The organism is Vibrio hibernica (assembly GCF_015223435.1).
GTDB classification, from domain to species: Bacteria; Pseudomonadota; Gammaproteobacteria; order Enterobacterales; family Vibrionaceae; genus Vibrio; species Vibrio hibernica.
The window spans coordinates 1-57671 of record NZ_VHKO01000001.1; the positions used below are offsets into that span (position 1 = coordinate 1).

The window sequence follows — 57671 nt, forward strand, 5'->3', positions numbered from 1 at the left end:
ATCTACCGCTCGCCAAAGGTAATGTAACACGCCATTGATCTTAATAAAGACCTCATCCAGATACCAAGTATCTCCAAGCTGACTACGGCTCTTTTTTATTTGATTGCAATACATTGATCCATACTTTTTGCACCACTGACGAATCGTTTCATAACTAACAACGATACTTCTGGCCGCAAGCAATTCTTCAATATCACGAAAGCTAAGTGTAAATCGATGATAAAGCCAAACTGCGTGACTGATTATTTGGGCAGGATAACGATAACCTGCATAGATATTTAAATTTTTCATCAGCAGATTATCGCACAATTGGTTGGGGGGTTGTTAAGTTGACAGTACCTAGCGGACCACCCAATCAGTGATTGGGTGGTTTTTTATTAGTCTTCTGAAAAAATTAAAACCATCGGCTTTAGCCGGTCCGCTTTAGCTATAATACCTTAATAGGTATTCGGTTTTAAGAGATGGAATGTATTATCGATATGGTAGCCATACGGTTTTTATAATTCAGTATCATTTTGTTTTTGTTACTAAATATAGGTCTCAAGTTTTAAAAGGTGATGTTGGGCTGAAGGTCAGATAGTTGATCAGGCAAACATGTAATTCTTTTGAAATTGAGATTTTAAAAGGAGTCGTTAGTAAAGATCATGTTCATCTTTTAGTTTCAGCTCCCCCCGAATGTGACACCAAGTGGAATAATGAGAAGGGTAAAGGGGGATCATCACCTAAACTATTTGAAAGTTTCCCCGATTTAAACAAGCGCAACTTGGGGCGTCATTTTTGGTCTAGAGGCTATTTTGTGTCACATTTGGAGATGTAACCAAAGAAATAATTAAAGAGTATTTAGCCCATCATTTTGAGCCAAAAATCGACGATAAATACGGAAGCCGCGGCTTATATCTCATTTCTGAACCAACTGTGTCAGGGGATGAATATTGAAGTCGGCAACGAAACCCAGAGATGAGCGATGCGATGAAAGCAATAGGAGTGAACCTGTTGCAGGGGTATCTCTTCCCCAAACCGGTGTCGGCTGCTTCCTGAAAATTTGCTAATTTAGCTTTTAACTGGGCCACGCCTTCTATTATAGGGGGGCTCGAATTAGTTATGTTATTACTAAGCAAGCATTAGTGATGGTCATAATTTGGGGAAAACGAGCGTTAATGGTGTAGCTTTAACAGACAAATAGAGTAAGATCTCTATCTAGCGTTGTTCCCAAATCGGCTCAGTTAGTAAAAATATTGACGCTCGTTTTTTCCCGGAAGCAAGCACCAATAGCCCACGCTCACACTCTCCCATTTGAAAGCATGGCAGCAGTCTTTCTTTCGGTCCATGCTAGGTTATAAACCGACAAATTGGCGGCTAATATTCATCAGTCGCTAAACTACAGAAAATTATTGGTATGCGGGGTTAATTGGGCTCTTGCGCATGACGTATACTCAATAATAATTGCCTGGATAATTGGCACTTTTTAGTTCTTCTGGTTGTTGTGCTAAATCGTTAATATTTGAAGATTGCGCTTTTAAGAAAGGTAATAAGAGTAAACCAATTACTGCTGACGCACAGGAAATAACTGTAAAGAATCCCGTCCAATGGTATTGTTCCATGATCAACGCTAGGGGATAACCTGCTAACGCAGCGCCCATATAGGCGAACAAGCCCACAAATCCGGTTGCAGCTCCTACTGAATCTTTATGTGAACATTCTGCTGCTGCCATACCAATTAGCATTTGTGGTCCAAAAACAAAAAAACCGATGGCAAAGAGACAAGCCGCCTGTAGAATAAAGCCGGTCATTGGCATTAACCAAAGAGCAGAAACGGCTAAAAAAATACCGATTGAAAAAATCAAATTCATTGGCCCTCGATTACCACGGAAAATGATATCTGATCCCCAACCTGCAACCAAAGAACCAATAAAGCCGCCAACTTCAAACAATGATAATGCGGCATTAGCTGTAATTAAACTGTAATTATGCTGCTCGGTCAGGTATAAGTTTCCCCAGTCATTAATTGCTGTGCGGACGATATAGACTAAAACATAGCTGAATGCCAGCAACCAGATGTATTTGTTTTTTAATACATACCTTTTTAGTATTTCGCTACTGCTCAGACCTAAACCTTCATTTTCCTGAGTAAGTTCCAGTGCATCTTTTTGCCACTGTCCAACTGTTGGCAACCCCAGTGTTACGGGCTTATCTCGGAGTCGCCAACAAAGGAATAAACCGGCTAATACAGCTAAGATACCTGGAATAATAAACCCGTAACGCCAGCTATAATGCAGGGTTACATATCCCACTAGTAATGGAATTAATGCGCCTCCCACATTATGTGCGGTATTCCATAATGACCACCAAAAGCCACGTTCCGAACGGGAATACCAAGTGGTTAGTAATTTAGAGCAAGGGGGCCAACCCCAGCCTTGAAACAATGCATTTAACATCCATAATGTTGTAAGCATAATTACACTACTGGAAAAACCAAATAAGATGTTGATGATGCCAGTCATAATCAGTCCTATCCCCATAAAATAGCGAGGATTTGAGTGATCTGATACAATACCTGAGAAGAATTTAGAACAGCCGTAAGTAATGTAAAACAGGGTACCCATCATACCGATGTCCGCTTTATCTAATCCAAGATTGGCAATCATCTCAGGCATTGCGTAGCTTAAATTTTTCCGTGTAAGGAAAAACACTGCATAGCCAATATACATGGTAACCATGATATGGAAACGCCAGTACTTATAGATCGCGGCTATCTGGTTTGGATCATCAATTATTCGGGTATTTTGTTCGGATTTTAAAAAATTGATCATTAATTTAGGTCTTCATATTTAATAAATAACGGTATAAGGGGGCTTGCTATCACAGCATAGGTAAAACTATCTGTAATTCTGTTCCTGGCTGTTTGCTGTCGGACTGAGTGATAAGTATGAATTGACCGCCTAATACCTGAACACGTTCACGCATTCCACGCAGGCCGAATCCTGCCAGAGTATATTCCTGTTTAAAACCAACACCATTATCTTTCACTGTTAGATGTGCTTCCTGCTTAAAGGTAAGCGTAATCGTTGCTTCAGTGGCTTGTGCGTATTTGATCATATTATTTAACGCTTCCTGACAGATTCGGTACAATGTGACATTAGTGGCATCGCTTAGCTCGGCAGGAATCTGCCGCAGTTCATTCCATATAACGGTAGTTTTTATCCCGTTTGCTTCGCACTCTAACTCCCGCACTAATTGATGAATCGCTTCTTGTAGGCCAAGATCATCCAATGTTTTAGGGCGCAGGCGGGTAAGCAGACCTTTGGTTGTGTCGTAAATATTCAATGATAGCGTTTCTATAATTGATGCACATCTCTCGCTCATCGGCGTGTTTTCAACCCGCTGAAGGATGCTTGCCTGGGTGCGGATGGCGGTAATGTTCTGTCCTATTTCATCGTGTAATTCACGGGCAATATCGCGACGAACAGACTCTTCCGCTTTCACCAATTGACGAGATAAACTGTGATTTCTAAGCAATTCATGACGTAGTTTGTGATTTAATTCGCGCTGCCGTTGGATCCCCATACCCAGTAATATTCCTGTTAAGCTTTGTGCCGAAAGAGACAGTAATAAATCTGTTATTTCGATATAGCTAACGCCATTCCGCGCAACGATTAAAGCAATACTATTAAGCAGCGTACCTAACAAAGCGCCTTTCCAGCCATAACGAAAAGCGAGCACAATAATGGGTATTGCTAAACAAAATGGTGCGAATCTCCGTAATTCATTGGGTAAGTAGAGTTGTATAATAATATTGAGGGAAAATAATATGACGTAAAATAGGATATGGCGGCTACGAAATTCAACGGGGCGAGCCACCAGATCGACGGTTAACGGGATCCAGATATTCTGAAACAGATAGCTCCAGATTAAATAACAACTGGGTACCAACATTAAGCCGCCAGTGATACTTACCAGAAAGATCATCCAAGCTGAAGTTAGCGGGTTTCCAATGATGAGTGTATTGATTGCTGCGGTAAGTAATATTATCACCGCCATTACACATAGTCCGCGCCATTGCGAACCGTAATAGTATTTTTGTGCAAACCATAAAATAGGCACACTAATAACGCTGGCGAGAATGACGGAAAACCATTGTGGTTTATCGAGTAAAATGGCTAATGAAATCATCAACCACCATTCAGCCCCATATACAGCCGGCCAAAAACGTTTAGGCGTGTGTAAAGTGATACCAAGGCGCAGTGCAAAAGGGAAAAATAGAATAGCCAGTTCTGCTTCTAAAATAAAATAATAGGAAAGTACCCATAGGCAAAACCAACTGCAAGAAACTAGCAACCAACCACACAGTGATGTTATCCAGTAATTACGCATTACAGAGTTGTGCTTTCAAAATGCTTTGCCAGCTCAACATTATTTTTAACGTTTAACTTATCCATTGCATTCGCTCGATGCACATGAACAGTCTTATGGCTTAAACCCAAGCGTACAGCAACCTCTTTTACATCTAGACCGAGTGCTAACATCTCTCCAACCTGTTGCTCGCGTTTGGTCAATTGCGTAAGTGATTTACGAAGATGGACAGGGCTTACCAGTTTCATGGTTATATCGGGAGTTAAGTAACAACCACCACTATTAACGGTGCGCACCGCCTGCACTAATTCATCAGGGCTACAGCGCTTGGTTAAATAGCCACGTGCGCCAGATTCAAGTGATTTTTCCACAATAGCCACGGAATCATGAACACTGAGCATGATACAAGCGATACCTGCTGGAATATCTTCCAACAAACATAGGCCACTCTCATCGGGCATGGAAATATCAATAATGCAGACATCTGCTTGTGAGTTTGATAAACCTTTGCGGGCTTCGGCCACTGATGCAAACTCGCCAACAATCTGTATATCTGATTCTAGTGATAATAGTTGGGAGAATCCCGAACGAACGATGATGTGATCATCAACTAATGCGACGTTGATCAATTTGAGAGCTCCAATGTGGCGATTGTTCGAAGATGGTTAAGTCCAAAAGGAAAAATGTAGTAGCACTAAAAAAGCCCATTACTGATTTTAATTTTTTCACAAAAAAGCATCTGAGTCATCCACATAAACATGTTAATTTATAAAAGAAAGAAAGGATGGATAAAATAGAGGTTGCTTTAGATAAAATAAATAGCCACCTTGTTAGATGGCTATTTATTATGATTAGATGGAATCGTTTGCCAACTTCAGTTATCGTTGGATACGTTTTCCGTGACGGATTTTTTTCTCTTCAGCGATAGCAACTAAAAGCAATAAACCGATGCAAGCAAATGCTGCTGTATTGAGTGCTGCGAAAGTACCTGCCCAACCTGTTAGACCGAAGATAGGAGTCCCATCTGCAATCATACCTAAGCCTAGTTTTGCGAAGCTATCACCAATCAGGTAAGCAAATGTACCTTTAACACCATCGGCAACGCTGATCGCTTTTTTAGGGACGAAACCAACAGCAGCAACACCAATCAGTAGTTGTGGACCAAATACAAGGAAACCAAGTGTAAATAATGAACCAAGGTACATATACTCATTGGTCGCGTGCTGGTAAAACTGCAATGTAAAGATAATTAACACTAGCGATACACAAGCTACGATTGCACGTCGACCATTGGCGAGATCTGATAGATAACCCCACATCAGCGTACCGACCAGCGCACCGACCTCAAAGAAAGTAAAACCAGTAATTGCAGTTTCTTTTGAGAAACCAAGTACTTGGTAAGCATAAACAGTAGACCATTGATCAATACCGATACGTATAATGTATAGGAAGATATTAGCAAAACATAACAGCCAAATAACTTTGTTTTTAAGCACGTATTTAACAAAGATTTCGCGCTTAGTCATTTTATTCTCTTCAGCTTCAATATCTTCGCTGCTGACTTCCTCATTAAAGAGTTCTTCAACACTACCCAAGCCGTACGCTTCAGGTGAATCGTTACCAAAACGTAAACCAATAAAACCAACAATAATGGCAATGATTGACGGGAAAATGAACATGCCGATAACGTGACCGCCAAATAGATAGTTGGCACCAAATAAGGCGACACCGGCGGCGGCGGCGCCACCTACGTTGTGGGACATATTCCATAAACCAAGGTATGATCCACGCTTATTGCGAGGAGTCCACTTGGTGATGGTCGAATAACTTGACGGACCACCAGTACTTTGGAAGAAACCGCTTAACCCATAGAAAGCCATCATTAAAAATATGCTAACACCAGAGCCACCCATACTGATACTAAAACCGATCATCGCAATTCCCGATAGAATCAGCATAAATGGTAGAAACTGTTTGGTATTTTTGCCATCGGCATAATAAGAAACAACAGTCTTACCGATACCATAAGCGATAGAGAAACCCAGACCAATTAAACCAAGATCTGTCATTGACAAACCATAAGTCGAGATCATGTCGTTTTGTGCAACATTAAAATTCTTACGAATTAAATACATTGCCATATAACCAATAAATACAACTAAGTAAGATTGAATGAAGGGCCTAAACCACATTTTACGACGAACTTCGACGGGTAGATCAAGCGTTGGCTTTCTGACCTGTTGCAACAACTTAAACATAGAAAATCCTCAATAAATTTATTAAAAAATAGATGCTTACAGAGTGCCATAGACTTAACAATTGGACTCAGTAAACGGGGGGGGTATTACCTTCGACATGTTTAGCCGTTTAGGTGATTTACAATATATTGCGGACTTTAAAGTGTATATTTACAACTGGATTGAGAAGGTTGCTTAGAGTGGTTAGGAAAAATTCCTAGTTTCAGCGCTTATGTTTTAAAAGCGTGAAAGTAATCACAATTTTGTTGGGGAGTACATAATGAGAATATTTTTCTAGGGCAAGATATTAGCCATTTACGATGCTAATTTAGCAGCGTAGTTCGATAGGGCAACGCAGAATGCGATCAGAAAGTAAATGCTATTATATATCCCGTTATAAAGGGAATTTTATGTATTTGGATCAATTGCAATATGGACTGAAACAGCCCGTTTGTCGTTTAAAATTTAATGGTCAAATCGATGATTGGGAATTTGCTATCTTTAAATGGAGTAATGACGCTTACGATCCAAAGGAAATGTTTTTTCCAGGGAGTGAGTGTGTGGATGGTACAATTGAAGGGGCGATGATTGAAGGGGCGATCGAAGCTGGGATTCTTGCTTATCCTGAATTAATTTAATAACTATATTGAAAAAATAGCAGAGTAATAATGTATCACTTTTTCTGATCTTTTAGTGAACGTATTACGCTCGCTATTTCCCGAAAGCAAGCGTCATAATGGGGATTTATTTTTAACTTTTTGAGTCGCCATGTGGCCAAAGCGATACTGCTTTTTAGTTTAAAATTGGAACAAAAACGTGGGCGCCTTTGTTGATATGGCTATAAAAATATTACCTGTTTGACTTACCCAGAACAGGCATAGAGGCTTCAATAATTAGCATTTATATCGGGCTAAAAACTTCAATTAGTTTTTCTCTAAATCCACCGAAATTTTCTAGATAAGCTGGGGTATGAGATTTTTCATTTTTACTATTTATACTGCTGAGCATATCCACAAAAGATGAATCATCGAGTAGTGAATTAATGTACTAGGTAAAGCATTAAACGCATCTTTATGGAGATAAATGGCATCTGGTAAGTGTTTGCCTACCTTAATTTGAGAGACTAGTTTAATAAAGAGCTCTTCATTCATTATCTTAGACTCGATTGATATGTTTTGATAATGGTATCAAATGATGTTTGTAATGCACAATTATACTTTGAAAATAAATTTATTTTACATTAAGAAATAAAATAGAGAGTGACGAGAGTAATCCTCCCTAATGTCGGATCATGACAAACGTAAAAAACAAAAGATACTTCAATAAATGAGATGAATACTTACTCATGTGGTTTCCTTTAGTCATGGTTTTTTCATCAGGACTGATGAGTTCTAGCCGAACTGAACCATTGCCTGTACGGCCTGTCTTTTTCCCATTTCTTTCTTTTATGACTTTCAATCCTTGATAGGCCGCTTTCCAATCATTTTGCTTTGTGCTTGATTGCATGTATTGAGTCATGACTCGCCAATGGGCCTTGGGTATTACGAAGCTAAATGCATCTAAAAAACGGGTTAAATCGTCAGGGTGGTTGAACACAATACCTGATTGACTGACAGAACAATGAGTTAAGAAATAATTCATTTGTGCATTAAATTGATCTTTATGTTGTGAGTAATGCTCACGCAATTTGACATTAAATATTCGTGCGTATTCTTTTTCTTTTTTTGTTTTTAATTTACCTGGTACAAGGGCATGCTTTCGTGCATCACTAAATATCCTGCTTTGATGGTAATGCGATTTTTGTGTGCCTGCTTTGAGGGCTTTCAGATAGTGGGCATTGCTCAACCAGTTCTCAATGGTGACGGTTTTGATCCGGTATTTGAATGCCAAACTATCGACAGAACAACCTTGTGATAGGCTTTCTAAAATTTGGTAACACAAGTCAATTGAGAACCGCTCCATCGCTTCTTGCGATAAACTTGGCGATGGATTAAAACTTTCATTTTTATGTTCTATGATTTCTTTTACATTGAGTTTGTTGAGCAAAGGCTCAAAAGCATAGGCTAATATGACTTTTTGGTTATGTTTCTTATTCATTGCCCAATATCGATTTTGCGAAAATATGCCTTGCGCCATGGCATCCTGGAATTCAACTGGTTTTAAGTAATCTTCTTTTTTCGGCGCCGCGAGCATATCACTTAAGTGTAGATAATGATTAAAGGTCATTCCTGGATCTTCATGACCAGCAAAAGCAGCAATTTCCCAATAACCTTTTATGACTGACTTTTTAAAGATGAGTTGGCGTATTTGTTCGTGTTGTTCTTTTTGATAGGGATAAAAGTTTGGTAATGTTTCATAAGGAGAGGGCAGTTCTAGCATTAATTGTAAACGACTCAAGCAAGAATGTCTTAGATGATAGAAAACTAAGTGCTCAAGACCAGACGTGACTTTAAAAAAACGTCCGACATAATTTGAGACCACCGCTGTATTAAAAGGGATCGTATGATCTTCTCCCATAGTGAACAATGGCGCTGACGATGATTTTACACTGCTTCTTTTGTGTTGTAGGTAGCGGTCAATAATGCTTTTCTCATCATCGAGCAATAAAGGTAAAACCGGGATCTTTCTTAAACTACTGGCTGTTTTATTATCCCCAAATTCATTGGAACGTATAGAAATCCAGACTTGGTCACATTGACTGATATTCTGCATTTGCAATTTATATAACTCAGCCATTCGTAAGCCGCAACGGTAAGATAAAATAGATAACGACTGCAATGCCAATTTATCGATACTGTTGATATCGTTGAGAGTATTAATGTGTTGGAGTAAAGCTTTAAATAATGACTCGTCAATAATACCTGCTTTGGTGTGATTTTGAGTAGGATCGGCATGAAAGAGTTCATCACCTAATAATGGCAATCTTAAGTATGAATAAGCAAAGCTATGCAAATCCTTTAATCTTGCCGAAAAGTTCTTTTTGGACTTTTTACTCTTATGTCGATCAATACGTTGCTGATAAATACTTTCTAGAGTTTCTGAGGTTAATGAATGGTCGAGATTATTTTCAGTATTAATAATGATCCAGTCTTTTATTAGGGTGTTACGATAACTGTTCACGGTTGAAGGTTTACAGCTATACAGTTTGTATTTGAGCCATTCGACAAAGCAAGATTGCCATGCTTCTAGTTGATATAATTCAATGATTTCAGACAGTGCTTTAATCAATGCACTCTGACTGAGTTTGTGAGACGAGTTCGATTGGAATGGTTGCTGTACCGTTGAGTAGAAATCAGTTAAAGCCGTTTTTTGCGTTGTTTTAGCTTCTTTTTTATTGTCTGACTGATGTGAAATCGTGACTTGGTGATGAAAATGATAAAAAGAGGTTACTTTCGGCATCATAATACGGGGATGAACGATTTGTTCTAAGTTATTAGCAGGCAAAGAATAAGTGTGAGTTCTTCCTGTGCGGCATTCAAGTAAGGCTTGGCTAACACTGATATGGTGATGCCTTTCATACCAAGTGACAGCAGCATGACAAAATGTTTTAAATTGACTAGGTAATGCCGTTGGCGTGATAAAACCGTTAACAATTTCTTTATAGATGATTCCAATGCTATCTGGTGCACTCCACTGTATTTTATCCGTTTGAATCCATAATCGTAATTGTGCGAGTGTATGTACTGAAAGATAGCATTGGTATTCCGTTACCCTCTGGCCATCAACCTCCGTATTAGTATTCATTTTTTCATTGTTTAATATGAGTGATATATAGGTGTAACAACTAAAGCGCCTAAGAGGTAAGGCGTTGCCCTCAATGATAATGTCATGGAAGGCTTTGATCACATTGACATCCATCTGACCAGATTCAAAAATGAGAGATAGCATGATGCTTTGATAACGTAATGAAGGGTCTGAGATCTCTGTATTTAAATAGTTTTGTCGCCATGCATCATATTGATCATAAATATCCCAAGAATAACGTAGCCAATGTGTATCTCTGGTTTGTTTCGCCAACCGATTGGTCACCACTGTCGTGGGTGGGGAATATGACCAATGATAGTGTTTTTTATATTGATTAAGTAAATGCTCTCCGCGTTTAAAAGCTTGACGGAAATCCTTTTGTTGACCAAAAGTCGCCAACAGTGAACCTTCGAATGCTTCCCAATCTTTAAGAAAATGCGCTTCAGTGATGATGGCCGTTGGCTCAGGGAAAGCTTGTTGAAAAAGTGCTATCGCTTTTGATATTACTTTATCGATGTGTTCTTGACGTTTAAGTTCACGATGTTCTTCACCCGTTATTTTACTCATATTCCCCTCCGACCAATAAACTCAAGTGTTCTTGTAAAAGGCAGGAAATTTTAATGAGTTCCTTCTTATTTAGCTGACTAAACTGGGAAAATGGTAATTGATTAGCGTGAAGGTGACCTAGCCAAGCGGCGCAGATTTCATCAGGGATATTTTGTGAGTGCAGATACGATCTTAAGTAATGCCGAGTCCAATTAGGTTGAAACGGTAAAATACTGTCTACGTGTAATGAATAAGAAGACGGTGTGGTTGCGTCAATCTTTCCTTTGTCAATATAGAAACAAAATGCCATGCTGCCATGAATCGCATCATGGTAGCGTTGACTTAATGTTGGGTTAGCAGTGCTGTAATGTAATTGAGCGTATTCACAATACTTGAGATAAGACTTTAATTTATAGATTGCTACCTTAGGTAAGATGACTACTCGTCCGCTGTATTCAGAATTGCGTTCTTTATCTGCAATTCGGTATTCGCCAGTGGCTAAATGAATATCCTTCATTCTCCCAAACCAATCATTGACTGGGCGATAACCTGTGGCTAGCCCTAAGATCATCTGCAATTCGATGGTAAGCATATTATGATAAATCTCAGAATAATAAGATGATGACTTAGAGGGTATAGACCGAAAATAGTCCGTAAATTGGCTAAAAAGCCATTGAAGCCTTGCTTCATCGATAAAGAAAGGCGAGCCAATGTATCCAGTCTTTTTCACACAATGATGGTCACGTAAATAATCAGATTGGCTCAATGTAACGAGGTGATCAGAGTAGGTGGTATAAGCATCAATTAAATCATTGTGTTTGATTGATGTATAAAATCGAGCAGGTTCATTGTGCGGTGTATGACCATTGATTAACTCAATGAGGCAGATATCGACACCATCTTTGGTGAGCGTTTGCTTCATATATTGAGAAATAGAAGAGAGGGTTAATGATAAATGGTGCTTGGATTTAATGTCAGATAATAGCCGCTTAACATCCTCATGCTTTATCGACTTGAAAGTAAAGCTCCTGAGTGGACTCACTAAATTTAGAGGTAGAGGTAGAGTGTATTCAAGTTGCAAATCTTTGGTGAGAAACTGCAATTCTTTATCTAATTTTTTGACCGACGGTAATTTTAAATGTCTTTGTACGCCAATAATATGCCGCGATGCTTCAGATCTTGATGACTTCCACTGTTGCACTTCACTCAGAGAATTCCCTGTAAATAACATTAATAGTAAAGCGGTTGCGACTTGTGCATCCTCAGTGTCTTTTTTACAGATTTCGATGCATTCATGAAGAACACAATAAATATCAAACTCGAGAATATGGTTAATATTACAGGTCAAGGACATACTGTTTTTGACGATAGTATTATTGATTGCACGAGCTTGCATAGCATTAATATGTCGATTGCGGTTTATGAATCGTTTTGACGAAATAAGAGAAAGAGAACGGTCAGGCTGAGCATTATCTTCAGTATGCCAGTTGTCTTTAATTTTACTTTGCGTCGATACTTCAATGATTTTAGCTGTGAACTCTTCATTGGAATCATCAAACGGTATAGGGACGGATTTAGATAACTCGCGACCTTGCTTAAACTCTCTTGTACTTACCGTTCGATGGATACCTGGTCGATCTTCATAGCTGGCTCGAATGGGGTTTCGATAATAACTCAACCTGTGATGCTGTTGTTTATCAATACCATCATGGTCTTGGATTGCTTTATCTAGGCTTTGAATTAATGATGGAAAGTTATGATTATTTAGATCGGGTAATTGTGGCACCAGTTTCTTGCGCCCACCTTGCGCATATTGTCTGATCTCATTACATAACTTTAGAATTTGCGGATGGTGATCGCCATGAATATACAATTGAGTGATCACAACCAAGCTGAGAGCCTTATAATGATCAAATTTCAGAGCGTTATAGGTTGATAAGGTAATGTTCGATGTGATGAAAGAAGTAATGTATCGCTTACTGATGAGCTTTCTATTATGTAGAGTTTGATTAATGTCGGTAAGGGACATGGAACTTGGTTGCTGTTGATACAACTGAGCCTGTTCAACTAACCATAAAACCTCATTGAACTCTTGACTAAATGGTTCAGGAAGTTGGTCGTATAAGCGTAAAATTTCACTGCCAATAGTGCTTTTACTTTCATCCGATCCGTAAAATATCTCCTGACGGAATATCTCGCGTTTTTCATGTATTGATAATGGATCGGCTTGGTTAGTCTTCATCAAACTGCTCCTTCATTGCAGCGAAAATAGCCGGTTTTTCTGAAGATAATGAAGACGTCTTTTGTGTTTTCTTTGTTTGTTTTTTTAATCCCGACACACTTAAATGTGTGATGGCAGATAATTTCTTTTGAGTTAGGTATTCACTTTGAAAAAGTGAACTCATCAGGGGAGAGGGGACCTGTAAATTCAACTTTTCACGGATGGACTCGAGTGACTGACTGTCAATTGATGAGAGTAAAACCCGTAATACGCTGCGCCAAGCGATATCAGAAATCTCATTAGGAGTAAGGTTGTTTTCGGTAATGATAAGAGAATCTATTGGATTAAATGTGTTGATGGAAAAGCCGGTGAATTCAAACCCAGATATTAGCTGTATTTCTCCAACAGAAGCATAGGTCGCACGAAAGACTTGGGTAGAAGAAATTGCCTCAAGGGGTGTCGTTCCGAGTTCAATTTTATCGAACCGAAACTGAAGAGAGTGAAAAAAATCAAATGCATCCTGAGCCATGGGATGCACTTTTACGGATAAGTTTTTCTTCTTATTCCGAGACAGAATGACCGACATTTAATATCCTTTTAATTAAATAAAAGTACCAAAAGTGCCTATTGAGACGCTTTGAAATGGTGACCAACTTGTTAAAGGATGGCATTAAATGTTGATAAGTGCAAATATAAAAGTATCTTTAAGTGTATGTTTTTATGATTATTGATTGGTTTGATAAGGTTTTTTATTCAACTGGGTTGCATCCTTCCAAGCTGATGATGCGGGTTCGATTCCCGCCGCACGCTCCAATCGTTTGACTAAACAATTCCAAGTTAATCTATTGAAAACCAACACTCTTCATTGAGTGATTTTTTATGTCTATGGTTTTATATTTTCACTTAGAAGTGACTCGGTGGTCATTTGGCAATAACACTTATTTGTTACTAACTATGCCACTTCAATTGAGCTGAACTTTACTCAAACCAACCTCCTCCTAAATAAGCTTTGCAGCCACTTTTTGGTGATCCATAAGAAAAGCAGCGGCATTAAAATGACTTTAAGAATGAAGTTAACCATGCTTTGTAACATGGTATCTACGAGCTGCTTAGTGGCATCTTCAACTTGGAACCAGAACTTTTTAGAGACAATATTTGAGGCTGCAGATTTAGCGTTGCTTAGAGTGTCTAAAACGTTGCCGCCAAAGTCATCCGATGCCTTTCCTGTCAGTTGAGATTGAAGCGAGTTTTGCTGATCTTGTCGCTCTTTTATGTGTTCATTGTTGTTCATTATTTTGATTGAAAGTGTGTGTTGTTGCTGACTTAATAGGGACAGATTTTGCTGGTATGCGGCTAATTCATCATCTGTTTTGAACCATCCAAGTTGTGATTTTTTGGACTTAATCTTTTGATTTAATGCATTAATATTTGTCTGACTCTGTGTATGCTGTTGTTCGAGTTGCTGCTGAGCATCTTGGGCGTTGTGTAGTTGCACTGCAATCTCATCGAGTTGTTGTTGATAATTCTTACCCATTAGTGATTTTTGTAGCTCGATCATCTGGTTGGAGTTTATTTCTAACTGTTCTTGGTTTTTAGCCATGGCAGGATCGAGCAATAAAGATCCTGCTATGGAATTAAGCAACAATGAAAAAAGAACGATGAATCGAATACTAAAGAGGATCAAAAAGAATTTAACACAATAATTTTTAGTTTGGTTTGAAAAAGCATTAAGCCAAATGACAGATAAGGTAATAGCACCAGCGACAGAAAGTAACCAATTAAACGCTTCTCGGCTGGCGATTTCAAATAAGACCTTTTGCAGAAGAAGAGAACCTAGTGCCCATTTCATTACTTCCGAAAAATCCTCAACCATATCGTTTATTGGATCAAAAATTTGGCCTAAATCTATACTTATAAAAGTGATATTTACGGTACTAGTTTGGATCACAGAAACAATGGCATTGATAGCTCTTGCTGTGCCAAATGCGATCCCAGCCTGTGAGATACTGCTATTAAGATATTGGCTGGTTAAGGTAGTTAATATTGGTAGCCATGCGAATAATATGCCTAAGACAATGATCAGACTAAAGAACCAAAGATTAAATTTTTTACTTTGAGTGAGAGGCATAGGATTTAGCGTGGTCGATGGTGTCTGTGCAGTCATGGTCAACCCTAAAAGACATTTTTGAAAAATTAATCGTTAATGCAGTCTATATCTAAAATGACCTCACAGTGTATTGATGAGGTCATTTACTTGTCGTGAATCAATATAACTACCTATCTCTATGCTTAGATAGGTAGCCAAATTATTTAGTAATGTACATCTCTCGGGTTAATCGATTGTGACCTGGATTGGTAACGCTATAACCACCGACATTAGTTTGTTTGAGGACTGCTTTGGTTTCAAAATATATCGGCATGGCTGGCATCTCTTGGGCAAGAATTTGTTCAGCTTGATGATAAATTTCTAAGCGCTTTTGGTCATCCATTGTGGTTTTTGCCTGCGCCATTAATTTATCGTAGCTGGCATTTGACCATTTACCCGGGTTGTAACCATGGGTCTCAAACATATCTAAGAAAGTGGAGGCTTCATTATAGTCACCGCCCCATTGAAAGCTGCTTAATGTGAAATCTGTTTCGCCTACTTTTTGTAAGAAGGTTTTGATGTCTTGATTCTCTAAATGCACAGTCACATTTAAGTTTTGTTTCAACATAGAAGCGACCGCGACAGCAATACGTTTTACTTTCGTATCGGTTGGATAATCAAATGTGACTTCTAATGGATGATCAGGGCCATAACCCGCTTGAGTAAGTAATGCTTTCGCTTGTTCTACACGTTGTTGCTGAGATAGTGATTGCCACTCAATAGTTAGCGGTTGCAGGTGGAGTGAAGGTGTAGGCTGGAGTGTAACCCATGTTCAAAATGCGATTAGCAATCACATCACGATCAATGGCATAGCTAAAAGCTTTACGCACTCGAGCATCATCAAATGGGGATTTTGTGGTATTAAAGCCATAATAATATTCTGCAATTTTGGGTGCAATGACTAAGGTTTCTGGGGCGGATTTTTTTACCTCAGCAATTTTATCAACCGACACGCTTCCTGTTAGGCCTATTTCTCCAGTACGGAAACGGTTGTATTCAGAGTTAGCATCTTGCAATGGTAGATACGTCACTTTATTGATAGCGGTTTTATTATCATTCCAATAGTGAGTATTTCGCTCAAGAACAACTTTTTCGTTGATAACATGCTCTTTTAATACATAAGCAGAGCTTGTCACAATATTTTGTGGTGAAGTCCAGTTTTTACCATATTTCTTAACCACATTTTCAGGGGTTGGGAAGAATGATTCATGGATAAGCATTTGGGTAAAATAAGGCAGTGCTTGCTCTAGAGTGATTTGTAGAGTTTGTGAGTCTAACGCTTTTACGCCTAGGCTATCAGAGGATTTTTTACCGTGAATGATATCATTGGCGTTGAGTAATTTTGCTGCGCTGTAATACCAAGCATAGGGAGCGCCTAACGCCGGATCGATTAAACGTTTATATTCAAATTCAAAATCTTGAGCTGTGATTGGACTTCCATCAGACCATTTAATGTTGGGACGTAAGTGAAAGGTATATACTTTTCCATCCTGTGATACATCCCAATGGCTTGCAAGGGCGGGGACTACATTTCCATCGTTATCAAAGCTAACTAAGCCTTCAAACATATCCTGAATAACGTTAGAACTTGAACCCGTTGAAGAGAAAGCAGGATCAAGGCTCGGGGGCTCATCAAAATTACCACGAACCAGAGTTTGTTGGCTGGCGAGTTGAGTTCCTGTTGGAATATCGGCTGCAAACGCACTAGGCATCGCGAATAAAGTACCGATTATCAATGATAGTTTCACCGCTTGTTGCGATGGATAGGTTGATGATAATAAGCTTGGTAGTAAGTGTAGAGGCAACATCGAATATCCCTATAATGATGATTTATTCATTGCTCATATTAATATCAGAACAAAAGAGTTCAAGGTAGCCGTCTTGATAGAATTATTAGTTATAGATTAAATATAAAGAGAATGGATCAATCTTTTGTTTATAAAATGAATTAATAGCAGAGGAAGCAGTGAAGTTTTAATATTTCACTGCTTATTATAGAGAGTTTAAAAGTTAGTTATCAATGGCAGCAACTGCAATTACGTTTGTATTTACTCATTTTACCAATGCCGGGGTTGAAGGTGTTGGTGGGATCGAGCTGATGATAAAAGTCTTGTAAGTTATCTTCTGCTTCATAAAGATGACCAACATTATGCTCCGCTGGGTATTTTGCTCCTTTTTGTTTAAGCAGATCCAGCATGAGCGCTTTCATTTTCTTGGTGTCGGTGCCTTTCTTGAAGATATAATCTTGATGAAAAACATGGCACATGAAATGGCCGTAATACAGAGATTTCACCACATTTTTACTGATCTCTTCTGGTAGGTTTTCGACCCAATCATGATCATTGCGACGAAGGGCAATATCTAGCGCTAAGATCTCTTCTACCTCTTTACTATGAATAGTTTCATAACGAATGGCAGCGCCGGCAGCGGCAAATCGATGCAGTAATGCTTTTTTACCTTCATCTGGCGTACACGCGAAATAACCACCACCTGAGTTTTTTCCCCAGTTTTTGTCGAGATAAGCGGTGGCTTCATCAATTCCTGCATCACTCATTTTTAAGATTAAATGATGCTGATATTTATCCCTAAAGGCCAACATACGTTTTGGCAGGTGTTGGGGAAATGCTTTACTGGCGTAGTATAAAATGGTGTCGGGTAAATGCTTACTTATCAATGGGATATTACTGAGTTTATTCTCAATTTTTGCTTTTATAGAAAAGAATTTTGGTAGGTTGTCTGTGCCTAAATGGTTAATGGATAGGAACACATCTTTGCCATATTTTTCTGCCAGATCAAAAATATCGCGATGCATGTATTCACCCATTTCAGGCAGATTTTCAAATTGAGATAACATATCTCGTCTTAATTGGGTGAGCTTATTCGCATCATCCGTTCCAATATAAAATATCTGTTCTTTTTTAGGGATGGGGTAGCTATCGATTCGAACGGCAAATACCGCTAGTTTTCCGGCGCAACCGCTAGCTTCGTAAAGCCTGCGTTCATCGGCATTAAATCGAGATGGGATATCAGATTCGACATCACGAACACGCGCTTCGTATTCTCGGTCTGAGGCCATGCCAACATCATGTTGAATATCTTCGGGTTTAATTTTCCCATTTTGAATATTTGTGAGAATTTCTTCCGGCGTGTCGCCTAATCCATTAATACCAAGGTGGTTAATCAGGTGTAATTGTCCCTCTTTATCCACTTGAGCAAACAATGCGAGCTCAGTATATGCAGGGCCTCGTTTGACCAATGCGCCACCAGAATTATTCGCAATCCCACCGACAACGGTTGCACCAATAGAGGATGAACCAATCACAGAATGGGGAGCTCGATTAACACCACTTAGCACTTTTTGTAATTTATGCAGGCTAACTCCTGGCATGCAAACGGCTTGTACACCGCCATCCAAAAGGTGAATCTCAGTCATACGAGTGATGTTAATAATGACGACATTTCTATCATAATCGCTACCACTTGGCGCAGAACCTTCGGTTAAACCCGTTTTCGCCGCTTGCATAATGATGATGCAGTTTGACGCTACACACGCTTTAATCACGTTCCACTGTTCGAGTAAGGTTGCAGGAAAGACCACCGCAAGTGCATCACCTTGACCAGAGCGGAAACCAGATCGGTAATATTCGGTTTCTTTTGTTTGGGTTAACACATTTTTGGTGCCGACAATAGACTGGAAATCTTTGATTAGAGCGTGGTTTTCCATTGTGATCCTCTACATTTATCTTTCGTATGTGGATCTATAATATCTCTTTTTAAAAGGTGTGTTGAGAGCACACCAAGCATTTAATCATATTCCTATGAACATTAATTATCCTATCCATATTAATTATAAGGAGAGGACTTATATGACATCCAAGCCAGTAAATTCGAGACCTGGATATGACGAATAATCTTTTTGGTTGTGGAGGTATGCAAATAAAATAAAAAAAGCCGCAGACGTTGAGTCCTGCGGCAGTAGGGGGGTAAATGGTGCTTATGATTACTTAAATTGTTTTATAAATAATGACAAAGCGTGAGGCATATCATTATTTGAAAATTAATTAGCAGTCTGTATCTTCAGCGTTTACGCCTTCTTTGACTTTCTCACAACCATCTTCAATGGCATTACCAGCATCTGTTGCCATATCATCTGCTTTGTCGGCCGCATCATCGGCACTATCAGACATGCTATCGCCCATTTCATCTAATTTGTCACCCGCTTGATCGGCTGTTTCTGACGCGGATTCTTGAACATCAGTAGCGGCGTCATTCATGCTTTGGCCTGCATCATCAAGTGCTTGTTGCGTTTGAACCGTAGCTTCATCGACTTTATCTTTTGCTTGATCATTTGAGTTGTTATCACATGCCGCAAGCGCAAATGTAAAAACAGAAGCGATAGTAATAGTCTTCAACCAAGATAATTTAGTCATATTGACTCCTTAAAAATACATAAAACATAAATAAATAGTATGGAAGCAGACATACCGTATATTTTTATTATAAATTGCTGCTTCCAATTAACTGTATCTCATACATTTCAAATAGCGATAGTTAAGACGGTTATTTAACCCTTACATAACAATCTATGACCTTGATTTTACTTTGTAGCGGTAAGGTTGAGTTGAGCTCGTGATATTTTTCATTTTTGATGTGTACTCATATAGATAATGTGATTTCATTGAGCGGCTAATTGGCGAAATCTATTGGATTAATTTTCTAAATCGATTGGTTTGTTTTTAATGATGGGTCTAATCTATCTATAGACGTCGATGAGCTTATCGTTTAACTAGCTTGGCGTAATTTTATGAAGATCCGTTTTCAAAATTTTGGATTGAAATAACTTAGAAGGAATAATGAATGTCTAATCAAGGTAAATGTCCATTTCCACATGCAACAAGTGGCGGTACTAGTAATAAGGATTGGTGGCCAAATCAATTGCGTCTATCGGTGCTTAGTCAGCACAGTGAAAAATCTGATCCAATGGATGCAGATTTTGATTATGAAAAAGAGTTCCTCAGTTTAGATTTAGACGCGATTAAAAAAGATCTGAATACCTTAATGACAGACTCTCAAGACTGGTGGCCTGCCGATTTTGGTCATTACGGGCCTTTATTCGTTCGTATGGCGTGGCACAGTGCAGGGACGTATCGTTTGTCTGATGGTCGTGGTGGTGCTGGTTCTGGTCAACAACGATTTGCGCCTTTAAATAGTTGGCCTGATAACGTTATCCTTGATAAAGCGCGTCGCTTATTATGGCCAGTTAAACAAAAATATGGTCGAAAAATTTCGTGGGCTGATTTGTTTATTCTGGCTGGAAACGTTGCTCTAGAAGACATGGGCTTTAAGACTTTTGGCTTTGCTGGTGGTCGTAAAGATGTGTGGGAACCAGAAGAAGATGTGAACTGGGGTAATGAAACCACATGGCTTGAAGATGATAAACGTTACACTGGTGAGCGTGATCTCGATAATCCATTAGCTGCTGTACAAATGGGTTTGATTTATGTGAATCCAGAAGGTCCGGGTGGTAATCCTGATCCGTTGGCTGCTGCTTTTGATATTCGTGATACGTTCGCTCGAATGGCGATGGATGATGAAGAAACGGTTGCCTTGATTGCAGGTGGACATACCTTTGGTAAAACCCATGGTGCGGGTGATGCAGCGCTTGTTGGACCTGCCCCTGAAGCGGCGGGTCTTGAACAACAAGGTCTTGGTTGGCAAAGCAGTTTTGGTACTGGTAAAGGTGGCGATGCGATTGGGAGTGGTTTAGAAGTCACTTGGACTCAAACCCCAACTCAATGGAGTCATTACTTCTTTGAAAACTTATTTGGTTATGAGTGGGAAAAAGAAAAAAGTCCAGCTGGTGCATGGCAATGGGTTGCTAAAACAGATGAAAAAGATGTCCCTGATGCACATGATAGCGCCAAAAAACACAAACCGACGATGCTAACCACCGATCTATCATTACGATTTGATCCTGTGTATGAGCCGATTTCACGCCGTTTTCTAGAAGATCCTGAGTATTTTGCTGATGCATTCTCACGTGCTTGGTTTAAATTAACGCATAGAGATATGGGGCCAAGTGTTCGTTATCTTGGCAAAGAAGCACCAAAAGAAATGTTAATTTGGCAAGATCCAATTCCTCACTGTGATCATGAATTAGTCAATAGTGAAGATGTGGCAGAGTTGAAGCAAAAAATCTTAAGTTCAGGAGTACCGATTTCTGAATTGGTTGAAACCGCTTGGGCCTCGGCTTCAACATTCCGCGGTTCTGATATGCGTGGTGGTGCGAATGGTGCGAGAATTCGTTTAGCGCCACAAAAAGATTGGGAAGTGAATAACCCTAAACAGTTGCAAAAAGTGTTGACGGCATTGGAGGCAATTCAACAAGCCTTTAATCAATCTCAAACAGGCGGCAAAAAAATATCGTTAGCCGACGTGATCGTGTTAGCGGGTAATGCTGCTATTGAAGTGGCTGCAGAACAAGCTGGACATGATGTTGAAGTTCCATTTACCGCTGGTCGAATGGATGCATCCGCAGAGCAAACCGATGCCGCTTCATTTGATTATCTTGAACCAGTGGCCGATGGTTTCCGTAACTATACAAAAGTAGTTCCATCTGCGCCAGCAGAGCACTTGTTGGTCGATAAAGCGCAGTTATTGACATTAACCGTGCCTGAACTAACGGTATTAATTGGTGGATTACGTGTGCTTGATATCAACCATGAGAAATCTTCAGCCGGTGTCTTTACCGATCGCAAAGGTGTATTAAGTAATGACTTTTTTGTCAATTTACTTGATATGTCCACCAAGTGGGAAGCCAGTGAAGATAAGAAAGTTTACAAAGGCGTTGATCGTCAAACTGGCGCTGCAAAATGGCAAGGCACCCGTGTTGATTTAATATTTGGTTCAAACTCACATCTACGAGCCATTGCGGAAGTGTACGGTACTCAAGATGCTGAACAAAAATTTGTAAATGATTTTGTGAAAGCTTGGGTGAAAGTGATGAACTTAGATCGTTTTGATATTTAATGTTTAGTTTTTAATATCAAAGACTAGAGAGTTCATTCTAGTGTATGGATAGAAGTACATACTAAAAGGCCGATTTGGATTTATTCTGAATTGGCCTTTATCCATATTAAGTGTAAGTATTTATCAATGAATTACTCAGTTATAATCGCGCCAAATTTTATGGCAATAAAAAAGAGATGTTATGAGTCAAAGTGATGTTGTTGTTTGTGCTTTATATAAATTCGTCGAAATTGAAAACCATCAAGCGTTGCAAGAGCCATTGCGCCTATTGATGGAACAACATCAAATTCGTGGCACATTATTGCTTGCCCATGAAGGGATCAATGGAACAGTAGCGTCGAACCGTGCTGGTATTGATACATTGTTGGCGTGGTTTGAAGCCGAACCTCGCTTGCAAAATATCAGCCATAAAGAGTCTTATAATGATGAAATGCCATTTAATCGCTCTAAAGTAAAATTGAAAAATGAAATTGTCACCATGGGCGTTGAGGGGATCGATCCTAAGCATGTGGTTGGCACTTATGTAAAACCGACAGAATGGAATAGTTTGATCTCCGATCCTGAAGTATTTGTGGTGGATACTCGCAATGATTATGAGATTGAACTGGGTACTTTCGAGCGTGCAGTGAACCCAAAAACGGAGACTTTCCGTGAATTTCCTGATTATGTAAAAGAGAATCTTGATCCGGCTAAACATAAAAAAGTCGCTATGTTTTGTACTGGCGGTATTCGTTGTGAAAAATCCACAGCATACTTAAAAGAGCAGGGTTTTGATGAGGTTTATCACCTTGAAGGTGGGATCTTAAAATATTTAGAAGAAGTGCCACAAGAAGAAAGCTTATGGCAAGGTGACTGTTATGTATTTGATGGCCGTGTGGCGGTGAATCATCAGCTAGAACAGAGCATTTATGAATTGTGTAATGCTTGCCGCCTTCCGATCACTGAAGCGGATAAACAATCTGAAAAGTTTGAACAAGGTGTCAGTTGCCCTAAATGTTTTGGTTCCCATTCTGATGAACAAATCGAACGTTTCCGTGAGCGTGAAAAACAAGTCGACTTGGCAAATCAACGTGGTGAAACCCATGTAGGTAGCGATGCGGTCAAATTGATGGAACAAAAGCGTCAGCAGAAATTACAACGTAAATCAGAGCAAAGACGCTCGCGTAAATAAAGCCATATGATCGCTAACACATGTTTTTTTGTCTACTATTAATGGCTATTAAAAGTTTCATATTATAAAGAAAATTAATTATCAGGGAGATATGCATGATTGTTGGCTTGGATATTGGTGGAACCAAAATTGAAGGGGTGGGGCTAGACAGCCAAACCTATCAAACCCTGATTAAACATCGTGTGCCGACAAATAAAGAAACCTATCATGCGTTTATTGACTCAACGATGGCGGTGATTAATGAATTGGCTAGGCAGGGTGAGATTGAATCGATTGGCATTGGTTGCTGCGGTTCAATGGGTAATGATGGATTGATGCAAGGCGCTAATATTTTGGTCTTAAATGGTCAAGATTTCATTGGTGATTTACGATCGCGGATTAATGTTCCTATCGCGATTGCTAACGATGCTGATTGTTTCGCGCTATCTGAGCTTAAAGATGGCGCGGCAACCGAAGCGAAACAATCTTGCGTGGCAATTATCATCGGTACCGGCTGTGGCTCTGGCGTAATTATAAATGGTGGGTTAGTCACCGGGTTAAACAAGCTCGGTGGAGAGATCGGGCATAATCCATTGCCACATTTTAATCCTGATATTGATGGTGCACCAGTACAGTGTTATTGCGGCTCAATGAATTGTAATGAAACCTTTTTATCTGGCACTGGTTTTGAGCGTTTATATACGCAGCAATATGGTGAAGATAACCAAAGAACAATATCCTCAAAAGAAATCATGGCGTTACACTCTCAAGGGGATAAACAAGCCATTGCTCACTTTGATCTTTATTGCGATCAATTAGCCCGAACTTGTGCCACCATCGTTAATTTTATTGATCCAGAAGTGATTGTGCTCGGTGGAGGGATGTCGAATATCGACGCTATTTACCCATTGGTTCAACAGAAACTCAATCGTTACACGTTTAATAAATCGGCGATTACCCAAGTGGTTAAAAATGTACATGGCGATTCATCCGGCGTACGAGGCGCTGCATTTTTGCATTCATTATAACGACCGAACCGCCCGTGAAGCTTGATCGTAAAAGCCAGATAAAGAGCGCATTAAGGTTGCTACATCGCCTAACTTTTCATTTAATTTCATATGCTGCAGCGCTTCCACCAAGCATTGCTCACGTATATCACGGTACTGATTACAAAAAGATTCACCCGTTTGGGTAATATTATAAAAGGTATCTTTTCCTTGCCTTGTACTTTCGACTAACGCTAGCTTTACTAATTTTCGCACCGAATATGAAACGGTATGAAGATCATCAATATTAAGCGTAAATGCAACATCTGAAATACGCTTTGGTCGATTGCGATGATAAATATTGTGTACCACCAAAATATCGAGTGGGCTTAATTCTGACATTCCAGTAGTGGAACTGCATGATTGCATCCAACGCTGAAAGGCATTGTTCATCATCGTTAAAGCATATTCAAATTCGCTCAGTGTTATTGCAGCCTCACTAGCTAAATGTGACGACGATACGATGGGAAGATGTTCGATTTTCGACGGTTGTTCAGACATGAAATTATCCTTTAGTCATGGTTGTTGGCAACCAAGTGACGATCTCGGGGAAAGCGGTGATCACTACAACAGCAGCCATTAATAAAAAGAAGAAAGGCAAAGCGGCTTTGGCCACATAAAGAATGTTTTTCCCCGTTAAACTTTGGATGACAAACAAATTAAAGCCAACTGGCGGTGTAATTTGCGACATTTCAACGACGAGTACAATATAAATACCAAACCATAATGGATCAATACCCGCTTGTGTGACCATCGGTAAAACAACCGATGTGGTCAAGACAACAACAGAGATGCCATCTAAGAAACAACCTAAAATAACAAATAGAATAGTTAATAAAAATAGCAGCATATAAGGCGATAACTGCATGATGGAGATCTCTTCTGCGAGCATTCTTGGTAAGCCAATAAACCCCATGGCAACGGTCAAAAAAGCCGCGCCAGCAAGAATGAAAAGGATCATACACGATGTCTTAACCGCACCCATTAAGCTATCGGTTAAGGTTTGCCAAGTTAAGCTGCGACTGGTTATCGCTAAAATTAATGATCCTAATACGCCAAAAGAGGCTGCTTCTGTTGGTGTAGTGATGCCAGCATAAATAGAACCTAAAACAAAAATGACTAAGCACGCGACAGGAATAAGTTTAAGGAGTGCTTTAAACTTAGTTGATGTCGAATAATGAGTGTCATCGACAGGCATACGAGCTTTATTTTTGATTGACCAAAAAATGGTGTAGCCAATAAACATTAGTACAAGCATTAAGCCGGGTAATGCGCCAGCGATAAACAAGCGACTAATGGAAACTTCGGCTGAAACGCCGTAAACGATTAAGATGATTGAAGGTGGAATGAGCAAACCCAAGGTACCCGATCCTGCAAGAGTGCCAATCGCCATTTTATCGTCATAGCCTTTACGCTTGAGCTCTGGCAGCGTCATTTTTCCTATTGTTGCCGCGGTGGCGGCGGAAGAACCAGAAACCGCAGCAAACATTCCGCAACTCAGAATATTAACGTGGAGTAGCGCCCCCGGGATTCGACTTAACCATGGTGTTAATCCTTCAAAAAGATCGTTAGAAAGTCGGGTCCGAAATAAAATCTCTCCCATCCAAATAAAAAGCGGAAGTGCGGCTAACGACCAATCGGATACCGTTCCCCATGTTGTTGTGCCATAAATAAGCCCAAATGAGTCGTTTCCGATCAATAACATACCAACGATCGCAACGGAAATTAATGACAGCGCAACCCATGTTCCACTTGCTAGCAGAGAAAATAATACCACAAGCAATATTGCCCCAATGGATAACTCATTCATGATTATTCCTTACAGAGGTAGGCATATCAATTGTGTCAGATTCAGCCAGTTCTTCTTCTTCCGACTTTGGTATTGGTGTACCGAATAACCAACTACAAATGGCACTATCAATGACAGCAATAGCAAAAATCACAGCGCCAATAGACATAGGAAGTTGGACTACCCAAAGTGGAATTGGAATATAACCGGAAGTTACCTCTTCAAATACCCAAGATTCCCAAACCATATAAGTTAATTGATAGGCAAGGAAAATAACGAGTAACGCAGCAATGGTTAAAACTAGACGTTCTAGCCACAACAGTGCATTTTTACTTAAGCGAGATGTAAATAAACTTACGCGAATATGCGTACCACTGCGAAAGGTATACGCCAATGCAAGGAAACTTGCTGAGGCCAATAAATAACCAGCAAAGTCATCACTTGAAGGAATAACAATACCGAACCAACGCCCGGTTACTCTGGTTAGAATAACAAGACAAATGATCACAATACTCAGCCCTGAAACCGTACCTGCGAAGGTATAAACTCTATCGAGTATGGTACGCATAATCTAATCCCTAGTTTATTTACTTTGGTAAGTATCAAGAATAGCTTTGCCTTCTGGGCCCGCCTCTTTCAGCCATTCTTTTGTCATTACATCACCTACGGCTTTTAATGAGGTCATTAATTCAGCGCTTGGTTTGGCAACGGTAATACCTTTATCTGCTAGTTCTTGAGTTTTCTCCGTTGTCTCCTTTATCGCCATATTCCAGCCACGATTTTCAGCTTTTTTAGACATCTCAAGTAATGCTGTTTGAGACTCTTTTGATAAACGTTTAAAGGCTCGCTTGTTGACGATAACCATATTTTTAGGGATCCAAGCTTGCACATCGGTATAGTTCTTTAAGTAATCCCAGGATTGGCTGCTAACGCCTGTGGTAGGTGAGGTGATCATCATATCGATAATGCCGGTTGAGAAAGCTTGAGGGATCTCGACAGTTTGAACCGTGGTTGGCGTCGCACCTAATAATATGGATAAACGGGATAATGTTGGACTATAAGCACGCATTTTTCCGCCCTTAATATCATTAACCGTTTTAATCTGATTTTTACTATAAATGCCTTGTGGCGGCCACGGTACTGAGTAAAGCAACATCATGCCGTCTTTATCTAGCTTTTTTTCTAATGCGGGTTTAGAGGCGGAATATAGCGCTTTTGCTTGCTCGAAATTGGTGGCTAAAAAAGGGATGTTATCGAGTTTATAAATAGGATCACTGTTGCCTAAAATTCCAATAAATACCTCACCAATAGGAACTTGCTGGGTACGAACTGCACGAGCGATTTCAGTATGCTTAATAAGAGATGCACCAGAATGAACAACAATGTCCAATTCTCCATTAGTGGCCTGTTTCACATCTTTAGCAAACTGAATGATGTTTTGAGTGTGATGTGTTGCATCAACATAAGGGGTGGCCATATCCCAGCGAGTGGAGGCAATACTTGGCGTGCAAGTCAGCAATACTGATAATGTAATGAGTGTTTTATTTAATAGCTTTGTCTTTAGTCGTGAATTTATCATGGTCTTTCCCTCTATTGTTTTACCTTGGTTTTTATCGGTAAACATAATCGTGACAAAAATAAACGGCTTTTTGTTGTGGATGTTTTCAATTGATGAAAACGGAGTATCTTTATTAATTCATCCTGAATAAGATTTGTACATTAACGAGATCTAAACAAATTGACAACATGTTAAAAACAAATAGGATGTAGTTTGTATTCATTTTGTGTTCTATGTTTATATTTTGAACATTTTACGAAGAGCGGGAAGGGAGTATCCATAAATGAAGCTTAATTGTGATCTTGGTGAAAGTTACGGAATTTGGTCGTTAGGGCGAGATGAATCCGTTATGCCGTATATTGACATGGCAAACATTGCTTGTGGATTTCACGCCTCTGATCCTGATGTCATGGCGGCTACAATACAGCTAGCAATTAAACATAACGTTTTGATTGGTGCTCATCCTGGCTATGATGACAAAAAAGGATTTGGTCGCCGTTCAATACCGCATACTCATGATGAATTAAAACACCTACTAATGTACCAAGTAGGTGCTATACAGGGAATTTGTTGGCTTAATAGTGCTGGGATTGGTTACATAAAACCACATGGTGCTTTATACAACGATATGATGGCACATGAATCTGTTTATAGAGCGATTGTGGAGGCCATTGCCCAGTCTAAATTGGATATTCCTTTGATGATTTTAGCGAGAGCGGATAATCAGGCGTATCAAGATATTGCTAATAAATATAGTGTTAAATTGCTTTTTGAAGCTTTTGCTGATCGAGCCTACAACATGCAAGGTCATTTAGTATCTAGAAATATCGATGGCTCGGTATATCATGATGAGCAAAAGATTATTAACCAAGTGGTTCAATTGGTCGAAGAGGGAACGGTCACCACTCTGGAAGGGGGCGATATTGCTCTGCAAGCCGATACCATTTGTGTTCATGGTGATAATGATAAATCAGTGGCAACCATTAGCCGCTTAAGAAAAGCGCTAACTCGATGATCAAGAAAACACGAGCCAAGTATCAAGTGGATGATCAGGCTACGAGTAGTCAACAAACCCTACAACGTGTGATTTTGCTTTCTGAGACGGCAATAATGGTTTATGTGGGGGACAGTGTTGATATAAGCCGCGTGTCTAAGTTGGCACTACTGTGCGACAACATTAGACAGCATTTCCCTGAATTACTCGATATTATCCCATCCTATACCAGTATTTTGATTGAATTTCATCCACTGCATACTAACGTGGCGGAACTTGAAGAGTTTCTATTAAGCTCACTTACTACATTCGATCAATTAGAAGCGATAACGCAGCCTAAAATTATCCATTTACCCGTTTACTATCATCCTGAAGTCGCACCAGATTTAATTTCTTTAGCCCAATCTCATTCGATTAATATTGATGATGTTATTCAATTACATTGTGAAGTCGAATATACCGTGTGCGCGATTGGTTTTGCGCCTGGATTTGCATTTTTAGGATCAGTAAACGAAATAATTGCTACGCCACGCCACTTAGAACCTCGTCTCCATGTTATGAAGGGAAGTGTCGGTATTGCCGATCAACAAACGGCAGTATATCCCGCTAACTCTCCCGGTGGTTGGCAAATTATTGGCAATTGCCCAACTAACTTGTTTAATCCAAATATAGAACCTATAACTCCATTTTGTGTTGGCGATAAAGTTCGTTTTGAACCGGTGGATAGAAAAACCTTCCTTGAATTAGGAGGGAGGATATGAATGCACTATATGTAGTATCATCTGGAATGTTAACGCTTATCCAAGATCTTGGTCGGCAAAAAGTAGGGCACTTGGGCTTAAGTGCTGGGGGCCCTGCTGATGTACATGCTTTTTGTTGGGCGAACCGTTTGGTTGGCAACCGTTCAGATAGACCGGCTTTGGAAATAACCTTTGGTAAAGTGATTTTAAGAGCACAGTGTGACGTAATGCTGGCACTGACTGGAGCGGAAATGTCAGCCAGTATTGATGGCATAGCGATCGGAAACTGGCGTTCATTTTTGTTAAAACAAGGGCAAGAACTAAAACTCGGTTATGCAAAGAAAGGTTTTCGCGCCTATTTAGCGATACAAAATGGCATTAATGTGCCTAAATCGTATGGCAGCGCGGCAACGGTTGTGCGTAATCAATTGGGCGGTTTAGCTCAATCCCCCGGACGGGCATTGCAAGAGGGTGACTCATTCGGTAATGGTAATTCTGTGAATGAAATATTGGAACCGAAATTTGTGCCACCTCGATTTATTCCCCAATACCATCAAGATGTGAAGATCGGTGTGTTTGAAACCTATCAAGAAAATCTATTTCCTAAAAAACAAAAAAATAAATTTTATTCCAATGCTTACGCTGTCAGTGACAAGCTAGATAGAATGGGGATCCGCTTACAAGGTGAAGTTATTTTTGCTGAGCGTGAAGGGCAACCAGTTAAAGGTATTTTGTCGGAAGGCATTGCTCATGGTTCGATTCAATTTCCACCTAATGGGCAACCGATTATTTTAATTAACGACCGTCAAACCTTGGGGGGTTACCCCAAACTAGGCTGTGTTTCGAAAATGAGCTTAATGCGTTTAGCACAAGCAAGACCAGGAGTGAACCTGCATTTTTATCCAGCTGACATGGCGCAAGAGACAGAGAATTACGTTAAATTTTTAAAATTTTTCGATATTTAATTGAATTGGTTTCATTCAATGGATTTAAATGAATACTGGAACTTTATTGGAAGGGAATGAAAATATGGAAACGGTATTAGTGACAGGAAGTTCTCGAGGCATTGGGCTAGAACTCACTCGTCAATTTTTGGATTTAGACTATGAAGTTATCGCCACTTATCGTGGAAAACCATCGTCTTCTCTTAGTCAGTTAGCGGGCGAACATCAATATTTGCGTCTTATTAATCTTGAAGTAACTCATCAGGATTCTATCCTTGGATTGGCTAAGCACTTGAAAGGTATCAAGCTTGATATAATCGTAAACAATGCTGGCATTAGTGATCCTTCGGATGGCGATCTAGATTCATTAACTGCTGTCGATTGGGCCAATACGTTTGCAGTGAATACCATTGCACCGCTTATGGTCAGCCGTGCTTTATTAGATAATTTACGCTTATCGTCAAACCCAAGAATTATTACTATTTCGAGTCAAATGGGATCGTTAAATCATCAAGGTACTGGGCGATATGCTTATCGAAGCTCGAAAGCAGCAGCCAATAAAGTTATGCAAGTTTTAGCTCAAGATCTAGACGCTGATAAAATTATCGTTTGTCCGATTCATCCGGGTTGGGTACAAACCGACATGGGCGGTACGATGGCAGATATTACCGTTGTACAAAGTGCCACGGGCATTATTGATTTAATTCATCATTTAACAATGGAACATAGTGGGCGATTTTTCACTTGGAATGGTGAGGAACACCAGTGGTGATATTTTAAAATATGAACGCTATGATTTTTAACTTATAGGCATGAATTTTTCATATTAAACCTTTAAGCCGCAGTCAAATATGTCTGCGGTTTTTTTATATCTGCTGGCAGCTTAAAACGGAGTAGACGTTGGAATACCATATCCATAATAATAATTGTATACAATAATGTCTTAAAGATTAATTGGTTATAAAATTGTTGCAAAAATGTGATCTTAAAAAGTTGACTCATTAGTCAGGAAAGCTAATACTTATTTCAAATGAAGTAGAAGATAAACCTGAATATCAGGTGTTCAAATACTAATAATAAATATGAAGCAATGCGCCATACTTAGATTATCTCAATAGATATGATTTGTGATGAAGGCGAAATGACGATACAGGGAGTTAACGTGATTACATTCTTACTTAATCAAACATTAAAGCGTGAAAGTAACCTTTCACCGAATATGACGGTGTTGAATTACCTTCGCACTGAGATTAAAAAAACCGGAACCAAAGAAGGGTGCGGTTCGGGTGACTGCGGTGCTTGCACTGTGGTTTTAGGCGAGCTGGTGGATGGTAAGCTTGAATATCGTAGTGTGAATTCATGCTTAACGTTTGTCTCGTCATTGCATGGTAAGCAATTGATCACGGTTGAAGATCTTCAGAATAAATCATCATTACATCCTGTGCAAAAGGCATTAGTGGATTTTCATGGTTCGCAATGTGGTTATTGTACGCCTGGCTTTATTATGTCGATGTTTGCTCTGAGTAAAAACAAACCCAATGCCGATAAAGAAGATGTGATGGAATCTCTGGCTGGCAACTTGTGTCGGTGTACCGGATATCGCCCCATTGTTGATGCCGCGCTTTCATTAAGCTCAGACAAACCTTTGCTTGATCAATTTGCTGAACTTGAGCAACAAACGATTGCCAAGCTTGAAAAAATTGATCGCAAAACCTTGCCGATGGTGCAGGGTAATTTAACCAGTTTCTCTCCAACCAAGACCGCCGAGTTAGCGGATTTATATCTATGTCACCCGAAAGCAAAACTGGTGGCTGGTGGTACTGATCTCGCATTAGAAGTAACACAATTCCACCGTGAAATTGAAACCTTAATTAATGTCACTGGTGTGGCAGACATGAAAACCATCACGGAAACGGAACAAGATATTGTGATTGGCGCCAATATGCCGATCAGCGATTGTTATTCAACATTGGTCAAATACTACCCAGACTTTGGTCAACTGCTTCATCGTTTTGCCTCTTTACAAGTGCGTAACCAAGGTACTATTGGGGGGAATGTCGCCAATGCGTCTCCTATTGGTGATACCCCCCCTCTTCTTATTGCATTAAATGCGCGTATTACCTTGCGTAAAGGAGAGAAAACTCGCACTTTGCCGATTGATGAGTATTTCATTAATTATAAAGTAACGGCTCAGCAAGAGTCAGAATTCATTGAAAAAATCTTCATACCGAAACCATTGGATCTCAATGCTAAATTCAGCGCTTATAAGTTATCTAAGCGTTTAGATGACGATATTTCAGCCGTTTGTGGCGCATTTAATTTGACGATTGAAAATGATGTAGTAACCGATGCAAGAGTGGCATTTGGTGGCATGGCTGCGATTCCAAAACGAGCAGCATTATGTGAGAAAGCATTAATTGGCAAGCAGTGGAATAAACAAACCGCTGAAGAGGCGATGCTCGCAATGGATCAAGATTTTGAGCCTTTGTCTGATTTTCGTGCCAGTAAAGAATATCGCAGTAAAACGGCTTGCAATATGTTGATGCGCTTTTTTCTTGAGCAACAAACACAAGCAATCACACAAATAAATAGCCAAAAATTTAAGCAAAACAGTATTGAAACGAGGGTCACGTCTTATGTCTAGTCAAAACAAAAAAACATTAAGCTACGATGAGCTGATGACTCAATACAAACAAGATCTGAAAACGGGTGTTGGTAAGCCTGTTAAGCACGATAGCGCCGATAAGCAAGTGACAGGCGAAGCCGTTTATGTGGATGATCGTTTGGAATTTCCCAATCAACTGCATATATATTGCCGCTTAAGTACAGAGGCACATGCCAAAATTCTCAGTATTGATACAAGCCCTTGTTATGAAATCGATGGGGTTGAGATCGCGATCACCAGTAAAGATATTCCGGGCCAGTTAGATATTGGCGCGGTATTCCCCGGCGATCCATTGCTGGCTGATGGCATTGTGGAATATTACGGTCAACCCATTATTGCTGTTGCCGCAAAAGATATGGAAACGGCTCGTAAAGCTGCTCTTGCGGCTAAAATTGAATTTGAACCTTTGCCCGCTATTTTGGATGTGAAAGAAGCGTTGGAGAAAGAGTTTTTTGTGCATGATACTCATGTTCAGCAGCGCGGTGATTATCAAACAGCATTAGCCTCAGCAAAGCATGTGCTAGAAGGGCATATTAATGTTGGCGGCCAAGAGCATTTCTATTTAGAAACTCAAGCCAGTAGCGTCGTCCCGAGTGAAGATGGCGGGGTGATTGTTTATACCTCAAGCCAAAATCCAACCGAAATTCAGAAAGTTGTGGCCGAAGTGTTAGGCGTTTCGATGCACAAAGTGGTGGTGGATATGCGCCGCATGGGTGGCGGTTTTGGTGGTAAAGAAACCCAAGCGAATGCCCCTGCGTGTTTGGCTGCGGTGATCGCTCGTTTAACCGGAAAGCCTGCCAAAATGCGTTTATGGCGTAATGATGATATGACCATGACAGGTAAACGTCATCCATTTTATAACCAATATAAAGTCGGGTTTGATGATGATGGACGCATCACTGGAATTGACTTATCAGTAGCAGGAAACTGTGGTTATTCGATTGATTTATCGCATTCGATTGTCGATCGCGCCATGTTCCACTCGGATAATGCTTATTATCTTGGTGATGCAAAAGTGGTGGGTTATCGCTGTAAAACTCACACTGCCTCTAATACCGCTTATCGTGGCTTTGGTGGCCCGCAAGGCATGATGACAATTGAACATATCATGGATGAAATTGCGCATCATCTTGGTAAAGATCCATTAGCGGTTCGCAAACAAAACTATTACGGACTCGAAGATAGAAACGTTACCCACTATTACCAAACCGTAGAAGATAATTGCTTATTTGAGATCACTGAGCAGCTTGAAAAAACCAGTGAGTACCAAAAACGCCGTCAAGAAATCGCGCAATATAATGCCAATAGCCCAATCTTGAAGAAAGGGATTGCTTTAACGCCAGTGAAGTTTGGTATTTCGTTTACAGCAACATTCTTGAACCAAGCCGGGGCGCTGATCCATATTTATACTGATGGTAGCATCCACTTAAACCACGGTGGTACGGAGATGGGGCAAGGGCTGAATATCAAAGTAGCGCAAATTGTGGCGCAAGAATTCAGTGTTGATGTTGACCAGATTCAGATCACTGCCACCAATACCGATAAAGTGCCGAATACCTCGCCAACCGCTGCGTCATCTGGTACCGATTTGAATGGCAAAGCGGCTCAAAATGCAGCGTTAACTATTAAAGCTCGTTTAATTGAATTTGCGGCAAACCATTACAAAGTAACGCCAGAAGAAGTGGTATTTAACAATGGTATTGTGCAAGTTCGCGAGCAATTGATCCCATTTGCAGATTTTATTCAGCAAGCTTATTTCAACCAAGTGTCGCTATCGAGCACGGGTTTTTATCGCACGCCTAAGATTTATTACGATCATGAAAAAGCGTGTGGTCGCCCATTCTATTATTTTGCTTATGGTGCTTCTTGCTCTGAAGTGATTGTGGATACGCTAACGGGCGAATACAAAATTCTGCGGGCGGATATTTTGCATGATGTGGGCGCATCGCTAAACCCAGCCATTGATATTGGCCAGATTGAAGGTGGCTTTATTCAAGGCGTCGGTTGGTTAACTACAGAAGAGCTAGTGTGGAATGAGAAAGGTCGTTTGATGACCAATGGCCCTGCTGGCTACAAGATCCCAGCCATTGCAGATATGCCGATTGATTTTAGAACTGAGATTGTACAAAACCGAACCAATCCAGAAGACACGGTATTTAATTCGAAAGCGGTGGGTGAGCCTCCGTTTATGTTGTGCATGTCAGTTTGGAGCGCATTGAAAGATGCAGTGCATGCGGTTGCGCTGGAAAATGTAAAATCAGGTGACAACGTCACAGTTCAGCTGGATACACCTGCCACACCAGAGCGAATGTTATGGGCGATGGAAAGAGCGCGATCAGGGGCTGGAATAAAAAAGGAAGTGTTGAGTAAAGCAAAAAATATCAAAGCATAGTATGAATAACGTCGTTTAACGTCATTCCAAAGAGCGCAAGAAAAAACGCGGTTTGGAATTGTCGAAGGGTGTTTATTTAGATCCTAACTTTTGCTCCTTAGCCACTGTTCAGGATGACGTGTAGCTTGATTGAGGCTATGAGAAGGACTTTAAAATGACTCAATATAAAAAACATCAAAATCCTGTGAGCCAAGCTTCGTGGATCCAGCACCTTGCATACCTTGAACTACAGGGTGAAGAGTGTGTACTTGTTACCGTGTTGGAAGATAAAGGTTCGGTGCCACGTGATGCAGGAACCAAAATGATTGTGACGCGTAATGATCTGTTTGCCACTATTGGCGGTGGACATTTAGAGCATTTAGCCACTCAAATGGCGCGTGAAATCTTACTCAAAGATGAGAATAAAACGCATGTTGAGCGCTTTAACTTAGGCGCTAGATTAGGGCAATGTTGTGGTGGAATGGCAACGTTAAGTTTTGAACCTATTGGCTTTAATCAACATCATTTAGTGTTATTTGGCGCCGGTCATGTGGCAAAAGCACTCGTTAATATTGTGCAAACACTGCCGTTTAAAATCACCTGGATTGATGAACGTGAAGCCGAGTTTCCAGATCAACTTGCCCCTAATGTGCGTAAACTGGTGAGCGATGATCCCGTTGGTGAAATCAAACACATGCCTGCAAATAGCTACTATTTAGTGATGACACATAATCATCAATTAGACTTTAATTTAGCACGCGAAATTTTAACCCAAGATAATGCTTGTTACTTTGGCATGATTGGGTCGCTAACCAAGCGTAAGAAGTTTGACTTACGTTTGTCACACCGTGGTTTTAGCCTTGAGATAGCCGAGAAAATGGTATGCCCAATAGGGATCTCTATGGTGAAAGGAAAGCATCCGGCTGAAATCGCGGTGTCGGTTGCGGGTGAATTGATCGCTCATTATCAAGGGCAACAACTCGAACAAAAAAGACCAATAAAACAACATGGATTGGCTGGCTAGAGGCATGAGTTAAATAGATACATTAGTTCAATAAAGAGAAGAGTCGGATCCGACAAACCAACCGCGCCGTTAACATAATTCACAAGGAAGTATTTTTATGCCACACCACAAAACCGCGTATCGTAGCGCCATCATTCAGATTATTGCTGATCCAAAAGATGTCGGCATTGAGCAAGCGTACCGCTATTTTGAAGATGGTTTATTGGTTGTCGAAAATGGCAAAATCGTTGATGTTGGCGATCATATGGAAACCATTGCTAAGCACAATGGCGACATGAAAATGATTAATTATCAGGATAAAATCATCACTGCGGGTTTTGTTGATACGCATATTCATTATCCACAAACCGGCATGATTGCTTCTTATGGTGAGCAGCTTTTAGATTGGCTGGAAAACTACACTTTTCCAGAAGAAGAACGGTTTAAAGATCCTGAGTATGCAGCCAAAGTGGCGAAGATTTTTCTCGATGAACTGGCAAGTAATGGCACCACGACAGCATTGGTCTTTGGGACGGTGCACAAACAATCGGTGGATGTGTTTTTCCAAGAAGCCAAGCGTCGTGATTTACGCATGATTTGCGGCAAAGTATTAATGGATCGTAATGCGCCAGAGTATTTAACCGACACCCCAGAAAGTGGTTATAAAGACTCAAAAGATTTGATCGAAAAATGGCATGGTAATGGCCGCCTGTCTTATGCAGTCACGCCTCGTTTTGCACCGACTAGCAGCCCTGAACAATTAGCGACTGTAGGGCAGTTATTGAAAGAATACCCAAGTGTTTATATGCATACTCATTTGTCTGAAAACAAACAAGAGATTGAATGGGTTAAATCACTGTTTCCTGAGCGTGAAGGCTATCTTGATGTGTACGATCATTATGGTTTATTACATCAACGTTCGGTCTTTGCTCATGGTGTTCATTTATCGGATTGTGAATGTCAGCGTCTCTCTGACACTGGCTCTGCTATTGCTTTTTGTCCAACCTCAAATCTATTTTTAGGCTCAGGACTGTTTGATCTAACCCGCTTAGAAGAATATGGCGTACGGGTGGGAATGGGCACCGATGTTGGCGCAGGCACCAGCTTTTCACTGATGCAAACCATGAGCGAAGCTTATAAAGTGATGCAACTGCAGCAGCAAAAATTACATCCGGTGAAATCTTTATACCAAGCCACATTAGGTGGTGCCAAGGCACTCTATCTGGATGATAAAATTGGCAGCTTAGAAGTGGGTAAAGAAGCGGATTTTGTGGTGCTCGAACCCAATGCCACCACGTTGATGAAGTTTCGAATGCAACAAGCGAAAACCTTAGAAGAAAAGCTGTTTGTATTAATGAGTTTAGGCGATGACCGTACCGTTCATGCGACTTATATCAATGGTAATCTGGCCTATAAGCAATAAATCTCCTAGCACAATAACGTCGAATATATTGATATACGACGTTATTGTTATCGTTTTCAACCCGCAACGGGTGCTACACCTAACGTGAAATTCGATATATCTAACGCCAAACATGAGGCATTTTCTTCTGATAAATGAATCGTATTGTTCGCTATTCTTGCGTATTGAGCTGAACCTTCTGGCTCTCCACTATTTGGATTAACGTCAAACTTGGGGAAGTTACTACTCGAAATATCTAACCTAATTTTATGCCCTTTGGAAAATAAATTACACGTTGCGAAGGCTTCAACCTCAATCTTGTAAATATGCCCTTGCTGTAGACTCTCCGGTTGTTGCCATGACTTATGGTAGCGACAGCGGAAAATGCCATCGGTAATATTCATCGCAAAGCCTTGTGGATAATCTTCGTTTGATGGGGCTATATCGAGCAACTTGATGGTGAAATCGGTATCTGGCGCATCACTTTCGATAAAGAGTGTGGCTTTTACATTGCCCGCCACTAATATATCTTCATGTAAAGGCTGAGTTTCAAAAGATAAAATATCGCTTCTGTTATTGATTGGCTGTTCGCTTCCGGTACTTCCAAAAAATCGTGGGTCTTCAATTTGATTAAAGGCGCCTCCAACAAAAACTGGTTTGCCAGACGTTAATGCACCGCCTAATGTCGGAACGGGTTTTTTGGGATCAAACGAGTATGTGATAGCGGTTGGTGTCATTTCTTTAGATTGATGTAGCGAATAATCTTTATTTAAATACCAGGTTTGCGTGTTGGTTTCTGGTAGTGGCCATTGTGATGAGTGGATCCACTGGCCACCGTGGTTTCTTTTATGTTGCGGCGTTTTATTACCAGTGCCACCCCCCATTTGGAATACTTTGACTGCGGCATCGTTGCCACACTCACCATCAAGTAGCCAGCGAGTGAACCAATCTATTCTATACTGCAGCCAATTTTTACCTACATTGCCATCAAATGCAGCGTTCTCACTGAAGTCCACATCACCGCAATGGGTAACATTACGGTCACCATGTAGCCAAGGTCCCATGATCAAAGAGATCGGTGCTTTTTTATGAGCAGATAAAGCATTGTAGTTATCCAACGTGCTTTTGACATAAACGTCATACCAACTCGACATCAGTAGGATAGGGATATCGGGAATGTTTTGATAACTTTCTAAAGAATAAATGCCTGACTTTTTCCAAAAAGAGCTGAAACGACCCGCTTCCCATTGCTGTAATAAATACTCTTCATATTCAGGTAAGTGCTTAATTGGGGAGTGACCCTTAGACCACGGCATTTGCTTAAACCATTCAGTAATATCTTCATTGCTAAGCTGTTCTTTAAGTTTAGGATCAGCTTGAGCTTCGGGGCTAACTAAAGCTTGTCGATAAGCCCAAGTTGCTTGTTTTAGTTCAAAAGCTCCGCCTTGGCGAATGCCACACTCATAGGCACTGGAAAAACCACCAGAATCGAGCGACATACATTGCAAACCTGGAGGATTTAAACACGCTAAAGCCATTTGTGTATGTGCAGCATAAGAAAGTCCCATGGTGCCAATACTGCCATTACACCAAGGTTGTTGAATTAACCACTGGCAAGTATCAAAGCCATCTTCTGCTTCGTTGATGTACTTGATAAAAACGCCTGAAGATTTATAACGACCGCGACAATCTTGAAATACGCAGGCAAAACCTGCATTAGTAAAAGCTTTCGCCATTTCTTCTCGACTAAGCAGATGACCTGATACATCCACTTCTGAGCGTGAAGCTGCCTCTTTGTTATAGGGTGTTCGTTCTATTATAACGGGCCACGGGCCTTCAGAATGTTGTGGTAAATAAACGTCAGTGGCAAGCCGCTCTCCATCACGTGTTAATACCATCATATCCAATAATTTTTTCATGATTTTACTACCCATAGACCGCTAAACTAAGCGATAAAAATGCCATAGCGCAAAGAATAATGATTAAAAAGAATGGGAAGATATAACGCGCCCATTGTCCCCATCCAACCTGAGCGGTAGCAAGGAATATCAATAATCCGCTTGATGTTGGCGTTATGATATTAGTGGCACCGTTACCCATTAAGAATGCTAAAACGGTCGTTTGTGGATCGACACCTGCAAGTTGCCCAAGTGGGCCGAGAATTGGCATGGTAACGGCCGCTTGTCCTGACGTAGACGGTATAGCAACATCAATCAGTAGTTGTGAAAAAAACATCCCGTAAGCGGCTAGATTTGAATTATTCTCTCCAACCACTGAGGCGAGTGAATGAATGATGGTATCTAAAATTTGTCCTTTGGAAAGCAAGATGGCAACCGCCGTTGCTAAACCGATTAACACCCCTGCGATTAATACTTTCTTCATACCAGACACAAAAGCATCAACGGTTTCATTGGCCGTTAAACCACCTACGATGGCAAATAGAATGCCTAAGGATAAATAGTAAGCCGATAGCTCATTATATTTCCAATGCCACGTTTGAGATGCGTATACTAAAAAACCGATCCCCACCGCTAATGTTAATAAAACCCATGTATGACGAGTGGGTAACTTGGTTGAGTCCCAGCTCATTTCTATCGTGCTGTTTTTTGCTTCTTTTTTAATACTTCGTAAAACATAAAGAATGCCGATGATCATTAAAACAACATACACAAAAATGCGCATTCCCATACCACTAAAGACGGGAACACCCACCAATGGTTGAGCGATAGACAGGGCATAGGGATTGGTAATTGATGCCAAATAGCCTACCTTAACGGGAATAGCGACGATTGCGAGGCCAATTAAACTCGACATTCCCATGCGATTCGCCATCGCAACGACCATAGGTATAATGAGTAAATACTCCTTTGCCATTCCCATAAACGTACTGCCCATTGAGAAGATGATCATCATGGCAGGAACCAGTATATAAACATTACCTTTGGTCGCCGATAGCATCCGCTCCAGGCCTGTTTCAATCGCTCCCACTTTATTTAATACGCCAAACATGCCACCGATAAACAACACCATGAAAATCATGCCGGATTGTTTGTTAATAGCTTCGGGAATACTGACCAATGCATCAAGTAGGCTGACAGCATGAGCGGCTTCTTTTTGAGGGTAAATATTGATTAAATTAACCGGCGACACACTTTTTTCAAGCACTTGATAGGTACCCGGAACAATCAACTTACCATTTCGTTCAAATTTCCCTGAATCTAAGAAATAAGTCATTAACACGGCGGCTAAAACGACCAATAATAATATAATGACAGGATTCATTGATTTTTTAGATTTAGAGTCGGCTTGACTCATTAATGTTGAATCTTTTATGGTCACTGTTGAATTCCTTTTTCAATTAGCGATAACTGGGAAACTGTGAGCTAAGTTTGATCCATTCACAAGCGTATGACGATATGTCATTGATATATGCAGGTAAGGCATAATGAATATAAAGCAGCTCATGGCTCTGAAAGCAATAATGGCAACAGGCACAACAAAATCAGCAGCGTCACATCTTGGGTTATCACAATCAGGGGTTAGCCGTTTACTCACTCAACTAGAGTCTGAGTTAAACCTTGAATTATTTGAGCGAAGAAAAGGTCGGCTAATCGTGAAACCCGAAAGTCGTAATTTGCTGGTTAATGCGCTTCAATCGTTAAACTAACTAGAGCGGCTTTATGATGAGGCAGACGATATTAAAAAAGGCAGCTTACAAAAACAGGTGATTAAGTTAGCCGTCCCTTATACGTTCACTTCATTTATTATTCCTAAGTTGGTTACTCAGATTTTAGATCATTATCCTAATGTATTGGTCGAGTTGATCACGGGAAGTTATTCATTTATCGAACAATGTGTTGAGTCAGGGAAAGCGGGCCTTGGATTTACTCGTGTATATAATAATCCAAGGTTTGAATACACTCCGGTAGCATCGGGCACGTCTCTTTGTATTATGCCACGTGAGCATCCTTTATCTCGCCATCATACAATTACAGCTGAACTGTTGAATGGTTTGCCGTTAATATTGCTTGGGAAAAAAAGCGCTTCACGTAAAGATATCGATGCCTTTTTTATGGAGAACAAGATTAAACCTCAAGTGATCGTCGAGGCTCATTCAGTCGATGTCGCGTGCTCTTTAGTGGCAAACAATCTTGGTATTTCAAACGTCAATAGTGTTTTACTCAAAGGTGGTGATTATTCATCGATTGTATCTAAGCCTATTATCGATCTTCCCCGCTATCAATATGGCTTGATTACTCATGTAGGATCAGAATTAAATGATTTTGAATCCGAGTTATATGCAAAAGTGGGCGATTGGATGCGTCACTTACTCAATTAAATTCAATGTGATTAATGTCACGCTTTTGTGGGATTTTATAGTTGAGTTGAGAGTTGAATTTATGAAATGTGTGATGTTCCATCTTGCTATTCGTTTGTCATAAATAAGTATTATCAGTGAGGTTCATAAGGTGATGCCACGGTCACTCAACATATCCTTTATTTAAATTCTTTATAAAGTCAGATAGTTGCAGGTAACTTGGTTGTGTTAATCACCATTAATTTATATTAATGGTGATTTGGCTCAGATATGCAACGACTCACTTAGAAACGAAATGTCATGCCAACATTCGATTGGAATTGATTGACCCAATCAGACTCGAAATGAATAAGGCATTTGCTATTGCCTTGGTCGCTATAGCATAGAGCTGAATTATTATTATCGACCGAGGTACCCAGCCATCGAATTTGCGCATTCAGTGCTAGGTTGGAGGTAAAACGATACTCTAATCCAGCAAAACCTGTCGCGGAAAAGCCAATATTATTATCGACCCAATCGGCATCAACATAAGACCCACCGAGACCAACACCAATATAGCCGATAAAGTTTTCTGAAATAGGCATATCTAAGCTGCTTTGAAAATGCAGGTATTGAATGGACGAGTTTATATTCAGACCTTCTAGCTGTGCACTTTGTCGGGAATAGAATAATCCAACACGGCCCTTTTCTACGGGCACTTCAATCGCAAGTGCAAAACTACTTCTTCCTTCCATATCATAGGTGTTACCGCTGTCGTCCTCTACGCTTCCACCTAAGGTATAACCAATCATTGGCGTTATTATTAACTCAGCGTAGCTACTGCTAGTTGTCATGCAAAGTAAAAGTAAGCTATATCGTTTCATTGCTAAGCCTTGTGATAAGTGGGTTACACCGAGTGCCAATGTATTTTAGCCGTATAATAAATAATATTAACGCTGTTTTGTTCGATTACTATTTAGATCCGTGATGTGGTACTTAAACTTAACTGAAGGTGTATTTTATATATAACTTATGGTGCCGAATAAGAACAAAAAATAAAACCAACATAAGTGTAACTTTTAATAATAAAGCTTTACAATTCGTTGCTGCATATATGATCTAAGCCTTGGCTTTACTTTAAATATTTAGCTGCATGATTTGAATTGGTCGATAAGTAATACGTTAAGTCACCTTATAACATGAGGTTTAGCGGTAAAGGAGTTGTAATGAGAATCAAAGCTACTCAAGTAATATTGTTGAACATGTTGTGTGCTCCGATGGCTTGGGCTGAAACACCAAGTGCTTATGACCTGTGTTTGTTGGATAAAATAAAACAGCAAAGTGGTGATGAGACTATTGCTGAGCTACGAAAGCAGTGTGATTTGGATAACGTAACTCAAACCACGGAAGAAGAAAAACCGGAAGGAAACTTAGCCAGTCAACGATATCAATCAGAGCGTGAAACAGCATTTGAACCTTTTGTGATGACAGCTCATCGCCTCAACTATTTATTGCCAATTACGTATAGCAACAAAATTAATGAAAAAGCTTATGAGGGCACGGAGTGGTCTGAAGGGCTAGAACATGCAGAAGCAGAATTTCAAATTAGTTTTAAAGTACCCCTTAATTATGGCGATCTCATGGTTGAGGGAGATGCGCTGTATTTCGGCATGACGCTTAAATCATTTTGGCAAGTCTACGCAGATGAAATCTCTCGTCCATTTCGTGAAACTAATTACCGACCGGAAGTGTTTTATATCGCACCTACAGCATGGACTCCTTTTGATGGTAAAACAGCGGTAGGTTTTGGTATTGAACATGAATCCAATGGTCAACGACAAGATTTGTCTCGCAGTTGGAATCGTATTTACGCCCAGTTTTATTATTCCAAAGAAAACTTTTTGGTCGCAATCCAGCCTTGGTGGCGAATTCCTGAAGATAAGAAAAAGGATCCAATGGACTCAGATGGCGATGATAACCCAGATATCGAAGATTACATGGGACATTTTGAATTAACCAGTGCCTATAAAGTCAATAGTTTCGAGTTTTCTTTTTTAGGTCGAGAAAACTTTGCCACTCACAAAGGGTATGCTGAAGTCGGTGTTACATTCCCTATCTGGGGGAAAGTTAGAGCTTATGCGCAATACTCATCGGGTTACGGAAGCAGTTTGATTGATTACAACCAGAACCAGCAGAGAATAGGCCTAGGCATCGCGATAACCGGTTTATTGTAATAGGAGCCTCTGATTGATGAGGCGGCACTTTTTTATCCTTAAATGCCTAGTGACAAGGGCATGATTTTTTGAGTATATAGAACTTTTCAATGCAATATATTTCACAACACACTAAAAAATGGTTCTTACGGCTATTGGCACAGCTCGGGGTTGTTCATAACGATAGCCAAAGTATTTCCACCATCCCTTTATTTGAACGAATCAAAGTAGCGATGGCGGCATTTGCCACTATCTTTTTGGTCACAACTATCAGTACTCAAGTGCAAGAACCTAGTGCGATTTTAGTATTATTAGGTTCAATGGGGGCGTCTGCTGTTATTATTTTTGCTTTGCCAAGTAGCCCATTAGCGAAACCTTGGAGTTTTGTTGCTGGGCACACTATTGCTGCTATTTTGGGGATCAGTATGACAATGGTGATTTCAGATTTTGCATTATTAGCAAGTCTGACTATCGCCATTATTTTAATGTTGATGTACATCTTCGAATGTATGCATCCACCGGCCGCGGCAACCGCGTTAGTGCCTGTGATTGCAAGCCGTAATATTGATGTTAGCTATGATTTACTTATTCCAGTGATGCTAAATGTGGTGATTTTTTTAATCGTTAGTTTGATTTTAAATCGCTGGGTTTTACGCCGGAAACTATCGGTTTTACCTGAAAAATTCGATCCGGTTCATCTACATAACGATCAGAGCCCGCTTAAAAGGTTGGGGTTACAACAAGAAGATTTGATGCAAGCGATCAACAGTTTTGACACGGTTTTGGCGGTGAGTGAACAAGACTTAGAACAAATATATCAACAAGCTCAACGGCATGCTTATCAACGGCGGAGTGGGGAAATATTAAGCCGAGATATTATGTCACAAGATCTCATCACCATTAATCAAGATGCTTCATTAGGTCAAGCATGGAAGTTATTACACAAACATAAAATCAGCATGTTGCCGGTGGTGAATGAGCAACAGGAGTTGCTGGGTGTAATCTCCAGTGTCGATTTTTTAAAGAATCTAGTTGTGCCTAGCTACTCGGGTTTACTGAAACATTTAAGTGGTATGTTGGTTAAGCGTAAGCATAAAAAAGAAGTCAATAATCGAGTGCAAGATGTGATGGTAAGGGATGTTATTGCCGTAAAAGACACCGACCATATTGTCGCCTTGGTGCCTTTATTATCGGATATCGGCTTACATCATATTCCGGTGTTGGATGATAAACAAAAACTGTGCGGTATTATTACGCAATCAGATTTAATCGGTGCCTTGTATTCAGTGAATCAAAAAGCGTCTTAATTTTTTGTGTATCAATTAAGTCACGGATTTTTTTAACCCTTTACGCATAAGGCTTAAATAGCATTAAATCACGGTACTTTAGCGTTAATCCGAGTGCTTGACAGCTTTGCTCTGCATTTATCCACTTACTACCTTCACCGTTATTTAAGAATTTTGGAATAGTGAGATTTAAGTGTTGCGCCATTGCCTGGTAATACTGCTCTCGGGTTGGGTGAGTATGAGCCGAAAGGTGTAGCACTTTGCGTTCTGGCCATTGCATGATCATGCTTTGTATTGCTGTAATGATATCCTGCTGGTGGATTAAGTTCACTGGAGTTAAACCATTTTCAAGTGGCTCTCCCGTTGCTTCATAACGTTTCACAATATGTTTGGTCGGGTGGCGATCGGAGCCAATTAAACCCGATAAACGCAGCACAACCAGATCATCTTGCCATTGTTGGCGTAATTCATCTTCGAGCCAAACATGCGTATGGCCAGATTCGGTATTTGGATTAGTTGGGGTATCTTCCGTTATCTCACCTTGGCACTCTGCATATACGCTCGTTGTGCTAATGAAAATGATTTTTTTTGTGCCGTGTTGTTTAGCGAGATCTGATAATTGCATGACATTTTTCTTGAATTGCTCTGCGCTGTTCGCCATTCGACCTGGTGGCACGTTAATGATCAAAATATCAGCGCTGAAAAATAATGTTAAATCAGTATTTTCATTGATGACGCTGTTAAAGGGGAGCTGAAGTGCTATGCCATGTATACCAAGACTTTGGAGAGTTTTAAGATCCTCGACATTACGCTTTGAACCATAAACTGCATAACCTTGAGTGACTAAATGTGCGGCGAGTGGTAAACCAAGCCAGCCACAACCACAAATACTGATTTGTTGATTTTTATCCATAAATTGATTTGCCTCTAAAAACTTTCTTGATAAATGCTAAGCATAAAACACTATAGAATGAGAAAGTCAGTATGATGAAGTTTAATTCGTTTCTCAATCATCCTAACTATATTTCGAGCAGCTAATGGCTAATAAACTCAGTGATTTCAGCGTTCAAACGCTTATTAATAAAGACTTAATTGATAAGCAAATGCAGTGTAAAGAACTACTGTATGATTTTAATCACTCAAGACCAAGCGAAATAGAACTACGTCGAACTATTCTGAATAAAATCATTATTAATTATCAAGGTACACATATTGAGCCGCCTTTTATTTGTGATATCGGACAGAATTTAACCATAGGTAAGAGTGGCTTCATCAATTACGGATTAATCGTGTTAGATATTGCGCCCGTTACTATTGGCGATCATGTGTTGATTGCACCAAATGTACAGCTTTGCGCCGCTAGTCATCCGATTTTATTAAGTGAGCGCATACAGCCCTTTGCATGTGGTGAACCGATCACGATTGGTGACTGCGTTTGGATTGGTGCGGGTTCTATCGTATTAGGTGGCGTGACCATTGGCAGTAATAGTGTGATTGGGGCAGGAAGTGTCGTGACAAACGATATTCCAGATAACGTGATTGCAGTCGGGAATCCATGCAAAGTGATTAAAACTATCGAGCATGGTGAGATGCCAACCCAAGAAGATATAGATGCTGTTTTGATTAAATATCGCCTAGATAGTTGGGTTTAGAATATTAAATTTGAGGTCAAGTAAGGTGGCATCATTGCCGATAAGCTTAACGTTAATTCGCGGTTTACCCGGTTCGGGAAAATCAACGCTTGCTAAAAAATCAGCTCAAAATACGGGTACGATTCACGTAGAAACCGATATGTATTTTGTTAATAGCAAAGGGCAGTATCGCTTTGATCCCAAGAAATTGAATCAAGCGCATAAGTGGTGCCAACAGCAAACTCGCCAACATTTAGAACAAGGTTTTAGTGTCATTGTGTCTAATACTTTTGTCTGTCAGTGGGAAATGCAGGCTTATAAGGATATAGCGCAGACGATTGGCGCAGAACTCTATATTCAAGTTTGCCGTGAGCAGTTTGGCAGTATTCATAATATTGAAGCGAAAACTATCGCCAATATGAAGCGAAAATGGGAAGAGTAGAACAATTAGGCTAAATAGTAGTGGAAGTCGCAGCGTATTAGCTAACTTAAAAATGCCCTAGAAGTTGTCATTCTGGATAGCGACGAAGGAGTGTAGTTCAGAATCTCTTATATCAATGAAGCTAACGTAAAAGCGAGATCCCGTATCTTCTTCGCTTAGGCACATGTACGGGATGATGGAGGAGATAAACTCATTTATGCCCCATTGCTTGCTTCGACCGAATGAACACATAGCTACACCCAAGTGCCACTTAACTTACTTTTCGTCATATCAGTAGTGTGCCTACATAAACGGAGCTAATACCAGAGTTAAGAAACGAATCTATTAGGATGGGGGTTGATGCAACTATCTGTGAATGGATGTGAAGCATTTGTAAAACTGTTAAAAGAATTTTCAGTCGATTAGTTAAAGGAATTAAAATTTATTAATTTTTCCAGAACATACAGAAAAAATGATCGTAGTACAATATTCATACGAACAATCCACACCTTGAGTGTTTAAGTTAATATGCTCTCATTATGAGATTTAAGTCACGTTTATCAGTGTTTTTTCTAGGTATTGTCTATTTTTTTCAACTATTTAATTAGAGTCTGATATGACAAAGAAAATCATCCTAGATACAGATCCGGGCATCGATGATGCAATGGCAATCCTATTTGCAGAAGCGCATCCAGATATTGATCTGATAGGGATCACAACTGTTTATGGTAATGCGACGATAGACAATGGCACTCAAAATGCTCTCTATCTGAAGCAAAAGTTCAGTATGAAGGCACTCGTTGCTAAAGGTTCGGATAAGCCCCTAATAAGAGATCTCGTTGGAGCAACGGTTGTGGTGCATGGTGAGACTGGTTTGGGGGATGTGACAGCACCAAGTTCACTAGATTCTAAAACGATTAAAAAGCCCGCTTATCAGTTCATTATCGACAGTGTTCGAGCTGAACCTGGAGAGATTACTCTGGTGGCTGTCGGTCCTCTAACTAATCTTGCACTTGCACTTGAAGCTGCTCCTGATATCGTCGACTTGGTAAAAGAAGTGGTCGTTATGGGGGGTGCGTTCGGTGAAAACGGCCATAGAGGGAACGTGACACCATTTGCAGAAGCGAATATTCATGATGACCCTCATGCTGCCGATAAGGTGTTTACGGCATCATGGCCTGTAGTCATTATAGGGCTCGATGTGACGGAGGAAAGCTTTTTTACCCGTCAATACCTTGATGAGTTGCGAGAAGACGCTGGAGAGGTTGGACAGTTCATCTGGGATATCAGCCGTTACTACTTAAAGTTTTATTCTGAAAAAGTAGGAATGGATGGCTGTCATGTTCATGACCCATCAGCTATCGCTTATGTTATTCAACCATCTCTTTTTACAAGTCGTAGTGGTCCTGTCAGGGTAGTCACAGATGGACCTGCGGAAGGGATGACTATTCAGAAAGCTGATCAACGTAACTATATGAACGATGAATGGAGCTTATTTCCAGCACAACAGGTTGGTGTTCAAGTAGATAGCGACACTCTACTCTCACTCTACAGAGAGACATTAATACACTATTCACAACAGTAATAGTTGGTTCTGTCGCCAATATTGGAAAATGTGCGGCAGGCTCATCCTCTAGATACAATGCGTAGAAATGCTCAAAGGCAATGTCAGCTTCATCTGCTTCAATTTAAACTGATCTGCACTATTAATACAAAACACCGAGCTAAGTGTCTTTCCATACTAAAAAGTAATTTCATTTACTAAATTCACTAGCTCATTTATGCCCCGAAACGAGTTCGTGAGTAATTTTATAAACATGCCAGTGGATCCCTTTTGACATCTATTTTCTTATGAATGAAGGTTAGTGTTTATATCTAAAGGTATTACTGTCATCAATAATCTCAATTTTGACGGGTATTGTTCCTTTCTTAACATTTCCAATTTGTGCAAATGCCTTGTAAGAAAGGTCGATAACTCGGCCTTTTACATAGGGACCTCTATCGTTGATTTTCACATTAACAGACTTGTTATTGGCTGTATTTGTTACCCTCACGATAGTCCCAAATGGCAAGGTTTTATGAGCCGAAGTATAGGCATTCATGTTATACGTCTCACCACTTGCCGTAAGTTCTCCATGGAACTTGTTGCCATACCAAGAAGCTTGACCAATAAGAGTGTGTGATTTGGCATAATCCTTTGTTTTTGATTCGCCGATTGCCGAAGTTGAGGTGCATCCGGTTAATATCATAAGAACGATAGCGATAAAAAAAACATTCAGCTTATGCATGTGATTTGGAGAATCTATTCTTTTCATATTTATCTGTTTTCGTTGTGGTTGATTTGCCAATCTTTTCATTACCACGTTTTTTTACGTCATATTCATGAAAGGTTTGTCATTGATAACGTCAAGTTTACGACCCATTAAGCGTTATGTCAGGTTGTTGATTTAGCAGCTATGCCATGCAGATAGCCACTCGCCCGAAACTAAAACTCGTCACAGTTTGATTTTTAACTCGTGGCACTTTCTACTTCGAAAATGTCCAGCGTTGAGTTAGTTAGATAATCAAGGCTAACTTAACTTTTGCTTAAAGTGAGTTGATACTTAATTTTATTAAATACGCATCTATTTTTAACTTCCCTTATTCCTTCAATACACTGGTCTTTGATGCTCAGTTCAGCTAAGTTATTCTTGATATTAAAATAACGGATTATTGGACATAATATGAAAACATTAGCACTTGTAGGGTGTGGTAAGCTCGCAAATATTGTTGTTGATGCCCTGTTAAATGGGCTCCTTCCTGATTACACAATGATAGGGGCTTATTCAAGAACGCCAGAAAAAGTAAAAAATTTGGTCGATAAATTCCAAGCTGATGGTCATCACATATGCGTACCATGCCAGACACTTGATGAACTAATAGAATTAAAACCTGATTATATTATAGAAATGGCATCACCTCAGGCGATGAGAGATCTCGCTTTGCCTGCCTTACAAGCCGGTATATCGATAGTGACGCTATCTATTGGTGCTCTCAGTGATACTGAGTTTTATCAAAAAGTAGAGGTGACGGCTTATCAAAATAAGGCAAGAGTTCATCTTGTTCCTGGTGCTATCGGTGGTTTTGATGTCATGCGAACGGCGGCATTGATGGGGGAGTGCGACGTATCGTTTCAGACCAAAAAAGGGCCAAACTCTTTGAAAGGCACCCCTGTTTATACCGAAGAGTTACAAAAGCAGACACATCAGGTATTTGAAGGAAATGCTATTGATGCTATTGCTCTTTTTCCTACCCGAGTTAATGTTGCGGTTGCTGCATCATTAGCCTCTGTTGGTCCTGAAAAAGTAGATGTATCAATACAATCGATCCCGAATTATGTTGGAGACGACCATCGAATTGAAATCAAAAATGATCAAGTTCAAGCGGTTATTGACGTCTACAGCAAAACATCCGATATAGCTGGTTGGAGTGTTGTAAATACTCTAAGGAACATTACATCAGCGATTGTGTTTTAGTCTATTACTCATGGCGTGAAGGTTATTTTATTCTTCTAAAAACGAACGCAGCATTTTTTCATAATCTTCAACGCTTTGCGCGCCGGTTAGACCTTCTTCATTGTTAAACACCATGGTTGGTACGCCACTGATCCCCATTTCATGCCATTGATTTTCAATTACATCAATTTTGTCATGTTCTGATGCATCGTTTAAATATGCTAGCATTTCATCGGCATTCAGACCGACACTTTCACCAATCTCTAGAAGTACTTCAGTATCTGAAATATTTTTTCCTTCACTAAAGTAAGCAGTGAAAAAGGCGATTTTCAATTGGGTTTGTAGGCCAAGTTCGTAGGCGTAATCCAATAAAACATGGCATTGACGGGTGTTGTAAATTCGAGACTCTTCAGAGAAGTTGAACTCAAAGTCGACCGCTTTACCGTATTGGATTAAACGTTGGCGATTTTGCTCACTTTCTTCAACGCTAGCACCATATTTTCGGGCAATATGATCGCGTAAATTTTCACCTTCGGCTGGCATGTCTGGATTTAGCTCAAATGGATACCATTCAATCGCAATTTTATCTTGCCAATTATTTCTGACTACGGCGTCTTTTAAATGCTTAACGCCAATTACGCACCAAGGGCAGACCACATCTGAAATAATATCAATTTTGAGTTTTTTATCGGACATACTGCATCCTTGCCGTTTTTCGAAAGTGAGGGAGTCATTATGAAAGTTAGATATTGAGAGTCAATAGTAATAGATAACAATATTAACAATAAAATTGTGATCAATGTCGGGGATAGCATTTAGATGATGATAAATTAATCTAAACGTTTCTTAAATCGCATTGAAGCAATCAGAATGCCAACCACGCTAAATCCTAATAACCATAAAGCATCGTAACTCATATCAAGGATAGCCGCATCACGCAAAACGATGCCACGAATCAAACGCATAAAGTGAGTGGCAGGTAGGATCTCAGAAATATATTGCGCCGCAACTGGCATGCCATCATAAGGAAACATAAATCCAGAAAGTAAAATTGATGGTAATAAAATAAAAACGGTCATTTGCATGGCTTGTAACTGATTAGTCGCGATGGTTGAAAGTACTAAACCTAGAGTCAAACTTGCCAAAATAAACAATAGCGTTGCAATGCCAAGAGCGATTAAACCACCTTGAATACTGATGTTAAATAAGAAATAACCTAATGCGAGAATAATGGTGGTTTGTAGGATCCCGATGAATAAATAGGGGATCACTTTTCCGATCATTAATTCCATAGAACGAACAGGTGTGGTGATCAGCATTTCCATGTTGCCTCGTTCACGCTCGCGTACAATGGCAGCCGAAGTAAACATGATCATCGTCATGGTGAGTATCACTGCTACGAGCCCTGGGATGATGTTAACGGCGGTACGCTGTTCGGGATTGTATAAAATGGTGGTCGCAAAGGTAGGTGTTTTTTGATTAGCCGGTTTGTCTAATAATTCGGTTAATGGCATCGACCGTAAGCCTTTAATCGTTGAGGCAATAATGGTATCGGAACCATCTACAATCCATTGGGCAATTGGTCGGCTGGTTTCGCCACCGGTTGCGCTTGGCGTGGCTTGACCGATGCTGTTACTGCGCACGAGTCGTTGAGATACATCGTGTGGAATATAAAGCACCGCTCGAATTTTAGCGCTTGCAATGTCTTTTTGTGCTTGATTTAAATCGGTATATTGCTTGGTAAATGTCACCGTTTGAGTGGCTTCAACGGTTTGAATTAGCACCCGACTTAAGGTGGTTTGGCTTAAATCAACCACGCCAACAGGAATATGACGGACATTAGTGTTTATCGCATAACCAAAGAGAAGTAGCTGAATGATTGGGATCATAATGATCATGCGAAAGGTCATTTTATCGCGTTTAAGCTGCAATAATTCTTTAAAAACGATAGCTTGAATACGAGATAAAAACATCATTGCCTGCTATCTCCGGTACAAGTGACAAAAACATCTTCAAGGCTTGGGCGTACCAGTGAAAACTGCTCAGGTTTGAAACCAGAAAGCGGCGGTTGATTGTTCAAAAAGGCTAAAGGGTCATGTTGGGTGTCTTTGATTAAGACTCTTAAGCGCGAACCTAATTGTGCGGCGCTGATGATTTGTGGCAGTTGAATAAGATGCTGTTTTAGTTGGCGCAAGTTATGACTTTCAATCTCAACCACATGAGCCCCGAGTTGACTCATTAATTTATCCGGTGAGCCGTCAGCGCGTTTGTGACCGGACTCTAAAATCGCCAGTTTATGACAGCGTTCGACTTCATCCATGTAATGCGTGGACACTAAAATTGAAGTGCCTTGTTCGCATAAATCAAATAATTGCTCCCAAAACTCGCGGCGGTTTTCAGGATCGACCGCCGAGGTGGGCTCATCTAAAAACAGTAGCTCAGGCTTGTGTAGTGTAGAAGCTGCGAGCGCTAAACGCTGTTTTTGGCCGCCACTCATACTGCCTGCCATTTGTTTTTTACGTTGATCTAAACCGTAAATAGAAAGGAGTTCTTCAATACGCTGTTTCTGCTCTCTCGCCCGTAATCCATAAATTTTAGCGATAAAGGTTAAGTTTTCTTGTACGGTGAGATCGTCATAGAGCGAGAATTTTTGCGTCATATAGCCAATCTTCATACGCAGTTTTTCAGCATCTTGTGGCAAGTGATGACCAAGCACTTGAATATTGCCGCTGGTGGGACTCAATAAACCGGTTAGCATACGAATTGCAGTGGTTTTTCCTGATCCATTAGGGCCAAGAAAACCATAAATTTCAGCTTTCTTGACCTGTAAATTAAGTGAGTCAATCGCTTTTAATTCACCAAAGTTACGGCTTAACTGCTCAGTTTCAATCACGAATTCGCTCATAGCCGCCTTATTCATGGTAAGTCCACTTGAACCGGAATGCCAGAGGGGAGTTTTGCATAATCATCGGGAAGCTGAATTTCAGCTAAATACATTAAGTGGGCGCGATCTTCTTGGTTTAACGCATAATAAGGAGTAAACGCGGGTTCGCTTGAAACCCAGGTTACTTTGCCTTTAATTGTTTCATCTAATCCATCAACATGGATGACTAAACTGTCATTGATATGGATATTGACGCGTTTTGGCTCTGGAATATAAACGCGTGCATAAGGGGCTTTGCTGGCGAGTAAGATGGCGACTGGACTTCCTGCGGTAACACGTTCGCCTAAGTTCCACGGTAGGTTATCTAAAACTCCATCACGGCTAGCGATAATGGTTAAGTCTGCGAGTTTTTTCTTTTCAGCTGTCAGTTGTGCGCGCTGGGTTTTAAGCTCCGCTTTTGCTATGCGAATATCTTCTTCTCGATTACCTGCAAGTAGGGCATTAAGGTTTTCTTGATCGCTATTAAGTTTTGCTTGAGCAGAATCACGAGTAGCAAGTGCTTGGTCAAGATCAGATTGGCTTGCCAGTTTGCGTTTGACTAAGGCTTGTTGGCGTTTATAAGTGGCTTGTGCATCAATTAAATTGGCTTTAGATCCTGAAACATTAGCTTTAGATGCGGCAATATCTTCTTCCCTTGGGCCTTTTTCTAGTTTATCTAAGTTGGCTTTTGCTTGAGAAACTTGCGCTTGCGCTTTATTGACGAGTGCTTTTTGGTAAGTGTCATCAAGGCGAACTAATACCGTACCTTTGCTAACCACTGAGCCTTTCTTTACTGGTAAATCGATGACCACTTCATTGGTCACAGCCGTTTGTGCAATGCGATCACGTTCTAGAGTGCCAAGAGCTTGGGAAGATGAAGAACCAAAATTACAACCGCCCAGTACAAGAGCGATGCTTAATACCGCACTGGCTTTCAAATAGTTAGAAATGGATTTCATAATGATCCTTATACAGTAGAAGGCGGTGGTAATTTCTCATTTGAGTTATTTTGTGTTCTGACGGCAAATTTATTAGCAAGCGAGTAGAGCTCAGGCAGCATTCGATACACTAAATGCAATTGCTGTAAAATGAGGCGGACAGATTCATCATCCCCTTCACGCCATTCACTCAATCGTTTGTCCAAATCACTGCTTAAAGATTCAGGTGTGATGTCGCTATCTTGGGTAAATAAGTGTTGCTCTAAACGCTCTAAATTATCATGGATATCTTTATGTGCTTCCAAAATTAGCAGATGCGTGTCTTGATTATCAATGCGTTTTCGGTGGGCACCTAATGCTGAAATATAGCTCAACATGGCATGATTTAGCGTTAAGAAACGAAAGCTTTCATCGGTGGCCTTACGATATTTATTGGGTTCTGCCAGCATGTTACTGATGGTGGTACTGAGTGTGGCATCCATATTATGCGCGACACGACGAGCAAGACGATAATTGACATCATCACGCTTACCAACTCGGTATTGAGCTATGATTTGCCCCAGATAATTCTTATTCGATTGAATTGCTTCAGACATCACGCGATGTAATTTCTTGGCTTCCCAATCTGGCAATATAAAACGCACTGCAAATACGGCCAGAATACAACCGATTAGCGTATCAACTAAACGAGGCAAAATGACAGCGTAACCTTCACCAAGCTGGTTGAAAGAAAATAGAACTAAAAGTGTGATAAAAGCGGTCGCCGATCCGTAGTTATTCATTCTAAACGCAAAAAATAAGGTACCAGCCAAGACTAAAAAAACCAGTTGGCTTTCTTGTGATGGGAAAAGGGTTAATAATGCGCCTCCGACTAATAACCCTACAATCGTGCCAATCACTCGTGCGATAAGCTTGTGACGAGTGGCACTAAAGTTCGGTTGGCATACGAATAAGCTGGTGAGCATAATCCAATAGCCACGTTCTAAATCAAAGCCTTGGATAATGCCGTAACCAATAGTGATAACAATCGACATTCTGAGCGCATGGCGAAATAGCATTGAGTCGGTATTGAGGTTATTACGGATCCGTTGCCACATGACTTTTGGAGTATGCGCGGTGGTATCGTGCAAAGAGTAATCACTGGCTTCATCGCTGGTATTTTCTAACCTAATTTTGGTTGCATCAGGGTTGCTCACATTCGACAGCTGTTTTTCAACCGTAACTAAGTTATTAAATAAATAAAATAATTGGGCTAAAGGTGATTTCCATTCTGGTTTTTGCTGATCTTTTAGGTATTGCATAGAAGCTTGTAGCTCATCTAAAGCCATGATTGAATCGCCATCGTAGACATATTGCGATCCGGTTTCTAACGCTTCTGAAATATCTCTACATGCTTTAGCTTGAGCAAGCATAAGGTGTTTAAAGCGAAACAAAACGTCACTGCGTGAAAAGTGTTCAGCGAGTTCTTGGTATCGGTAATGGGTTGAACTGATGCGTTCATGAATATCTTGAGCGAGGAAATACACTTGTAAGTATCGATCGCTTGGGCCGTCAACATGCCCACGTTTAGAACGATTTAATAAGGTGTTTTTGGCTTGATTAAGGGCATTGACCGTATTGGAGTTGAGCTTTGTTTCTAAGATCCGATAAGGTTGGGGCGTAAGTTCTAATACTGGATGAAAGAGTTCACTTTTGCCCTCAAGATATTGTGCCAGTTCTTCAAAAACATTAGCTAAGCCTTGTTGGACAGGTTGCATTGGCCAAAAAATCTGCCACACCATCGAAACCAATGAATACCATGCTGCGCCGATAAGTAGCAAGGTTGGTTGAGCCCATATGTTGGTGCTGATATGAATGCCGAGCATGGTGTAAATAGCTAATAATAAAGAGCCAAAAGCAATGCTGGCATAACGAGGGCCAATCGCGCCGAGCATAATGAAACCAAAAGTACTCGTAAAAAGGCCAATAGCGAACAATAAAGGGTACGGGAATAAAATTTCGATAGATAAAGAGGCAATGGCAAAACAAAAAAAGGTGAGAAAGAGGGCTTTTATTCGCCCGGTAAAACTGTCGTCCGTTTCGGCTAATGCCGCGGCGATGAGGCCTAAAATTAGTGGCGTAATTTCTTGGTTAAATTGATAGTACCAACAAGGCAGTACAACCCCAAGTAGGGCAATTAAAATACGAACGCAGTAATTAATGGTTTTATCGGACCAATAATGACGAAATTGACGGAGTGTATGCACCATAAAATCAAAAAGAATCCAATGATATTAATGGCTTTGAGTATAGCGCTTTCAATGGATAAACCCTAGTGGCTAAACTTGATCATAGATAATGAAATAGTGTTTTTTTGACAATTTTATTCGGCTTACTGGTATTATTTGCCACAAAAGCGATCAGCGGTCGCGGTTTTAGCTTGTATATCCTCAAGGTTATAGAGATGACACTTTCAATTACCTTGCATATGCCGATTTTAGTGAAGGAAACCTCCATGCAGTTAAGCGCGAGTCGAATGGCTCAATTTTTTATT

General features: G+C 40.2%; 47 protein-coding genes and 2 pseudogenes (1 of these 49 running past the window's edge). 22 read left to right on the plus strand and 27 right to left on the minus strand.

Annotation, left to right across the window (positions count from 1 at the left end; all coding sequences use genetic code 11):
- A pseudogene (locus FH976_RS00005) lies at positions 1–291 on the minus strand (DDE-type integrase/transposase/recombinase); the annotation flags it as partial.
- Positions 292–466: 175 nt separating this feature from the next.
- Here FH976_RS00005 and tnpA point away from each other — a divergent pair.
- Positions 467–817 (plus strand): annotated as a pseudogene (gene tnpA / locus FH976_RS00010) (IS200/IS605 family transposase).
- A 616-nt stretch (positions 818–1433) separates the two neighbouring features.
- Here tnpA and uhpC read toward each other — a convergent pair.
- The 4 genes from uhpC to uhpT all read right to left on the minus strand — a co-directional run bounded on the left by uhpC (position 1434) and on the right by uhpT (position 6608).
- A complete protein-coding gene (gene uhpC, locus FH976_RS00015) occupies positions 1434–2810 on the minus strand; it encodes an MFS transporter (RefSeq protein ID WP_194088859.1) in 1377 nt (458 codons plus the stop codon).
- 49 nt (positions 2811–2859) lie between these two features.
- Positions 2860–4371 (minus strand): signal transduction histidine-protein kinase/phosphatase UhpB, encoded by a 1512-nt coding sequence (gene uhpB / locus FH976_RS00020; RefSeq protein ID WP_194088860.1) that lies wholly within the window; start codon positions 4369–4371, stop codon positions 2860–2862.
- Positions 4371–4979, minus strand: a complete 609-nt coding sequence (gene uhpA, locus FH976_RS00025) for a transcriptional regulator UhpA (protein ID WP_194088861.1) — start codon at positions 4977–4979, stop codon at positions 4371–4373. Before uhpA ends, uhpB begins: the two co-directional genes overlap by 1 nt.
- Before the next feature lie 249 nt (positions 4980–5228).
- Positions 5229–6608, minus strand: a complete 1380-nt coding sequence (uhpT, locus tag FH976_RS00030; protein WP_194088862.1) for a hexose-6-phosphate:phosphate antiporter — start codon at positions 6606–6608, stop codon at positions 5229–5231.
- A gap of 389 nt (positions 6609–6997) precedes the next feature.
- Between uhpT and FH976_RS00035 the strand changes: the two genes are divergently transcribed.
- Entirely contained in the window at positions 6998–7225 is a 228-nt protein-coding gene (locus FH976_RS00035) for a hypothetical protein (RefSeq protein WP_194088863.1), read from the plus strand.
- 640 nt (positions 7226–7865) lie between these two features.
- On the opposite strand, the gene FH976_RS00040 is transcribed toward FH976_RS00035, so the two are convergent.
- The 8 genes from FH976_RS00040 to FH976_RS00070 form a co-directional block, all read right to left on the minus strand.
- On the minus strand, positions 7866–10898 hold the full coding sequence (locus tag FH976_RS00040) for a tyrosine-type recombinase/integrase (RefSeq protein WP_194088864.1): 3033 nt from the start codon (positions 10896–10898) through the stop codon (positions 7866–7868).
- A complete protein-coding gene (locus FH976_RS00045) occupies positions 10891–13119 on the minus strand; it encodes a hypothetical protein (protein WP_194088865.1) in 2229 nt (742 codons plus the stop codon). Before FH976_RS00045 ends, FH976_RS00040 begins: the two co-directional genes overlap by 8 nt.
- The gene (locus FH976_RS00050) at positions 13109–13684 is read right to left on the minus strand and encodes a hypothetical protein (protein ID WP_194088866.1); all 576 of its coding nucleotides are present in this window, start codon (positions 13682–13684) and stop codon (positions 13109–13111) included. The genes FH976_RS00045 and FH976_RS00050 overlap by 11 nt, the downstream gene beginning before the upstream one ends.
- Positions 13685–14080: 396 nt before the next feature.
- A complete protein-coding gene (locus tag FH976_RS00055; protein WP_194088867.1) occupies positions 14081–15262 on the minus strand; it encodes a hypothetical protein in 1182 nt (393 codons plus the stop codon).
- Between the two features lie 142 nt (positions 15263–15404).
- Positions 15405–15980, minus strand: coding sequence for an ABC transporter substrate-binding protein (locus FH976_RS16040; RefSeq protein WP_267463505.1), 576 nt, complete (start codon positions 15978–15980; stop codon positions 15405–15407).
- On the minus strand, positions 15961–17052 hold the full coding sequence (locus FH976_RS16045) for a peptide ABC transporter substrate-binding protein (protein ID WP_267463503.1): 1092 nt from the start codon (positions 17050–17052) through the stop codon (positions 15961–15963). The genes FH976_RS16040 and FH976_RS16045 overlap by 20 nt, the downstream gene beginning before the upstream one ends.
- 209 nt (positions 17053–17261) lie before the next feature.
- On the minus strand, positions 17262–18968 hold the full coding sequence (dld, locus tag FH976_RS00065) for a D-lactate dehydrogenase (protein ID WP_194088868.1): 1707 nt from the start codon (positions 18966–18968) through the stop codon (positions 17262–17264).
- Between the two features lie 337 nt (positions 18969–19305).
- Positions 19306–19674 carry a hypothetical protein gene (locus FH976_RS00070; RefSeq protein ID WP_194088869.1) on the minus strand — a complete coding sequence of 123 codons (369 nt, stop codon included), beginning with the start codon at positions 19672–19674 and terminating at the stop codon, positions 19306–19308.
- 427 nt (positions 19675–20101) lie between these two features.
- Between FH976_RS00070 and katG the strand changes: the two genes are divergently transcribed.
- From katG to FH976_RS00085, 3 genes are all read left to right on the plus strand, one after another.
- The gene (gene katG / locus FH976_RS00075; protein WP_194088870.1) at positions 20102–22273 is read left to right on the plus strand and encodes a catalase/peroxidase HPI; all 2172 of its coding nucleotides are present in this window, start codon (positions 20102–20104) and stop codon (positions 22271–22273) included.
- Positions 22274–22454: 181 nt separating this feature from the next.
- Positions 22455–23444 carry an oxygen-dependent tRNA uridine(34) hydroxylase TrhO gene (gene trhO, locus FH976_RS00080; RefSeq protein ID WP_194088871.1) on the plus strand — a complete coding sequence of 330 codons (990 nt, stop codon included), beginning with the start codon at positions 22455–22457 and terminating at the stop codon, positions 23442–23444.
- A 95-nt stretch (positions 23445–23539) separates the two neighbouring features.
- On the plus strand, positions 23540–24451 hold the full coding sequence (locus tag FH976_RS00085) for an ROK family protein (RefSeq protein ID WP_194088872.1): 912 nt from the start codon (positions 23540–23542) through the stop codon (positions 24449–24451).
- Here the strand turns inward: FH976_RS00085 and FH976_RS00090 are convergent.
- Genes FH976_RS00090 through FH976_RS00105 form a run of 4 tightly spaced genes read right to left on the minus strand, consistent with a single transcriptional unit; the run spans position 24446 to position 27837 of the window.
- Complete coding sequence (locus FH976_RS00090; protein ID WP_194088873.1) at positions 24446–24970, minus strand: winged helix DNA-binding protein; 525 nt, start codon at positions 24968–24970, stop codon at positions 24446–24448. The two genes, FH976_RS00085 and FH976_RS00090, sit on opposite strands and share 6 nt — an antisense overlap.
- Positions 24971–24974: 4 nt before the next feature.
- Positions 24975–26279, minus strand: a complete 1305-nt coding sequence (locus FH976_RS00095; protein ID WP_194088874.1) for a TRAP transporter large permease — start codon at positions 26277–26279, stop codon at positions 24975–24977.
- Positions 26272–26826, minus strand: a complete 555-nt coding sequence (locus FH976_RS00100; RefSeq protein WP_194088875.1) for a TRAP transporter small permease — start codon at positions 26824–26826, stop codon at positions 26272–26274. Before FH976_RS00100 ends, FH976_RS00095 begins: the two co-directional genes overlap by 8 nt.
- Before the next feature lie 15 nt (positions 26827–26841).
- Positions 26842–27837 carry a TRAP transporter substrate-binding protein gene (locus FH976_RS00105; RefSeq protein ID WP_194088876.1) on the minus strand — a complete coding sequence of 332 codons (996 nt, stop codon included), beginning with the start codon at positions 27835–27837 and terminating at the stop codon, positions 26842–26844.
- Positions 27838–28099: 262 nt separating this feature from the next.
- On the opposite strand from FH976_RS00105, the gene FH976_RS00110 reads away from it, so the two are divergent.
- The 8 genes from FH976_RS00110 (at position 28100) to guaD (ending at position 37956) form a co-directional block, all read left to right on the plus strand.
- On the plus strand, positions 28100–28831 hold the full coding sequence (locus FH976_RS00110; protein ID WP_194088877.1) for a 5-oxoprolinase subunit PxpA: 732 nt from the start codon (positions 28100–28102) through the stop codon (positions 28829–28831).
- Entirely contained in the window at positions 28828–29571 is a 744-nt protein-coding gene (gene pxpB / locus FH976_RS00115) for a 5-oxoprolinase subunit PxpB (protein ID WP_194088878.1), read from the plus strand. Before FH976_RS00110 ends, pxpB begins: the two co-directional genes overlap by 4 nt.
- Entirely contained in the window at positions 29568–30515 is a 948-nt protein-coding gene (locus FH976_RS00120) for a 5-oxoprolinase subunit C family protein (RefSeq protein ID WP_194088879.1), read from the plus strand. The genes pxpB and FH976_RS00120 overlap by 4 nt, the downstream gene beginning before the upstream one ends.
- 28 nt (positions 30516–30543) lie before the next feature.
- Positions 30544–31266, plus strand: a complete 723-nt coding sequence (locus tag FH976_RS00125) for an SDR family oxidoreductase (RefSeq protein WP_228767285.1) — start codon at positions 30544–30546, stop codon at positions 31264–31266.
- A gap of 390 nt (positions 31267–31656) precedes the next feature.
- On the plus strand, positions 31657–33138 hold the full coding sequence (gene xdhA / locus FH976_RS00130) for a xanthine dehydrogenase small subunit (protein ID WP_324187396.1): 1482 nt from the start codon (positions 31657–31659) through the stop codon (positions 33136–33138).
- Positions 33131–35551 (plus strand): xanthine dehydrogenase molybdopterin binding subunit, encoded by a 2421-nt coding sequence (gene xdhB / locus FH976_RS00135; protein ID WP_194088881.1) that lies wholly within the window; start codon positions 33131–33133, stop codon positions 35549–35551. The genes xdhA and xdhB overlap by 8 nt, the downstream gene beginning before the upstream one ends.
- Before the next feature lie 154 nt (positions 35552–35705).
- Positions 35706–36554: a xanthine dehydrogenase accessory protein XdhC gene (xdhC, locus tag FH976_RS00140; protein WP_194950268.1), complete on the plus strand. Its 849-nt coding sequence runs from the start codon at positions 35706–35708 to the stop codon at positions 36552–36554.
- Between the two features lie 97 nt (positions 36555–36651).
- Positions 36652–37956: a guanine deaminase gene (gene guaD, locus FH976_RS00145; protein ID WP_194088882.1), complete on the plus strand. Its 1305-nt coding sequence runs from the start codon at positions 36652–36654 to the stop codon at positions 37954–37956.
- A gap of 56 nt (positions 37957–38012) precedes the next feature.
- Here guaD and FH976_RS00150 read toward each other — a convergent pair whose 3' ends face one another.
- Together FH976_RS00150 and FH976_RS00155 are read right to left on the minus strand one after the other, a co-directional pair.
- A complete protein-coding gene (locus FH976_RS00150) occupies positions 38013–39854 on the minus strand; it encodes a CocE/NonD family hydrolase (protein WP_194088883.1) in 1842 nt (613 codons plus the stop codon).
- Positions 39855–39861: 7 nt separating this feature from the next.
- Complete coding sequence (locus tag FH976_RS00155) at positions 39862–41274, minus strand: YfcC family protein (protein WP_324187397.1); 1413 nt, start codon at positions 41272–41274, stop codon at positions 39862–39864.
- A gap of 106 nt (positions 41275–41380) precedes the next feature.
- On the opposite strand from FH976_RS00155, the gene FH976_RS00160 reads away from it, so the two are divergent.
- The gene (locus FH976_RS00160) at positions 41381–41602 is read left to right on the plus strand and encodes a LysR family transcriptional regulator (RefSeq protein ID WP_194088884.1); all 222 of its coding nucleotides are present in this window, start codon (positions 41381–41383) and stop codon (positions 41600–41602) included.
- Between the two features lie 57 nt (positions 41603–41659).
- Positions 41660–42274 carry a LysR substrate-binding domain-containing protein gene (locus FH976_RS00165; protein WP_194088885.1) on the plus strand — a complete coding sequence of 205 codons (615 nt, stop codon included), beginning with the start codon at positions 41660–41662 and terminating at the stop codon, positions 42272–42274.
- A gap of 263 nt (positions 42275–42537) precedes the next feature.
- On the opposite strand, the gene FH976_RS00170 is transcribed toward FH976_RS00165, so the two are convergent.
- Positions 42538–43116 carry a porin family protein gene (locus FH976_RS00170; protein WP_194088886.1) on the minus strand — a complete coding sequence of 193 codons (579 nt, stop codon included), beginning with the start codon at positions 43114–43116 and terminating at the stop codon, positions 42538–42540.
- Positions 43117–43458: 342 nt separating this feature from the next.
- Between FH976_RS00170 and FH976_RS00175 the strand changes: the two genes are divergently transcribed.
- Positions 43459–44466: a phospholipase A gene (locus FH976_RS00175; RefSeq protein WP_194088887.1), complete on the plus strand. Its 1008-nt coding sequence runs from the start codon at positions 43459–43461 to the stop codon at positions 44464–44466.
- A gap of 89 nt (positions 44467–44555) precedes the next feature.
- Positions 44556–45752, plus strand: coding sequence for an HPP family protein (locus FH976_RS00180; RefSeq protein WP_194088888.1), 1197 nt, complete (start codon positions 44556–44558; stop codon positions 45750–45752).
- Between the two features lie 40 nt (positions 45753–45792).
- On the opposite strand, the gene FH976_RS00185 is transcribed toward FH976_RS00180, so the two are convergent.
- Positions 45793–46644 (minus strand): NAD-dependent epimerase/dehydratase family protein, encoded by an 852-nt coding sequence (locus tag FH976_RS00185; RefSeq protein WP_194088889.1) that lies wholly within the window; start codon positions 46642–46644, stop codon positions 45793–45795.
- Between the two features lie 124 nt (positions 46645–46768).
- Here FH976_RS00185 and FH976_RS00190 point away from each other — a divergent pair, with 124 nt between their 5' ends.
- From FH976_RS00190 to FH976_RS00200, 3 genes are all read left to right on the plus strand, one after another.
- The gene (locus tag FH976_RS00190; RefSeq protein ID WP_194088890.1) at positions 46769–47383 is read left to right on the plus strand and encodes a sugar O-acetyltransferase; all 615 of its coding nucleotides are present in this window, start codon (positions 46769–46771) and stop codon (positions 47381–47383) included.
- A gap of 40 nt (positions 47384–47423) precedes the next feature.
- Positions 47424–47804 (plus strand): ATP-binding protein, encoded by a 381-nt coding sequence (locus FH976_RS00195; protein WP_194089095.1) that lies wholly within the window; start codon positions 47424–47426, stop codon positions 47802–47804.
- Positions 47805–48399: 595 nt separating this feature from the next.
- Positions 48400–49368, plus strand: coding sequence for a nucleoside hydrolase (locus tag FH976_RS00200; RefSeq protein ID WP_194088891.1), 969 nt, complete (start codon positions 48400–48402; stop codon positions 49366–49368).
- 277 nt (positions 49369–49645) lie between these two features.
- On the opposite strand, the gene FH976_RS00205 is transcribed toward FH976_RS00200, so the two are convergent.
- Complete coding sequence (locus tag FH976_RS00205; RefSeq protein WP_194088892.1) at positions 49646–50098, minus strand: septal ring lytic transglycosylase RlpA family protein; 453 nt, start codon at positions 50096–50098, stop codon at positions 49646–49648.
- A 408-nt stretch (positions 50099–50506) separates the two neighbouring features.
- Between FH976_RS00205 and FH976_RS00210 the strand changes: the two genes are divergently transcribed.
- A complete protein-coding gene (locus FH976_RS00210; RefSeq protein ID WP_194088893.1) occupies positions 50507–51298 on the plus strand; it encodes an aspartate dehydrogenase domain-containing protein in 792 nt (263 codons plus the stop codon).
- 27 nt (positions 51299–51325) lie between these two features.
- Here FH976_RS00210 and FH976_RS00215 read toward each other — a convergent pair whose 3' ends face one another.
- The 5 genes from FH976_RS00215 to yccS all read right to left on the minus strand — a co-directional run bounded on the left by FH976_RS00215 (position 51326) and on the right by yccS (position 57387).
- Entirely contained in the window at positions 51326–51973 is a 648-nt protein-coding gene (locus tag FH976_RS00215) for a DsbA family oxidoreductase (RefSeq protein ID WP_194088894.1), read from the minus strand.
- A gap of 134 nt (positions 51974–52107) precedes the next feature.
- Positions 52108–53253 carry an ABC transporter permease gene (locus FH976_RS00220; protein ID WP_194088895.1) on the minus strand — a complete coding sequence of 382 codons (1146 nt, stop codon included), beginning with the start codon at positions 53251–53253 and terminating at the stop codon, positions 52108–52110.
- Positions 53250–54182, minus strand: a complete 933-nt coding sequence (locus FH976_RS00225) for an ABC transporter ATP-binding protein (RefSeq protein ID WP_194088896.1) — start codon at positions 54180–54182, stop codon at positions 53250–53252. The genes FH976_RS00220 and FH976_RS00225 overlap by 4 nt, the downstream gene beginning before the upstream one ends.
- An 11-nt stretch (positions 54183–54193) precedes the next feature.
- Positions 54194–55159, minus strand: coding sequence for an HlyD family secretion protein (locus FH976_RS00230; RefSeq protein WP_194088897.1), 966 nt, complete (start codon positions 55157–55159; stop codon positions 54194–54196).
- An 8-nt stretch (positions 55160–55167) separates the two neighbouring features.
- Positions 55168–57387: a YccS family putative transporter gene (yccS, locus tag FH976_RS00235; protein ID WP_194088898.1), complete on the minus strand. Its 2220-nt coding sequence runs from the start codon at positions 57385–57387 to the stop codon at positions 55168–55170.
- Positions 57388–57632: 245 nt separating this feature from the next.
- Here yccS and helD point away from each other — a divergent pair, with 245 nt between their 5' ends.
- Positions 57633–57671, plus strand: the 5' end (the start) of a protein-coding gene (gene helD, locus FH976_RS00240; RefSeq protein ID WP_194089096.1) for a DNA helicase IV. Its footprint extends 2109 nt past the window's final position; only the first 39 of its 2148 coding nucleotides appear in the window; the start codon lies at positions 57633–57635; the stop codon falls past the right edge of the window.

Excerpts from the sequence above, each read along its gene's own strand:
- FH976_RS00035 (WP_194088863.1), top strand. The coding sequence starts at position 6,998 with ATGTATTTGGATCAATTGCAATATGGACTGAAACAGCCCGTTTGTCGT.
- FH976_RS00085 (WP_194088872.1), top strand. The coding sequence starts at position 23,540 with ATGATTGTTGGCTTGGATATTGGTGGAACCAAAATTGAAGGGGTGGGG.
- pxpB (WP_194088878.1), top strand. The coding sequence starts at position 28,828 with ATGATCAAGAAAACACGAGCCAAGTATCAAGTGGATGATCAGGCTACG.
- uhpT (WP_194088862.1), bottom strand. The coding sequence starts at position 6,608 with ATGTTTAAGTTGTTGCAACAGGTCAGAAAGCCAACGCTTGATCTACCC.
- xdhC (WP_194950268.1), top strand. The coding sequence starts at position 35,706 with ATGACTCAATATAAAAAACATCAAAATCCTGTGAGCCAAGCTTCGTGG.
- FH976_RS00125 (WP_228767285.1), top strand. The coding sequence starts at position 30,544 with ATGAATACTGGAACTTTATTGGAAGGGAATGAAAATATGGAAACGGTA.
- FH976_RS00210 (WP_194088893.1), top strand. The coding sequence starts at position 50,507 with ATGAAAACATTAGCACTTGTAGGGTGTGGTAAGCTCGCAAATATTGTT.
- FH976_RS00100 (WP_194088875.1), bottom strand. The coding sequence starts at position 26,826 with ATGCGTACCATACTCGATAGAGTTTATACCTTCGCAGGTACGGTTTCA.
- FH976_RS00095 (WP_194088874.1), bottom strand. The coding sequence starts at position 26,279 with ATGAATGAGTTATCCATTGGGGCAATATTGCTTGTGGTATTATTTTCT.
- FH976_RS00070 (WP_194088869.1), bottom strand. The coding sequence starts at position 19,674 with ATGACTAAATTATCTTGGTTGAAGACTATTACTATCGCTTCTGTTTTT.
- FH976_RS00225 (WP_194088896.1), bottom strand. The coding sequence starts at position 54,182 with ATGAGCGAATTCGTGATTGAAACTGAGCAGTTAAGCCGTAACTTTGGT.
- katG (WP_194088870.1), top strand. The coding sequence starts at position 20,102 with ATGTCTAATCAAGGTAAATGTCCATTTCCACATGCAACAAGTGGCGGT.
- uhpB (WP_194088860.1), bottom strand. The coding sequence starts at position 4,371 with ATGCGTAATTACTGGATAACATCACTGTGTGGTTGGTTGCTAGTTTCT.
- yccS (WP_194088898.1), bottom strand. The coding sequence starts at position 57,387 with ATGGTGCATACACTCCGTCAATTTCGTCATTATTGGTCCGATAAAACC.
- FH976_RS00055 (WP_194088867.1), bottom strand. The coding sequence starts at position 15,262 with ATGACTGCACAGACACCATCGACCACGCTAAATCCTATGCCTCTCACT.
- FH976_RS00160 (WP_194088884.1), top strand. The coding sequence starts at position 41,381 with ATGAATATAAAGCAGCTCATGGCTCTGAAAGCAATAATGGCAACAGGC.
- FH976_RS00170 (WP_194088886.1), bottom strand. The coding sequence starts at position 43,116 with ATGAAACGATATAGCTTACTTTTACTTTGCATGACAACTAGCAGTAGC.
- FH976_RS00110 (WP_194088877.1), top strand. The coding sequence starts at position 28,100 with ATGAAGCTTAATTGTGATCTTGGTGAAAGTTACGGAATTTGGTCGTTA.
- FH976_RS00180 (WP_194088888.1), top strand. The coding sequence starts at position 44,556 with ATGCAATATATTTCACAACACACTAAAAAATGGTTCTTACGGCTATTG.
- FH976_RS00185 (WP_194088889.1), bottom strand. The coding sequence starts at position 46,644 with ATGGATAAAAATCAACAAATCAGTATTTGTGGTTGTGGCTGGCTTGGT.
- uhpC (WP_194088859.1), bottom strand. The coding sequence starts at position 2,810 with ATGATCAATTTTTTAAAATCCGAACAAAATACCCGAATAATTGATGAT.
- xdhB (WP_194088881.1), top strand. The coding sequence starts at position 33,131 with ATGTCTAGTCAAAACAAAAAAACATTAAGCTACGATGAGCTGATGACT.
- FH976_RS00120 (WP_194088879.1), top strand. The coding sequence starts at position 29,568 with ATGAATGCACTATATGTAGTATCATCTGGAATGTTAACGCTTATCCAA.
- FH976_RS00205 (WP_194088892.1), bottom strand. The coding sequence starts at position 50,098 with ATGAAAAGAATAGATTCTCCAAATCACATGCATAAGCTGAATGTTTTT.
- FH976_RS00190 (WP_194088890.1), top strand. The coding sequence starts at position 46,769 with ATGGCTAATAAACTCAGTGATTTCAGCGTTCAAACGCTTATTAATAAA.
- FH976_RS00220 (WP_194088895.1), bottom strand. The coding sequence starts at position 53,253 with ATGATGTTTTTATCTCGTATTCAAGCTATCGTTTTTAAAGAATTATTG.
- FH976_RS00040 (WP_194088864.1), bottom strand. The coding sequence starts at position 10,898 with ATGAGTAAAATAACGGGTGAAGAACATCGTGAACTTAAACGTCAAGAA.
- dld (WP_194088868.1), bottom strand. The coding sequence starts at position 18,968 with ATGGAAAACCACGCTCTAATCAAAGATTTCCAGTCTATTGTCGGCACC.
- trhO (WP_194088871.1), top strand. The coding sequence starts at position 22,455 with ATGAGTCAAAGTGATGTTGTTGTTTGTGCTTTATATAAATTCGTCGAA.
- guaD (WP_194088882.1), top strand. The coding sequence starts at position 36,652 with ATGCCACACCACAAAACCGCGTATCGTAGCGCCATCATTCAGATTATT.
- FH976_RS00200 (WP_194088891.1), top strand. The coding sequence starts at position 48,400 with ATGACAAAGAAAATCATCCTAGATACAGATCCGGGCATCGATGATGCA.
- FH976_RS00150 (WP_194088883.1), bottom strand. The coding sequence starts at position 39,854 with ATGAAAAAATTATTGGATATGATGGTATTAACACGTGATGGAGAGCGG.
- FH976_RS00105 (WP_194088876.1), bottom strand. The coding sequence starts at position 27,837 with ATGATAAATTCACGACTAAAGACAAAGCTATTAAATAAAACACTCATT.
- FH976_RS00215 (WP_194088894.1), bottom strand. The coding sequence starts at position 51,973 with ATGTCCGATAAAAAACTCAAAATTGATATTATTTCAGATGTGGTCTGC.
- FH976_RS00230 (WP_194088897.1), bottom strand. The coding sequence starts at position 55,159 with ATGAAATCCATTTCTAACTATTTGAAAGCCAGTGCGGTATTAAGCATC.
- FH976_RS00175 (WP_194088887.1), top strand. The coding sequence starts at position 43,459 with ATGAGAATCAAAGCTACTCAAGTAATATTGTTGAACATGTTGTGTGCT.
- FH976_RS00050 (WP_194088866.1), bottom strand. The coding sequence starts at position 13,684 with ATGTCGGTCATTCTGTCTCGGAATAAGAAGAAAAACTTATCCGTAAAA.
- FH976_RS00090 (WP_194088873.1), bottom strand. The coding sequence starts at position 24,970 with ATGTCTGAACAACCGTCGAAAATCGAACATCTTCCCATCGTATCGTCG.
- FH976_RS00045 (WP_194088865.1), bottom strand. The coding sequence starts at position 13,119 with ATGAAGACTAACCAAGCCGATCCATTATCAATACATGAAAAACGCGAG.
- FH976_RS16045 (WP_267463503.1), bottom strand. The coding sequence starts at position 17,052 with ATGTTGCCTCTACACTTACTACCAAGCTTATTATCATCAACCTATCCA.